Source organism: Pseudomonas parafulva NBRC 16636 = DSM 17004 (assembly GCF_000730645.1).
Classification (GTDB): Bacteria; Pseudomonadota; Gammaproteobacteria; order Pseudomonadales; family Pseudomonadaceae; genus Aquipseudomonas; species Aquipseudomonas parafulva.
On the sequence record NZ_BBIU01000033.1, the window covers coordinates 1 to 57,056 of the forward strand.

Genomic DNA, 57,056 nt, shown 5'->3' on the forward strand with positions numbered 1-57,056 from the left:
GGAAACCGCGCTCAGCGGCGGCTATTTTTAAAGATCAGAAGTCCTTGCACAGGCGCAAGGCGTCGTAGATCGCCGCATGCACGTTGCGCTGGGCCACGCAGTCACCAATGCGGTACAGCAGGTAGCCCTCGCCTGGCTGGCTGAGGATCGGCTGTGGCTTGATGGCGAACAGCGCCTCCACATCGATCTGGCCTTTGTTGCGCGAGCCGTCCTTCAGTGCGTAGTACAGCTGCTCGTCAGGACGCACGCCGTTCTCCACCACCACCTGGTCCACCACGCGCTCTTCCTTGGCACCGGTGTATTCGTTTTCCAGCACCGCCACCAGCTTGTCGCCCTCGCGGTAGACCTTTTCCAGCATCATGTCGCCGGTCATGATCACTTCTTTGGGGTACATGCTGCGGTAGTAGGTGGGGAAAGTGGTACCGCCCATGGCCACACCCGGCTTGATATCGTCGGTGACGATTTCCACCTGGCAGCCCTTGTCGGCGATGAAGTCCGCCACCGACATGCCGGTGAACTCGCAGATGGTGTCGTACACCAGCACGTTCTTGCCCGGTGCAACCTTGCCATCCAGCACGTCCCAGCTGCTGACCACCAGCCCTTCGGCAGCGCCCCAGTGGTCGTTCTGCTCCAGGAACGAGTGCCCGCCCACGGCCAGTACGATGATGTCCGGGCGCAGGTCCTGGATGGTGTCCACGTCGGCGGCGGTACCCAGGCGCAGGTCCACTTTCAGGCGCGCCAGCTCCAGCTGGTACCAGCGGGTGATGCCGGCAATCTGGTCGCGCTGCGGCGCTTTGGCGGCGATGGTGATCTGGCCACCAATCTGGTCTTTCTTCTCGAACAGGGTCACATCGTGGCCACGTTCAGCGGCCACGCGGGCCGCCTCCATGCCGGCAGGGCCAGCACCTACAACCACCACCTTGCGCTTGGCGCCCGTGGTTTTCTCGATGATGTGCGGCACACCCATGTATTCACGGGAGGTGGCGGCGTTCTGGATGCACAGTACGTCCAGGCCCTGGTACTGGCGGTCGATGCAGTAGTTGGCACCCACGCACTGCTTGATCTGGTCGATCTGGCCCATCTTGATCTTGGCGATCAGGTGCGGGTCGGCCATGTGCGCACGGGTCATGCCGACCATGTCCACGTAGCCGCCTTCAAGAATGCGCGTGGCCTGGTTCGGGTCCTTGATGTTCTGTGCGTGCAGCACCGGTACCTTGACCACTTCCTTGATACCTGCGGCCAAGTGCAGGAACGGCTCCGGCGGGTAGCTCATGTTCGGGATGACGTTGGCCAGGGTGTTGTGGGTGTCGCAACCCGAACCTACCACGCCGATGAAGTCGAGCATGCCCGTGGCATCGTAATACGCAGCGATCTGCTTCATGTCCTCGTGGCTGAGGCCATCGGGGTGGAACTCGTCACCGCAGATACGCATGCCTACGCAGAAGTCGTCACCGACCTCGGCACGCACGGCCTTGAGCACTTCCATGCCGAACTTCATGCGGCCTTCGAAGCTGCCGCCCCACTCGTCGGTACGCTTGTTGACACGCGGGCTCCAGAACTGGTCGATCATGTGCTGGTGCACCGCCGACAGCTCCACGCCGTCCAGGCCGCCCTCTTTGGCGCGGCGCGCAGCCTGCGCGTAGTTACCGATCACACGCCAGATCTCTTCCACCTCGATGGTTTTGCAGGTGGCGCGGTGCACGGGCTCACGGATACCCGAGGGCGACATCAGGGTGGGCCAGTTGAAACCGTCCCAGCGCGAGCGACGGCCCATGTGGGTAATCTGGATCATGATCTTGGCGCCATGCTTGTGCATGGCATCGGCCAGGTTCTGGAAGTGCGGGATGATGCGGTCGGTAGACAGGTTGACCGATGCCCACCATTCCTGCGGGCTGTCGATGGCCACCACCGACGAGCCGCCGCAGATGGCCAGGCCGATGCCGCCCTTGGCCTTCTCTTCGTAGTACTTCACATAGCGGTCGGTCGTCATGCCGCCGTCAGTGGCGTAGACCTCGGCGTGCGCGGTGCTGAGCACGCGGTTGCGAATGGTCAGTTTGCCGATCTGAATCGGCTGGAACATTGCTTCGAATGCCATGACGCTATCTCCGGCTTACAACGGCTTCGTTACGAACAGGCCATCTTCGTGGCCTTCTTCCGACCCGCCGTACACCTGTTCGGCAACGGTGCGGATCGAGCTGCCGCGGGCAGCGAGAATCTGGTCCATGGCGCCGGCGAACCAGCCGGTGAACATGTAGTCGACCTTGCGGCCACATTTGCCATAGACGTACACGAATGCAGAGTGCTTGAGCTTGACGCTGCAGGTGCCCTTGTCCAGGTCGATGTCCTGGATCTCGAACAGGCCCCAGCCACGCTGGCTCAGGCGTTTCATGTAGTGCTCGAATACCGCGACGCCTTCCAGGCCGTGGCACTCGGCCTCTTTGTCGCACCAGTGCCAGGCAGATTTGTAGCCGGCCTTGTAGAGGATCTCGGCGTACTTGTCGGCGCCCAGGACTTCCTCGATACCCTTGTGGTTGTTGACGAAGAAATGCCGCGGTACGTACAGCATCGGCAGGGCGTCGCTGGTCCACACACCGGTTTCGCTGTCGACTTCAATTGGCAATTGCGGGGCGATCTTGGCCATGGAAACTCAACTCCAGAAAAATTTTTATTGGGTTGCCCCGGCGTTGCTGGCAGGGGCTTCAGGCTTGGAGAGCGGCTTATTCGCCCCAGACGTCTTTCAATACGTTGACCCAGTTCTCGCCCATGATCTTGCGGACCACGCGCTCGGAATGGCCGCGCTTGAGCAAGGTTTCGGTGAGGTTGGGGAACTCGCCCACGGTACGGATGCCCAGCGGGTTGATGATCTTGCCGAAGTTGGTCAGGCGGCGGGCGTAGCCCTTGTCGTGGGTGAGGTATTCGAAGAATTCCTTGCCATGACCTTGGGTGAAGTCGGTACCGATACCAATGGCATCTTCACCAACGATGTTCATGGTGTACTCGATGGCCTCGGCGTAGTCGTCGATGGTGGAATCGATCCCCTTGGCCAGGAACGGTGCAAACATGGTCACACCCACGAAGCCGCCGTGGTCGGCGATGAACTTCAGCTCTTCATCGGACTTGTTGCGCGGGTGCTCCTTGAGCCCGGACGGCAGGCAGTGGGAGTAGCACACCGGCTTTTTCGATTCGAGGATGACTTCTTCGGAGGTTTTCGAGCCAACGTGGGACAGGTCGCACATGATGCCCACGCGGTTCATTTCGGCAACGATCTCGCGGCCAAAACCAGACAACCCGCCGTCACGCTCGTAGCAGCCGGTGCCTACCAGGTTCTGGGTGTTGTAGCACATCTGCACGATGCCCACGCCCAGCTGCTTGAAGATCTCGACGTAGCCAATCTGGTCTTCGAACGCATGGGCGTTCTGGAAGCCGAAGAGGATGCCGGTCTTGCCCAATTCCTTGGCCTTGCGAATGTCAGCGGTGGTACGCACGGGCATCACCAGGTCGCTGTTCTCGCGGATGAGCTTCTGGCTGGCGGCAATCTGGTCAACGGTCGCCTTGAAGCCTTCCCAGACCGACACGGTGCAGTTGGCGGCGGTCAGGCCACCTTTGCGCATGTCCTCGAACAGCTCGCGGTTCCACTTGGCGATGATCAGGCCATCGATGACGATGCTGTCGGCGTGTAATTCGGCTGGGCTCATCAGGCGTCCCCTTTTATTGAATGGGTGGCGCCAAACCTTGTGCCGGCGCTTTGGGGCCAGCATATGCCTGCGGCCCGAGGCGCCCCGATGCAAAAACGACAGGGGGTTTGCCGAAAGCGTCAATGCGCGACAAGCCGCCCTCTGGCGGGGTTTTCGGCAATGAGAGACAGTCTCGATAACAACCTGGGCAGCCCTGTTGATGAACATTTTGCCGAAGAGCTATCGCCGGGCGAGCGGCTGAGGGAGAATCCGGCCATTCATCAGTTTTGCGAGGAGAATACGGATGAAAGCAATGGCATGGATGGTACTGCTGGCGGTGGTGTCTGGCGCCCACGCAGCGGAAGAAGAAAGCACCCCTTGCGACAACGTCGAAACCGACCAGCAGACCTATGCCTGTGCAGCCTTCAGCAAGCAGGCCGCCGAGCGGGAACTGCAAGCGGCTTACGATGACCTGATCCAACGTGTGCGCGACCAGTACGCCGACCAGGGCAGCCAGGTGAGCGCCCTGGTAGGGCAACTGGACGCGGCGCAGAAGTTGTGGGCCCAATTGCGCGATGCCGACTGCAAGGTGGAAACCTTTGCCGAGAAGAAAGGCAGCAAGGCGTTCCAGGCGGCGTGGGATACCTGTGTGGCACAACGCAGCGATGACCGCTCGGAGTACCTGCAGTCCATTGGTCAGCAGTGAAGCGGGTCTGGCCTCATTGTGGATAAATCCGCGATGCGGCCCTCAGGCGGAAATCACACTGCCCTGCCCGCCCGATCCGTGCGCGGGCAACGCTGGTACCGCGCCCGGTAACAGCGGGTAAAGTACGAAGCCGACTCAAACCCGCAAGCCACCCCCACCTCCAGCACGCTCATGTCGGTCTGGCGCAATAACTGCCGCGCTTTTTCCAAACGCAAACGCAGGTAGAAACCGCTGGGGGTATCGCCCAGATGCAGGCGAAACAGCCGCTCCAGCTGCCGACGCGTCACCTGGACGCTTTCGGCCAGCACCTGTGTGTTGAGCGGCTGTTCGGTGTTGCGCTCCATTTCGCCGATCACCTTCACCAGCTTGCGGTTGCTGATGCCATAGCGGCTGGCAATCTGCATACGCTGGTGGTCCTGTCGCTGACGGATACGCCCGAGCACGAACTGTTCAGAAACCTCCACCGCCAGCTCGGCACCGTGGGCCTGTGCGATCAGGTCGAGCATCATGTCGATCGACGCCGTGCCGCCTGCGCAGGTGATGCGGCGCCGGTCGATCTCGAACAGCTCCTGGGTGGCTTGCAGGTCTGGGTAATTCTCGCGAAAGGCATCCAGCGCCTCCCAGTGCACCGTGGCGCGATGCCCGTCGAGCAAGCCCGCCTGGGCCAGCACCACGGCGCCGGTATCAATGCCGCCCAACACCACCCCGCCGTGGTCCAGGCGGCGTAGCGCCTGCTGCAGCGCCGTGCCATAGCGGGCCAGGGGTTCGAACCCGGCCACGATCAACAGCATGGCGCAGGGCTCACCTGCCCCCAGTGCTGCGTCGGCGTTCACCGACATGCCGTTGCTGGCCTGCACTGGCCCACCATCCAGGCTCAGCACCTGCCACCGGTACAACGGCCCGCGGAAGCGGTTGGCTACCCGCAGCGGCTCCAGCGCACTGATGAACCCCATGGCCGAGAAGCCGGGTAGCAATAGGAAATGAATGATTTGCGGCATTGCATGCTCCACGGCAAAGGTGGTCGCCTCCGTGCAACTGTTGGTCGCCAGGGTGCGATTTTCCACCCTGCCAGCAGCGTAGCGTGTTCACACCGCCCCAAAGAGGCCGGCCCCCATAAAAATATGCACTGCCGATGGAGAGCCACCATGCACAGCTTGATCCGCCGCAGCTTGTTAACACTCGCCCTGAGCAGCATCGCCGTTGCCCCCACTTACGCCGCTGACGCTGCAGCCTGCAAGAACGTGCGCCTGGGCGTGGTCAACTGGACCGACGTCATCGCCACCAGCGCCGTCGCCCAGGTGCTGCTCGACGGCCTTGGCTACCAGACCAAGCAGACCAGCGCGTCACAGCAGATCATCTTCGCCGGTATCCGCGACAAGCGCCTGGACATGTTCCTGGGTTACTGGAACCCGATCATGACCCAGACCATTACGCCTTTCATCGACGCCAACCAGGTGAAGGTACTGGCCAAGCCGAGCCTGGAGGATGCTCGCGCCACGCTGGCGGTGCCCAAGTACCTGTACGACAAGGGCCTGAAAACCTTCGCCGACATCCATAAATACGAGAAGGAACTGGGCGGCAAGCTCTACGGCATCGAGCCCGGCTCCGGCGCCAATACCCAGATCAAGGCGATGATCAGCAACAACCAGTTCGGCCTGGGCAAGTTCCAGCTGGTGGAGTCCAGCGAGGCCGGCATGCTCGCGGCGGTAGACCGCGCTGTGCGCCGCAAGGAAGCGGTGGTGTTCTTTGGCTGGACGCCCCACCCCATGAACGTGAACATCGACATGGCTTACCTGGGGGACAGCCAGGGCGCACTTGGGCCTGATGAAGGCCGCGCGACGGTATGGACCGTAACCGCACCTGACTACGCCGAGCGCTGCCCCAACGCCAACCGCCTGCTGGCCAACCTCACGTTCAGTGCCGAGGACGAGAGCCGCATGATGCAACCGCTGCTCGACCACAAGGACGCGCTCGAATCGGCCCGCCAGTGGCTCAAGGACCACCCCGAAGACAAGGCCCGCTGGCTTGAGGGGGTGACCACCTTCGACGGTAAGCCGGCTGCGGACAACCTCAAGCTTACCGCCAACTGATCCAGTCCCTTCGCGGCTAAACCCGCTCCTACAGGTTACGCATAGTCCAGGAGACCAAACGGCCCCCTGTGGGAGCGGGTTTACCCGCGAAAAGACCAGCACAGACAACACAAGGAACACGCCATGAATCACGACGTCATCATCACCTGCGCCCTCACCGGCGCGGGCGACACCGCCTCAAAAAGCCACCTGGTCCCCGTCACCCCGCAACAAATCGCCGCTGCTGCCGTGGAAGCCGCCAAAGCCGGCGCCACCGTCGTGCACTGCCACGTCCGCGACCCGCAAACGGGCCGCTTCAGCCGTGACGTGGCGCTGTACCGCGAAGTCATGGAGCGCATTCGCGAAGCCGATGTCGACATCATCGTCAACCTCACCGCCGGCATGGGCGGCGACCTGGAAATCGGCCCCGCTGAAAACCCCATGGCCTTCGGCCCGGGCACCGACCTGGTCGGCCCGCTGGAGCGCCTGGCCCACGTGGAAGCCCTGCTGCCGGAAATCTGCACCCTGGACTGCGGCACGCTCAACTTCGGCGACGGCAATTCGATCTACGTGTCCACCCCAGCCCAGTTGCGCGCCGGGGCCAAACGCATCACCGAGCTGGGGGTAAAAGCCGAGCTGGAGATCTTCGACACCGGCCACCTGTGGTTTGCCAAGCAGATGATGAAGGAAGGCCTGCTGCACGACCCGCTGTTCCAGCTGTGCCTGGGTATCCCCTGGGGCGCGCCCGCAGACACCACCACCATGAAGGCGATGGTCGACAACCTGCCGGCCAACGTCACCTGGGCCGGCTTCGGCATCGGCCGCATGCAGATGCCCATGGCGGCGCAGGCAGTGCTGCTGGGTGGCAATGTGCGGGTGGGGCTGGAAGACAACCTGTACCTCGATCGGGGCGTACTGGCCAGCAACGGCCAGTTGGTCGAGCGCGCGGTGGAGATCATCTCCCGCCTTGGCGCCCGCGTGCTGACCCCTGCCGAAGGCCGGGAAAAGATGAACCTCAAGCGCCGCTGATCCTATTGGGAGACAACCATGACCTTCATCACCGAGATCAAGACGTTTGCCGCATTGGGCAGCGGCGTAATAGGCAGTGGCTGGGTGGCCCGCGCCCTCGCCCACGGCCTGGATGTGGTCGCCTGGGACCCGGCGCCGGGGGCCGAGCAGGCGTTGCGCAAACGTGTCGCCAATGCCTGGCCTGCATTACAGCAACAAGGCCTGGGGCCGGGCGCGTCACAGGCCCGCCTGCGATTTGTGAGCACTATCGAAGCGTGCGTGCGGGACGCTGACTTTATCCAGGAAAGCGCCCCCGAGCGCCTGGACCTCAAGCTGGACTTGCACGCCCAAATCAGCGCCGCCGCCAAACCCGATGCCATTATCGGCAGCAGCACATCGGGCCTGCTGCCCAGCGAATTCTATGAATCGGCCAGGCACCCTGAGCGCTGCCTGGTCGGCCACCCCTTCAACCCGGTCTACCTGCTGCCGCTGGTAGAAATCGTCGGCGGCAAGCACACCTCCCCTGCGGCCATCGACGCGGCGAAAACCATCTACACCGCCCTCGGCATGCGCCCACTGCACGTGCGCAAGGAAGTGCCAGGTTTTATCGCCGACCGCTTGCTGGAGGCGCTGTGGCGCGAAGCCCTGCACCTGGTCAATGACGGCGTGGCCACCACCGGGGAGATCGACGATGCCATACGCTTTGGCGCTGGCCTGCGCTGGTCGTTCATGGGTACCTTCCTCACTTACACCTTGGCGGGTGGCGACGCCGGCATGCGCCATTTCATGTCGCAGTTCGGCCCGGCACTCAAGCTGCCCTGGACCTACCTGCCAGCGCCAGAGCTCACCGACAAGCTGATCGACGATGTGGTGGAAGGCACCTCGGAGCAACTGGGCGAGCGCAGCATTGCAGCCCTCGAGCGTTACCGAGATGACACCCTGCTGGCGGTGCTGGGCGCCGTCCAGGCCAGCAAAGCCCGCCATGGCATGGCTTTTGGTGATTGAGGAGAATTCGATGCCGGCACTGATCACCTACCGCACCCAAGTCCGTGAGGAATGGGTCGATTACAACGGGCACCTGCGCGATGCGTTCTACCTGCTGATTTTCAGTTACGGCACCGATGCGTTGATGGAACGCATCGGGCTGGATGCCGACCACCGAGAACAGAGCGGTAATTCGCTGTTCACCCTTGAGGCCCATATCAATTATCTGCATGAGGTGAAGCTGGGCACAGAGGTGTGGGTGCAAACGCAGATCATCGCTTTTGATCGCAAGCGCCTGCACGTGTATCACAGCCTGCACCGATCAGGGTTCGATGAAGTGCTGGCGGCCAGTGAACAGCTACTGCTGCATGTGGACTTGGCAGGCCCACGATCTGCACCTTTCAGTGAGCAGAGTATCGGGCTACTGCAGGGGCTCGCTCAAGGGCAGCAGGATCTGCCAGCCGCAGTTTACGTACAGCGGGTGATTGGCATTACATGACCAAAAAAATAACCCCGGAAAGCCGTGAGCATCCGGGGCCAAGAGCGAGCAACATCCACTGTGCACGTGTGAGGGTGACCAAACCCTCCGCTTCGGTAGATGGCTTGAGTGTGCGCACTTCATGGCGGGGGGATTTAGCCGGAAACGACCTGTTCTTAGCCAAAGCGGCCACCCCTGCATTCCGAGGTTGCGGGCGTGTCGTACCCGTCACAGAATCGGTCGTAAATCACGCAGCACTCTCTTCGCGATAAAAGGGATAACAGCCATGATGCATGCCGATTTGATTGACCAGGACGACCTCGCAGGCCACCTGCGCGCACGCGGGTTCGACATACCAGCCGGGGCTACCGCGGAGCAGGCTTGCGAAGCTGTGGTGCGCGGGCTCACTGAGCCCAATGCACGGGCGTTGAAAGGGATGGTGGAGCAGATGTACACCGGGAGCGCGACCATTCTGCCGGCGGTGCGCCAGGCAATCGACAAGCAGCTGCTGCCGGCCTTGGCACAGTTCAGCAAGCGCGCCTGAGGGACCTTTTCTCCGTACTGGCCCATTCGCGGGTAAACCCGCTCCTACAGGTACTGAAGACCACAGGCACCTGTAGGAGCGGGTTTACCCGCGAACAAGCCAGTGCCGTGTCAAAGCCTTACGCTGGCAAACGTCGACTCGTTGCGCGCCTGGCTCAAGGCAGCCATCGGCCCGCTGTGGGGCGACAGGGTAATCGCCTGCGGGATCGGCATCATCGCCACCTGCTGGGTGGTGTTGGAGCCCACACGCTCGTCACGCGGCGGAATGCCGAAGTACTCGCGGTAGCACTTGGAGAAGTGCGGCGTGGAAACGAAGCCACACACCGACGCCACCTCGATGATCGACATGGGCGTCTGCTTGAGCAGCTGCCGGGCGCGGATCAGGCGCAGCTTCAGGTAGTAGCGTGATGGCGAGCAATGCAGGTACTTCTGGAACAGCCGCTCCAGCTGTCGCCGCGACACCGCCACGTAAACCGCCAGCTCGTCCAGGTCGATCGGCTCTTCGAGGTTGGCCTCCATCAGGGCGACAATTTCCTGCAGCTTCGGCTGGTTGGTACCCAGCATGTGCTTGAGCGGCACGCGTTGGTGGTCCTGCTCGTTACGAATGCGCTCGTACACGAACATCTCGGAAATCGCAGCCGACAGCTCACGGCCATGATCGCGGCTGATCAGGTGCAGCATCATGTCCAGCGGCGCGGTACCGCCAGAGCTGGTGAAGCGGTTACGGTCGAGGGTGAACAGGCGGGTGCTCATGTTCACCCGTGGGTAGGCTTCCTGCATGGCGGCCAGGCATTCCCAGTGCACGCTGCAATCGAAACCATCGAGCAGGCCGGCACAGGCCAGCGCCCAGCTACCGGTGCACACCGCACCCAGGCGGCGCGACTGACGGGCCTGGGCTTGCAGCCAGGTGACATGCTCACGGGTAACGGTGCGCTGGATGCCTACACCGCCGCAGACGATCACGGTGTCGATGGGGGGCGCGCTGTGCATGGCCGCGTCCGGGGTAATCTGCAAGCCATCGCTGGCCCAGACCTGGCCACCGTCCACGGTGAGCGTGTGCCAGCGGTACAGCTCACGGCCAGACAGCTGGTTGGCCATGCGCAGCGGCTCCACGGCCGAGGCCAGTGAAATCAGGGTGAAGTTGTCCAATAGAAGAAACCCGATGGACTGGGGTGCTGTGCGGTTCTGGGTTGGGTTCCCGGAGGTGTACGACGTCATCGCGGTTTCTCCTCACACAAATGCAGGGTGTGCCTCAGGCGGGCACTGATTTCTTGTTATTGCCCCGCTTGATGGTGTGCAGGGCCTGTTGACCAATATCTACGCAAACGCCGTGCCTGAAATTGAACGGCTATTCGAAAAAACCTGAAAACGACCTATTGAGTCGGCAAAATCAGGCGTTTCCTACAAGTTGGCGACTGCGCCAAAAGCGGCGAGCTAGGCGCCATGCGTGTAACCCCTGAGCACTTTGGTGACACGGAATGTGCAGGCTGCCCAGAAACGACACTTTTAAGTGTCACCGACAATGCCAACATCGATTGCGACATCTGACGATCGGTAGGGGTAGCGCCGCGCCGAAATGGGGCAGGAAGGGTGCTTTTGCACCTTGTTAAAACGCTTTGGGGCCATTGCGGACTTGCCCGCAATGGCCCGTAACGCCTGGCTGGATACTCAGCACTCGATTGCGCTGACCGCCAGGCCACCGCGCGAGGTTTCCTTGTACTTGTCGTGCATGTCGGCACCGGTATCGCGCATGGTGCGTATAACCTGGTCCAGCGAAATGAAGTGCTCACCGTCGCCGCGCAGGGCCATTTGCACCGCATTGATGGCCTTGACCGCAGCAATGGCATTGCGCTCGATACATGGCACCTGCACCAGCCCGCCCACCGGGTCACATGTGAGGCCCAGGTTGTGCTCCAGGGCGATTTCTGCAGCGTTCTCCACTTGCGGTGGGGTGGCGCCCAGCACTTCGGCAAGGCCCGCCGCCGCCATGGCGCAGGCCGAGCCCACTTCGCCCTGGCAGCCCACTTCGGCGCCGGAGATGGACGCGTTTTTCTTGCACAGGATGCCCACCGCTGCCGCTGCCAGGAAGAAGTCGACAACGTTGGACTCGTTCACTTCATCGCTGAAGCGCATGTAGTAGTGCAACACCGCCGGGATGATACCGGCGGCACCGTTGGTGGGTGCCGTAACCATTCGCCCGCCAGCGGCGTTCTCTTCGTTGACCGCCAGGGCGAACAGGTTCACCCACTCCATGGCGCTCATGGTGGAGCCAATCACATTGGGCTTGCCGATTTCCTGCAGGCTGCGGTGCAGCTTGGCGGCACGGCGGCGGACGTTCAGGCCACCGGGCAACGTGCCTTCGTACTTCAGGCCATTGTTCACGCATTCCTGCATGGCAGCCCACAGCTTGTGCAGGCCCGCGTGGATCTCTGCCTCGCTGCGCCACACCTTCTCGTTGGCCATCATCAATTGCGACACGCTGAGGTCGTTTTGCTTGCACAGGCTGAGCAGTTCGGCAGCACTGTTGAAATCGTACGGCAGCACCGTCTGGTCGGCGTCCAGCACACCGCTGGCAGCCTGGGCCGCATCCACCACAAAGCCGCCGCCCACCGAGTAGTAGGTGTCGCGGTGCAGCTCGCCCTGCTCACCTTCGGCGACCAGGGTCATGGCGTTGGGATGGTAGGGCAGGTTCTCGTCCAGCAGCAGCATGTCCCGGGCCCAGACGAATTCGATGGGGCGGCCATTGTCAAGCTGCAGGGTATTGGTTTCACGCAGGTCGGCGATGCGCGGGGCAATCTGGGTAGGGTCGATTGCATCGGGCCATTCGCCCATCAGCCCCATGATGGTGGCGCTGTCGGTGCCGTGCCCCACACCGGTGGCCGACAGTGAGCCATACAGGCGCACCTCGATCCGTTTCACGTGGTCCAGCTCGCCACGCTCGCGCAGCCCCTGGACGAACAGGGCGCCGGCACGCATGGGGCCGACGGTGTGCGAGCTGGAAGGCCCGACACCGATCTTGAACAGGTCGAACACGCTGATGGCCATTGTTGAATCACCTCTTGCTGGGCTTGTCTCTGCGCGCCATGCGCAGGGTGGGGCAACTGCTAGGCTCAAACAGCGGCCCACCTTGAATGCACGCATCATCGGGCTTTTACCGCCCCCCTCGCCGTCTGCAACCGACGTAGTTTTGTCCGCCAGCGCCGCGCTGTTCTGGCCTGGTAACAGCGCCCGCTACGCCGTTTTCCAGCGGCCTGGTGACGCAAAAATACGGCTGGAGGGGGAGAAGAACCTATAAGCGACATCGCCAATACTGGATACGACCCGTTGCGTACTGGATACGACCCCACCAGTAGGCGATTGCCCGGCGCTGGAGGATTATCGAAAGCGACTCGTAAAGCACGGCCACGCAACCTGCCCTCTGCAGGCCTGATCGACCGGTCCCTCAGAAGCCCGGCGAAACACGCGAACCCGAAGACAAAATCACAGGAGTCCATCCATGAAAGGTTCACCCTCGCTGTTGCTGGTGGCGTTGCTGTCCGCACCACTGCTGGCCCAGGCTGCAGAGCCCGAACAGTGTCAGACGGTCAGGTTTTCGGATGTCGGCTGGACCGACATCACGGTAACCACGGCTACCACCAGCGCTGTGCTCGAAGCCCTGGGTTACAAGACCCACACCACGATGATTTCGGTGCCGGTGACATACAAGTCGCTGGCAGCCGGCAAAGACCTGGACGTGTTTCTCGGCAACTGGATGCCGACCATGGAAAACGACATCAAGCAGTACCGCGATGCCGGTACCGTCGAGACCGTGCGCGCCAACCTGGAAAACGCCAAATACACCCTGGCCGTGCCGCAAGCCCTGTATGACAAGGGCCTGAAGGACTTCAGCGACATTCCCAAATTCAAGGATGAGCTCAAGGGCAAGATCTACGGCATCGAACCGGGCAACGATGGCAACCGCACCATCCAGAGCATGATCGACAAGAATGCCTTCGGCCTGAAGGACGCCGGCTTCACCGTCGTCCAGTCCAGCGAAGCCGGCATGCTGTCCCAGGTCGACCGTTCGCAGAAGCGCGGCGAGGCCATCGTGTTCCTGGGCTGGGAACCCCACCCCATGAACACCCGCTTCAAGATGCAGTACCTCACCGGTGGGGACGACTTCTTCGGCCCTGAATTCGGCAAGGCAACGGTGTACACCAACACCCGCAAGGGCTACGTGCAGGAATGCAGCAACGTGGGCCAGTTGCTGAAGAACCTGGCTTTCGACCTGAAGGACGAGAGCACCATGATGGGCTACGTGCTGGACGACAAGATGAAGCCCGATGCAGCCGCCAAGAAGTGGATCAAGGACAACCCCGGCAAGCTGGATACCTGGCTGGCGGGCGTGACCACCGTGGATGGCAAGCCTGGCCTGGAGGCGGCCAAGGCAAAACTCACGCAATAGAAGAACTACGCAGTAGCGCTACCTCGGGGCAGGACCGTGCCCGCCCCGGGTTGATTTCAATCTACGCAGGTGGAAGCTCGCTATCATGCTTATCGATCAAAAAATACCGCTGGGCCAGTACATGTCCTCGTTCGTCGAGTGGCTGACCCAGCATGGCGCGAATTATTTCGACGCCATTGCGCAGGGCCTGGAATTCATGATCCATGGCGTCACCAGTGCCCTGACCTGGTTCAACCCGCTCGTTCTCATCGCCCTGTTCGCCGCCCTGGCCCACCTGATCCAGCGCAAGTGGTCGCTGACTGCATTCGTTGCCCTGTCGTTCCTGCTGATCCTCAACCTGGGCTACTGGCAAGAAACCATGGAAACACTGGCCCAGGTGTCGTTCGCCACGGTGGTGTGCGTGGCCATCGGCGTGCCGCTGGGCATCGTCGCGGCGCACAAGCCGATGTTCTACACCGCCATGCGCCCGGTCCTGGACCTGATGCAGACGGTACCCACCTTCGTCTACCTGATCCCTACCCTGACCCTGTTCGGCCTGGGCGTTGTGCCGGGGCTTATCTCCACCGTGGTGTTCGCCATCGCGGCGCCCATCCGCCTTACCTACCTCGGCATCTGCGACGTCCCGCAGGAGCTGATGGATGCCGGCAAGGCATTTGGCTGCTCGCGCCGCCAACTGCTCACCCGTATCGAACTGCCGCACGCGATGCCGAGCATCGCCGCTGGCGTCACCCAGTGCATCATGCTGTCGCTGTCGATGGTGGTGATCGCCGCCCTGGTGGGCGCGGACGGGCTGGGCAAACCTGTGGTCAACGCACTGAACACCGCTGATATCTCCCTGGGCTTCGAAGCGGGCCTGGCGATCGTGCTGCTGGCAATCATGCTCGACCGTATCTGCAAGCAACCGGAACTGCCGGCAAGGGGTGAAGCATGAGTATCATTCGGTTCGAAGACGTCGACGTCATCTTCTCCAACAAGCCGCGCGAAGCGCTGTCGCTGCTGGACCAGGGCAAAACCCGCGAAGAGATCCTCAAGCAGACCGGCCTGGTGGTGGGCGTGGAAAAGGCCAACCTGGATATCCAGAAAGGCGAGATCTGCGTACTGATGGGCTTGTCCGGCTCGGGTAAATCCAGCCTGCTGCGCTGCATCAACGGCCTGAACACGGTAAGCCGCGGCAAGCTGTTCGTGGAGCACGAAGGCAAGCACATCGACATTGCCCACTGCACACCGGCCGAGCTGAAGATGATGCGCACCAAGCGCATTGCCATGGTGTTCCAGAAGTTCGCCCTGATGCCCTGGCTGACGGTGCGCGAAAACATCAGCTTCGGCCTGGAAATGCAGGGCCGCCCGGAGAAAGAACGGCGCAAGCTGGTAGACGAGAAACTGGAGCTGGTGGGCCTGGCTCAGTGGCGCAACAAGAAGCCGGACGAGCTTTCCGGTGGCATGCAGCAGCGCGTGGGCCTGGCCCGGGCGCTGGCGATGGACGCCGACATCCTGCTGATGGACGAACCGTTCTCGGCACTCGACCCGCTGATCCGCCAGGGCCTGCAGGATGAGCTGCTGACCCTGCAGAGCAAACTGAACAAAACCATCGTGTTCGTCAGCCACGACCTGGACGAAGCCCTGAAGCTGGGTAGCCGTATTGCGATCATGAAAGATGGCCGCATCATCCAGTACAGCAAGCCGGAAGAGATCGTGCTGAACCCGGCCGACGAATACGTGCGTACCTTCGTCGCCCACACCAACCCGCTGAACGTACTGTGCGGCCGCAGCCTGATGCGTAGCCTGGACAACTGCAAACGGGTCAACGGCTCGGTTTGCCTGGACCCGAGCGGCGATTCGTGGCTGGACCTGGGCGAAGGCAATTCCATCACCCGTGCACGCCAGGGGCAGAACGGGCTGGAAATGCAGAACTGGGCGCCAGGGCAGGCAGTGGAAGGGCTGGGCCGCAGGCCGACCTTGGTGCATGCGGATATCGGCATGCGTGAAGCGCTGCAGATTCGTTACCACACCGGTAACAAGCTGGTGTTGCAGGAGAACGACAAGGTGGTCGGGATTCTGGGGGATACCGAGTTGTATCACGCTTTGCTCGGCAAGACCCACGGTTGACGTGATTGGGGCCGCCTTGCGGCCCATCGCGAGCTTTGCTCGCTCCTACGGGGAATACGCGTTCCGTGCTCGCGATGGGCTGCAAAGCAGCCCCAATCAATGCCTCAACGAACGACGATCCCGCGCGAAGCCATGTAGGCCTTGGCCTCAGGCACCGTGTACTCGCCAAAGTGGAAGATACTGGCCGCCAGCACCGCACTGGCGTGCCCTTCCAGGATGCCATCGGCCAGGTGTTGCAGGTTACCCACACCGCCCGAGGCAATCACCGGGATGCTCAGCGCATCGCTGATGGCCCGGGTAACGCCCAGGTCGAAACCGTTTTTCATGCCATCCTGGTCCATGCTGGTCAGCAGGATTTCACCGGCCCCCAGCGCCTCCATCTTCATCGCCCACTGCACGGCATCCAGCCCGGTCGGCTTGCGCCCGCCATGGGTGAAGATCTCCCAACGGGGTTGTTCACCAGGGCCAGACACCTGCTTGGCATCGATTGCCACCACGATGCACTGGGAACCAAAACGGTCCGCCGCCTCGCCAACGAACTCCGGGTTGAACACAGCAGCCGTGTTGATCGAAACCTTGTCGGCACCGGCATTGAGCAGGTTGCGGATGTCCTGCACGGTACGCACGCCGCCGCCCACGGTCAGCGGGATGAACACCTGGCTGGCCATGCGCTCCACGGTATGCAAGGTAGTGTCACGCCCATCGACGCTGGCGGTGATGTCGAGGAAGGTGATTTCGTCGGCGCCCTGCTCGTTGTAGCGACGGGCGATTTCCACCGGGTCGCCGGCATCACGGATGTTCTCGAACTTGACGCCCTTGACCACGCGGCCGTTGTCCACGTCCAGGCAAGGGATTATGCGTTTGGCTAAAGCCATGGGTCAGGCTCCTGACGGCAGCTGCAAGCGGCAAGCTTCAAGCTTCAAGTGAAGAGCGGCTGGTATAGCGCTCACTCTCTTGCAGCTTGCCGCTGCCGCTTGCCGCTCTTAGTGGTTGTCGCAGAAGGCCTGGGCCTCGGCGACGTCGAGGGTGCCTTCGTAGATGGCACGGCCGGTGATGGCACCGATGATACCCGGGGCCTTGGCGTCCAGCAGGGCCTTGATGTCGCCCAGGTTGTGGATGCCGCCCGAGGCGATTACCGGGATCGAAGTCGCTTCGGCCAAGGCCTTGGTGAAGGGCACGTTGCAGCCCTGCATCATGCCGTCCTTGGCGATGTCGGTATAGACGATCGCCGAGACGCCGTCGGCCTCGAAGCGCTTGGCCAGGTCGATCACCTGCACCGAGCTGACTTCGGCCCAGCCATCGGTAGCGACGAAGCCGTCCTTGGCATCCAGGCCGACGATGACCTTGCCAGGGAACGCCTTGCACGCCTGGGCAACGAATTCAGGTTCCTTCACCGCCTTGGTGCCGATGATGACGTAGCTGACGCCCGCCCTGACATAGTGCTCGATGGTTTCCAGCGAGCGGATGCCGCCGCCGATCTGGATCGGCAGGGTGGGGTAACGCTTGGCGATGGCAGTGACCACCTCACCGTTGACCGGCTGGCCTTCGAAGGCGCCGTTGAGATCGACCAGGTGCAGGCGGCGGCAGCCACCTTCGACCCACTTGGCGGCCATGCTCACCGGGTCGTCGGAGAATACCGTGGAGTCTTCCATGCGGCCCTGGCGCAGGCGCACGCAGGCGCCGTCCTTCAGATCGATAGCGGGGATAATCAGCATGTGTGTTCCTCAAAATTCACAAGCTGCAAGCCTCAAGCTTGCACGCGGATCTTCGAGCTGCGCGCTCCTGCTTGGCGCTTGCAGCTCGAAGCTTGAAGCTCGGGGCTGGGGGTTTACCAGCGCCCATCCCAGGCAACGAAGTTCTGCAGCAGCTGCAGGCCATGGGTGTGGCTTTTTTCCGGGTGGAACTGCACGGCGAAGCGCGAGCCATCGGCCAGGGCGGCGGCGAAGTCGACGCCATAGTGGCCACGGCCGACTACCTGCCCCGGCTTGCCGGCATTGATGTAGTAGCTGTGCACGAAGTAGAAGCGCGCCCGGTCAGGGATGTCGTGCCACAGCGGGTGGTCGATGCTCTGGCTGACTTCGTTCCAGCCCATGTGCGGCACCTTCAGGTGCTCGCCGTCTTCTTGCAGGCCTTTGCCAAAGAAGCGCACCTGCCCAGGGAACATGCCGATGCAGTCGACACCGTCGTTTTCTTCGCTGTGCTCCAGCAGGGCCTGCATGCCTACGCAGATACCCAGAAACGGGCGGTCCTGGCTGACTTCGCGCACCAGGCTGTCAAAGCCCAGGCGGCGGATTTCGGCCATGCAGTCGCGGATGGCGCCCACACCGGGGAACACCACGCGGTCAGCCTCACGGATGACAGCGGCGTCGCTGGTTACCAATACCTTGCCGGCACCGACGTGCTCCAGCGCCTTGGCCACCGAGTGCAGGTTGCCCATGCCATAGTCGATTACGGCTACCGTCTGCATTTACAGGCACCCTTTGGTGGATGGCATCTGCCCGGCCATGCGCTCGTCGAGGGTGATGGCCATGCGCAGCGCGCGGCCGAAAGCCTTGAACACGGTTTCGATCTGGTGGTGGGTGTTGTGGCCACGCAGGTTGTCGATGTGCAGCGTCACCAGGGCGTGGTTGACGAAGCCCTGGAAGAATTCCTGGAACAGGTCGACATCGAAGCCACCGACGCTGGCACGGGTATACGGCACATGCATCTGCAGGCCCGGGCGCCCGGAGAAGTCGATGACTACCCGCGACAGGGCTTCATCCAGCGGCACGTAAGCGTGGCCATAGCGGAAGATGCCTTTCTTGTCGCCGATGGCCTGGGCGAACGCCATGCCCAGGGTGATACCGACGTCTTCGACGGTATGGTGATCGTCGATATGCAGGTCGCCCTTGCACTCGATATCCAGATCGATCAGCCCGTGGCGGGCGATCTGGTCCAGCATGTGTTCAAGGAAAGGCACACCGATATCGAATCGGGCCTTGCCACTGCCATCGAGGTTGATCGAGCACTTGACCTGGGTTTCCAGGGTGTTGCGCTCGACGGAAGCCTTACGTTCGACCATCACCAGCTCCGCAAAAATCATGGGGCGAAAAGGGCTCCATTATAGGCCCAGATGGCGCCGGCTTGGAACGCGCATGACATATGGCAGGGCCAGTAATTGCGGGGGATGGATGGCGTTACAGGTCTATACAAGCTGGGATGTGAGCATCGCGGGCAAGCTCGCTCCCACCGCAAACTAGCCGGTGGGAACGCAGCCCGCGATCAGGTCAATGGAACAACACAGCAGTCTTCTGCAAGGTGATCCACACGCCCCACGCCAGCGGCACAACCACCACCGCCCACGCCAGCAACACCAACGGCAGGCTGCCCGGTGCTGGCTTCCACTCCAGCGAGCGTGCCTCATCGGCGCCCTTGTCGTGGCTGAGCGCACGCTCGGCGGCGAGCTCGGCATCGGTCATGAAGTGCTTGTCTGCCACCGGGCGTACCAGCATGTTGCAGATGAAGCCCAGCACCAGCAGGCCGGCCAGGATGTACAGCGTCATGTCGTAAGCCGCCGCCCGCGCCACGCCCGCCGCCAGCTGCGACTCGCGCAGGTAGGTGATGAGCACCGGCCCCAGTACACCCGCCGCCGCCCAGGCAGTCAGCAGGCGACCATGGATGGCGCCGACCATCTGCGTACCGAACAGGTCAGCCAGGTAAGCGGGCACGGTGGCAAAGCCACCACCGTACATCGACAGGATGATGCAGAAGGCCGCGACGAACAGTGCCACGTTGCCCAGGTGCCCCATGTTCGGCACCAGGCTGTACAAGCCCACGCCCAGGGCAAAGAAGGCGAAGTAGGTGTTCTTGCGGCCGATGTAGTCCGAGAACGACGCCCAGAAGAACCGCCCACCAATGTTGAACAGGCTCAGCAAACCGGTGAAGCCCGCAGCGATGGCTGCAATCTGCGCCAGTTGCGCGGCGTTCAGTTCGCTGAAGGTCAGCTCGTTGCCCAGCAGCTTGCCCGCGAACACTTCCTGCAGCAGGGGCGAAGCCATGCCGATAATGCCGATACCGGCCGACACGTTCAGGCACAGCACCAGCCAGATCAAGGCGAACTGCGGCGTTTTCCAGGCCACGCTGACGTGCACGTGGCGGTCGGTGACCATGCTGTTGCCTGCTTTCTTCGCAGGGGCAACCCAGCCTTCGGGCTTCCAGCCGGTTGGCGGCACCCGGTACGCCAGGGCGCCGGCGGTCATGAACACAAAGTAGATCGCCGCCATGGCCACGAAGCTCTGCCACACGCCCACTTCATGCGCGTTGCCGAAGTGGCCCATCAGCGCAGTGGCCAAGGGTGCACCCACCATCGCGCCGCCGCCAAAGCCCATGATCGCCATGCCGGTGGCCATGCCGCGTTTGTCCGGGAACCACTTGATCAGCGTCGAAACCGGCGAAATATAGCCCAGGCCCAGGCCGATACCGCCAATAACCCCCGAGCCCAGCCACATCAGCCACAGTTGATGGGTTTTCACGCCAATGGCAGAGATGAGCATGCCGCCGCACCAGCACAGGGCCGATACCAGGCCGGCTTTACGCGGGCCCGCGTGCTCCAGCCAACCACCCAGCACGGCCGCCGAGCAGCCCAGGAAGACGAAGAACAAGGTGTAGATCCAGCTGAGCATCGAAATCGGCCAGTCGCAGTCGGCACTGAACAGCTTGGCGATGAAGCTCATGTCCGGGGCACACGCCACCGGTGCGCTGATCCCCAGGGCCTGGGACAGCGGCAGCCAGAACACCGAAAAGCCATAGGCCATGCCGATGCACAGGTGAATGGCCAGCGCCGCCGGCGGTACCAGCCAGCGGTTGAAGCCCGGCCGGGCGATAATGCGCTCCTTGGACAGGAAGCCTGGCGCGCTGGCCGGTGCCCCCGTCGAGACAGTACTACTCATGGACGTGATCCTTTTTTTATAGGTAAGTGCAGGCAAAGCGGCGCAAGGGTAGCAGCATCAGCGCTGGATGAAAGCAATCTGATATCGCTTATTGTGGCGCAGCTGAACCGGTCCTGCCTGACAAGATCCAAACACTCCTCTGCTTGCCACAGCGGCAGTGCCGATTGAAGCCGTCCTATCCGATGCATGCGTAGGATAGGCGCTGCGGCGCTATACTCTGCCGCTTGAATTCAAAATCGGACTACAAGGACTCGCCCATGAAAGCGTTCGGCAAAATCCTGGGCCTCGGGCTTCTCGGGTTGTTGCTGATCATCGTGGCGCTGGGCTTCGCCCTGACCCACCTCTTCGATCCCAACGACTACAAAGACGAGATTCGCCAGCTGGCACGCGACAAGGCTCATGTGGAGCTGACCCTCAACGGGGACATCGGCTGGAGCCTGTTCCCATGGCTTGGGCTGGAGCTGCATGAAGCCAGCATCGCCACCCTGAACACGCCCAAGGAGCCCTTCGCCGACTTGCAGATGCTTGGCCTGTCTGTGCGCGTGCTGCCTTTGCTGCGCCGCGAAGTGCAGATGAGCGACGTGCGCGTCGAAGGCTTGAACCTGACCCTGGCCCGCGACGAACAGGGCCATGGCAACTGGGAAGATATCGGCAAGCCGCTGCCGGCCCAGGGCGAGCCGGGCAAGGCTGCGCAAGCCGACGCCACGCCTGCGGCCGGCGCCCAGCCTCGGCCTGCCGATGGCAACGAGCGCCCGGTGAAGCTGGATATCGACAGCCTCACCGTGAACAACGCCCGCGTGCAGTACACCGACGCACGCACCGGCAACAGCTACAACGCCGAAAGCATCCAGCTGAGCACCGGCCCCGTGCATGAAGGCGTGAACATCCCGCTCAAGGCCAGCGCCTTCATCAGCGCCAGCCAGCCGAACATCAAGGCCCGCACCGAGCTTGCCGGCGAGCTGCGGTTTGACCGCAAGCTCAAGCGCTACAACCTGGAGGACATGCGCCTGTCGGGCGAAACCTCGGGTGAGCCTACCGGCGGCAAGACCGTGACCTTTGCCGCCCAGGGCCAACTGCTGCTGGACCAGGGCGCCAACGTCGCCTCGTGGAACGGCCTGAAGGTGTCGGCCAACCAGCTGCGCGCCCTTGGCGAGCTGAACCTGCGTGACCTGGACAAGGCGCCGCAAGTGAGCGGGGGCCTGTCCATCGCCCAGTTCGACCTGCGCGCGTTCATGGACAGCATCGGCCACCCGCTGCCAGCCACCAATGACGCCACGGCACTCACCAAGCTGGAACTGGTCACCCGCCTGCAAGGCACGCCAGCCAGCCTGGCCCTTGAAGACCTGGCAGTGAAGCTGGACGCCAGCGCCTTCACCGGCCGCGTAGCCATCGAGGACTTCGCCAAGCAAGCCCTGCGGGTGCAATTGAAGGGCGACACCTTTGACGCCGACCGCTATCTGTCGGCCAAAAGCCAGGAGGCCAAAGGCGCCACCGCCGCGCGCCAGGCCGAAGTGCAGCAGCAGGAGGCCAGTGCCGTGGCCGGTGCCGGCAGTACGCCGCTGCCCAACGCCCCCACCCAAGTTGCCTGGAGCAATGACAAGCTGCTGCCGGTGGACCGCCTGCGGGCCCTGGACCTGCAGGCCGACCTGAGCTTCGGCGCCTTGACCCTGGACAAGCTGCCAATCAGCAATGCCCGCCTCACCGCCAACGGCCAGGGCGGCCTGCTGACCCTGCAAACCCTGCGCGGTGACCTGTACAACGGCAGCTTCGAGGCCAAGGGCACGGTCGACGTGCGCCCTGCTGTGCCGCAACTGGGGGTGAACACCCGTATCCAGCGGGTGCCGGTGGAGCACTTCATCAAGACCGACGGCAAGCAGCAGACCCCGCCGGTGAAAGGCCTGCTGACCCTGTCCAGCGACCTGACGGCCACCGGCAACAGCCAAAAGGCGCTGGTGGACACCCTCAACGGCAACGCCAACTTCACCATCAATGACGGCGTGCTGGTCAATGCCAACCTGGAACAGCAGCTGTGCCAGGCCATCGCCACGCTCAACCGCAAGTCGCTCAGTGGCGAACCACGCGGCAAGGACACCCCGTTCCAGGAGCTGCGCGGCAGCGTGGTGGTGCGCAACGGTGTGGCCAGCAACCCGGACCTGAAAGTGCGTATCCCTGGCCTTACCGTGAACGGCCACGGTGACGTGGACCTGCGCGTGCTGGGCATGGACTACAACGTGGGTGTGATCGTGGAAGGCGACCAGCGCGCCATGCCCGACCCTGCCTGCCAGGTGAACGAACGCTACGTGGGTGTGGAACTGCCGCTGCGCTGCCGTGGCCCGCTGGAGCTGGGCGCCAAGGCCTGCCGCCTGGACCAGGAAGGCATGGGCAAGGTCGCGGCCAAACTGGCCGGCAACCGCCTGAAGGACAAGATTGATGAAAAGCTTGATGAAAAACTCGGAGACAAAGTGAGCCCGGAACTCAAAGACGCGCTCAAGGGGCTGTTCAAGCGATGACCCCCGAGCAGTTCTCCAGCGCTGTGCTGGGCTGGTATGACCAGCACGGCCGCCACGACTTGCCCTGGCAGCAGGGCATCAACCCGTACCGGGTGTGGGTGTCCGAAATCATGCTGCAACAAACCCAGGTGAGCACCGTGCTCAACTACTTCGACCGCTTCATGCAGGCGCTGCCGACCGTGCAGGCGCTGGCCGAAGCCCCGGAAGACGAAGTGCTGCACCTGTGGACGGGCCTGGGCTACTACACCCGCGCCCGCAACCTGCAGAAGGCAGCCAGAATGGTGGTAGAGCAGCACGGCGGCGAGTTCCCGCGCAGCGTCGAACAGCTCACCGAGCTGCCCGGCATCGGCCGCTCCACCGCCGGGGCCATTGCCAGCATCAGCATGGGCATCCGTGCGCCGATCCTGGACGGTAACGTGAAGCGCGTACTGGCGCGCTTCACCGCCCAGGCCGGCTACCCGGGCGAGCCCAAGGTCGCCAACCAGCTGTGGGCAACGGCCGAGCGCTTCACCCCGCAGCAGCGCGCCAACCACTACACCCAAGCGATGATGGACCTGGGCGCCACCCTGTGTACCCGCAGCAAGCCCAGTTGCCTGATCTGCCCGGTGCGCCGTGGCTGCGAGGCGCACCTGCATGGCGAAGAAACCCGCTACCCCGAGCCCAAGCCACGCAAGGCGTTGCCGCAGCGGCGCACGCTGATGCCGCTGCTGGCCAATGCCCAGGGCGCCATCCTGCTGTACCGCCGCCCCTCCAGCGGCCTGTGGGGCGGGTTGTGGAGCCTGCCGGAGCTGGACGACATCGCCCAGCTCGACGACCTGGCCTACCAGCACGGCCTGCGCCTGGCGGGTAGCCGCGCCCTGGGCGGCCTTACCCACACGTTCAGCCACTTCCAGCTGGCCATCGAGCCTTGGCTGGTGCGCGTCGACCCGGTCGGCGAGCACGTGGCCGAGGCCGACTGGCTCTGGTATAACCTCGCCACCCCACCCCGCCTGGGCCTCGCTGCCCCGGTGAAGAAGCTGCTGAAACGCGCAGCCGACGAACTGATTGCAGGAGATGCCTGATGACCCGCACCGTGATGTGCCGCAAGTACAACGAAGAACTGCCCGGCCTGGACCGCCCGCCCTACCCCGGCGCCAAGGGCCAGGACATCTTCGATCACATCTCGCAGAAGGCCTGGGCCGACTGGCAGAAACACCAGACCATGCTGATCAACGAAAAGCGCCTGAACATGATGAACGCCGAGGACCGCAAATTCCTCCAGGCCGAGATGGACAAGTTTTTCGCCGGCGAAGAGTACGCCCAGGCCGAAGGCTACGTGCCACCCTCGGAATGACCCCAAGGAACGTAAGCGACGGAATTGATTTAAAATTTTTTCAAAAAGTCGTTGACGAGCGGTCTGAAAGTCTATTTAATTCACCTCGTCGCCCAGATAGCTCAGTCGGTAGAGCAGAGGATTGAAAATCCTCGTGTCGGCGGTTCGACTCCGTCTCTGGGCACCACCTTCAGCTTCTGGTGGTTGCAAAGTTACCCGAAGCGACAACAAGAAACCCGCCTAGTGCGGGTTTTTTGTTGTCTGGATTATTTTGATCTCGGAACTGCCGTCGCCGCCATATCAGCCGCGACAGGCGGCATCATCCCTAAGTCCGCGGCACCACCTCGGCATGCAGCCTGACCCCCAATGCAGCCATTACTTTCATGATCGTCGCCAGGCTCAGGTTCCCCTCCGCAGACAGCGCCTTGTACAAGCTCTCCCTGGTCAGCCCAGTATCACGTGCGAGCTGGGCCATACCGCGAGCGCGCGCGATATCACCGAGGGCGGCGGCCAGCAGCGTAGGGTCGTTTTCTTCCAGACAGGCCTCAAGATAGAGGGCCATGTCTTCCTCTGTTTTCAAATGGTCGACGGCGTCCCACTTGGTCAATTTTGTATGTGTCATGGCAGGGATGAGTGAAATCCTTCTCTGATAGGCCAGTAGTCGACTCGCTAAGTAATGTAAACCATGGTCAACGCCCTCCCTATTTTTAGCTGTACCAAACTATTTATCGACACCCCGTTGACCAACATCAAAGGGCCAGCACTAGGCGCGCCATAAGGTAGCTAATGGAAATCCGGATCAATAACCAAGGACCTCCATGAGCGAAGACGCCCCCCTGCAACTCCCCGCCCCCGCCCCATCCGCCGCCACCCCCGCACGCACGCGCCGCCCTCGTCAGCGCAAGCCTGAACCTGCCATCACCCAGGTCAGCCAGGCACCCGCCGCGCTTGAAGTGGCCAGTGCGCCCAAGGGCAGCACCGAAGACAGCACCTCGGCCAAGCTTCCGGCGAGCTACCCGTACCGCACGCGGCTGCGACGCCAGGACTACGAAAAGGCCAAGCACGCCCTGCAAATCGAACTGCTGAAGGTGCAAAGCTGGGTGAAGGACACCGGGCAGCGGGTAGTGATTCTGTTCGAAGGGCGCGACGCGGCTGGCAAGGGCGGGACCATCAAGCGCTTCATGGAACACCTGAACCCGCGGGGTGCGCGCATCGTTGCCCTGGAGAAGCCCTCGGAACAGGAAAAGGGCCAGTGGTACTTCCAGCGCTATGTGCAGCATTTGCCCACGGCCGGGGAAATGGTGTTCTTCGATCGCTCCTGGTACAACCGCGCCGGGGTCGAGCGGGTGATGGACTTCTGCACGCCGCTGCAGTACCTGGAATTCATGCGCCAGGCGCCAGACCTGGAGCGCATGCTGTGCAACAGCGGCATTCTGCTGTTCAAGTACTGGTTCTCGGTAAACCGCGAAGAGCAGCTGCGCCGCTTCATCTCGCGCCGCGACGACCCGCTGAAGCACTGGAAGCTGTCGCCCATCGACATCAAGTCGCTGGACAAGTGGGAAGACTACACCGCCGCCAAGGAGGCCATGTTCTTCCACACCGACACCGCAGATGCGCCCTGGACGGTGATCAAGTCCGATGACAAGAAACGCGCGCGCATCAACTGCATCCGCCACTTCCTGCACTCGCTGGACTACCCCGGCAAAGACCACCGCGTGGCCCACGCGCCGGATGCCCTGCTGGTAGGCCGGGCATCACGCGGTTTCGAGGAAGATGAAGCGGTGGCGTAACCCGCCTGGCCTTAGAAGTTGGCGATGGCGCTGCAGTATTCGGCTTTGTGCCTGGGCACCTGATCGGTGCTGCCCAGGCGCTTGAGCGTGCCGCCACAGGCGCTGTAACCACGCAGTACCAGCTCGTAGTCGGCGCCTTTTTCCGGCACGAACCAGAACATGCCCAGGCAGTTTTCCACGGTGCCGTATGCCGGGGAACTGCCGCCGTCCAGAAAGTGCAAGGTGAAGGGCTTGCCGGCCGGCACCAGCACTTCGCTAACAGCATCCCCCCTGCCCACAGCCGCGCCGGCAGGCATGCCCAGGGTTTCGCCGTTACGGTCGGCGAAGCCCTTTTTCGGTACAGCGATCACGCCTGCACCGGGGCTGTACCAGTCCACGCAATCCTTCTCGGGCACCGCCCGCACCATGCCATTGGCGATGACGCGCAGGCGTGCGGTGTCCCCGGCAGTGGGTGAGCCATAGGGCGTGTTGAACGATTTGACGGCAGCAATGTTGCCACAGCCGGCCAGGGCGACGGCCAGCAGGCCGGCTAATACGGGTACTTTCATCCGTGAAGGTCCAGGGAGGTGATGAAGTGTGGGTAGTGTGTCTGAGACCTGCCGAAGCTGCTTGGGTTTCGCAGGCATCTGCGCTTCAATACGCACTTTTCACGGCACCCCCAAAGGACTCCACTCATGGCCACCTCCACCAAGCAACAGAAACGCGCCAAGCGCGCCGCCACCAAGGCCAAGCAGAACCGCATGGTCCGCAGCGGCCAGGCGGTCAAGGCCAGTGCCGGCGACAGCGCCAGTGTTCAGCAGGTGTACGACAAGGCCATGGAATCGGGCAGTTACGAGCCGCTGTTCAAGAAGATGAAGGAAGCCCAGGAGGACGGCCTGGTCCCGATGATTTCGGTGTTCCTGGTAGACCCGTTGCTGGCCCTGGTGCTCAAGGGGCACAAGGAAGAACACGCCACCGACTACATCGTGCTGGTGTTCAGCGCCTACCGTAAGTGGCTCGACGGTGCTGATGAAGACACCACCATGGCATGGCTGGAGAGTGATGAGTTCCAGAATGCCTATATCACCGCTTCCGAGCTTGTGGCCAAACAGCAGCAACAGCAGAAGCAGTTCGGCTGACAGCGCCCCAACAGCCCCGCCCACCCTGTGGGAGCGGGTTCACCCGCGAAGAAGCCAGCACAGGCAAAAAAAGGCCGCACCCTCAACAGGGCGCGGCCTTTTCGTTGCAGCCAGCGCGGGTCAGTTATCCAGCGCCACCCGCCCTGCAGCTTCACGCTTGCGATGCACCAGCAGCCCCGCCGCCACTACCGCAATGCTCAGCAATGCGGTGGCGATGATTTCGATACGGTGGTCTTCACGCAGCGCCATCACGCCCAGTACCGCAACGATGAAGGCAATGGTGGCCCAGGTCAGCCCCGGGAACAGCCACATCTTGAAGGCGATCTTCTCGCCACGGGCTTCACGCTGGGCCCGCATGCGCAGTTGCGACACGGCAATCACCAGGTACACCAGCAGCGCGATGGCGCCAGAACTGGCCAGCAGGAACTCGAACACCTGCGCCGGGGCCAGGAAGTTGGCGAACACACACAGGAAAGCCGCAGCCGTGGACAGCAATACCGCCACATGCGGGGTCGCTGCCTTGGTGGTGCGCTGAGCCATGGCCGGTGCGTCGCCGCGCTTGCTCAGGGAGAACAGCATGCGCGAAGAGGTGTACAGCGCCGAGTTGAGGCAGCTGGTCACCGCGATCAGTACCACGATATCGACGATCAGCTTGGCATTCGGCACACCGATACGGCTGAGCACGGTCTGGTACGAACCGGTTTCTGCCAGGGCCGGGTCGTTCCATGGCACCAGGGCAACGACCAGGAAGATGGACACCAGGTAGAACAGGCAGATACGCCAGATCACCGAGTTGGTGGCACGGCTGATTTGCTTGCCCGGGTCCTTGGACTCGGCCGCCGCGATGGTGACGATTTCAGTACCCATGAACGAGAACATGGTGGTCAGCATGGCTGCCAGCACCGCGCCCAGGCCGTTGGGCATGAAGCCCTGGGTGTCGAACAGGTGGCTGATACCGCTGACCTGGCTGCTGGGCACCAGGCCGAACATGGCCACGCAGCCCACCACGATGAAGCCGATGATGGCCAGCACCTTCAGCAGCGCGAACCAGAACTCGAACTCGCCGTAGTTCTTCACGCTGAACAGGTTGGTGACGGTGAGTGCCAGGGTAATGATCAGCGAGAACGCCCACAGGTCTACCGCAGGGAACCAGGCATGCAGAATGGCCGCCGCCGCGTTGGCTTCCAGCGGAATCACCAGCACCCAGAACCACCAGTACAGCCAGCCGATGGTGAAGCCCGCCCAGCGCCCGATGGCGCGGTCGGCATAGGTGGAAAACGAACCCGTGTCGGGTGAGGCGACCGCCATTTCACCCAGCATGCGCATCACCAGCACCACCAGCGTACCGGCAGCCGCATAGGCCAGCAGTACGGCGGGGCCGGCAGCGGCAATGGCATGGCCGGAGCCGACGAACAGGCCGGCACCGATGACGCCAGCGATAGACAGCATGGTCACATGCCGTTGTTTGAGCCCCTGAGCGAGGTCGTTGGAATTGTTACCGCTCATAAAACTACCTTTGTAAGGAGTGGACCACATCGATTGCGAGTCAGGCGTGCCCTGGGTTGAGGTGGGCAACGCTGCAATCTGCGGTTTCGTACTGGCAATAAGCGCGCCATGTGCCAACCCACCGCACCAAGATTGTGCGTAAGCCTTGATTGACGCGGGATGGAGCGCATTCGGCCAGCCCGTGACCGAATCATCGCCGAATCATCGGATTACGGAAATACCCACTTACAAATGCACCACGGGTGCCCCTCGGTAACACCCACGCACCATGGCGAGGCAAAAAAGTGCAACCGGGAGGTACAACCACGACGCCGTTTTACACGCTTGCCAGGTGCAGCCCTGCATCAGTGGAGCGCTGCCCGCGTGGTCAGGTTTACTCAGCAAACGGTCCGAAAGCGCTTCCCTGAGCCGGCCAAAACTGGCACCATCGCGCCTTTTTTCATCAAGGCTCAGGTGCCGGGCGACAACGCGGGTGGACATCCGCGCGACGTTGCGCTGCAACGATGCGACAAACTGCCCCACCAAGGCCCAGACTGCCCGGCAACCCTGTTGGCCGTCATAATGCCGCTATGCTAGCTTGGCGCACGCCAGGAAGGCCGCCAACAGCTGGGAACGCACCCGAACACATGAGGACCGCACATGGCTCAGGCCACGCCCGCGCTGGAAATCCGCAACCTGCACAAACGCTACGGCGAGCAGGAAATTCTCAAGGGCATTTCGCTGACCGCACGCGACGGTGACGTGATCTCCATCCTGGGGTCGTCCGGCTCCGGCAAGTCCACCCTGCTGCGCTGCATCAACCTGCTGGAAAACCCGCACCAGGGCGAAATCCTGGTTGCCGGTGAAGCCCTCAAGCTCAAGGCCGCGAAGAACGGCGACCTGATCGCTGCCGACAACCGCCAGATCAACCGCCTGCGCAGCGAAATCGGCTTCGTCTTCCAGAACTTCAACCTGTGGCCGCACATGTCCATCCTCGACAACATCATCGAGGCCCCACGCCGCGTCCTCGGCCAGAGCAAGGCCGAAGCCGTGGAGGCAGCCGAAGCGCTGCTGAACAAGGTGGGTATCTACGACAAGCGCCACAGCTACCCCGCCCAGCTTTCCGGTGGCCAGCAACAGCGCGCCGCCATTGCCCGTACCCTGGCCATGAAACCCAAGGTGATCCTGTTCGACGAGCCCACATCGGCCCTCGATCCGGAAATGGTCCAGGAAGTGCTAAACGTTATCCGCGCATTGGCCGAAGAAGGCCGTACCATGCTGCTGGTGACGCACGAGATGAACTTTGCCCGCCAGGTGTCCAGTGAAGTGGTCTTCCTGCACCAGGGCCTGGTCGAAGAGCAGGGATCGCCGCAGCAGGTCTTCGAAAACCCGACCTCGGCGCGTTGCAAGCAATTCATGTCCAGCCACCGCTAACGGAGCAATACATGCAAACCTACAAGAAGTTTCTCCTGGCCGCTGCAGCCACCCTGGTGATGTCGGCCAACGCCCTGGCCGCAGAAAAACTGCGCATGGGTATCGAAGCGGCCTACCCGCCGTTCAACAACAAGGACGCCAGCGGCAACGTCGTGGGCTTCGACAAGGACATCGGCGACGCCCTGTGCGCCAAGATGAAGGTCGAGTGCTCGGTGGTCACCTCTGACTGGGACGGCATCATCCCGGCCCTGAACGCCAAGAAGTTCGACTTCCTGGTGTCGTCGCTGTCGATCACCGACGAGCGCAAGCAGGCCGTGGACTTCACCGACCCCTACTACTCCAACAAGCTGCAGTTCATCGCGCCGAAAAACGTCGACTTCAAAACCGACAAGGCCTACCTCAAGGGCAAGACCATCGGTACCCAGCGCGCCACCCTGGCGGGCACCTGGCTTGAAGACAACTACGGCAGCGACCTGGACATCAAGCTGTACGACACCCAGGAAAACGCCTACCTCGACCTGGTCGCCGGCCGCATCGACGGCATCCTGGCCGACAAGTACGTGCAGTACGAGTGGCTGAAAAGCAAGGACGGCTCCAACTTCGAGTTCAAGGGCGAGCCGGTGGTGGACAGCGACAAGATCGGCATCGCCGTGCGCAAGGGTGACACCAAGCTGCGCGACGACCTGAACAAGGCCCTGGCCGAAATCAAGGCCGACGGCACGTACAAGAAGATCAACGACAAGTACTTCCCGTTCAGCATCGAATGACCCGCCCCGACCGGCGCGCCCTTGCGGCGTGCCAGTCCCTAAAATGACCTGCCCATGAATATCGACCTGCACGGATTCGGCCCGGCCATGATGGCCGGCACCCTGATGACCGTAAAACTGGCGCTTTGCGCCTTGCTGCTGGGGCTGGTGCTGGGCCTGCTCGGCGCCCTGGCCAAGACTTCCTCGATCAAGCCGCTGCAGTGGCTTGGCGGCTTCTACTCCACCCTGGTACGCGGCATACCCGAACTGCTGTGGGTGCTGCTGATCTATTTCGGCACCGTCGGCCTGATGAGCAGCCTGGGCGATGCCCTGAACATGCCGGGCCTGGAGCTGAGTGCATTTGCCGCCGGCGTCATCGCCCTGGGCCTGTGCTTTGGCGCCTATGCTACCGAGGTGTTCCGCGGCGCCATCCTGGCCATCCCCAAAGGGCACCGCGAGGCCGGGCTGGCCTTGGGCATGACCAAGGGGCGTATCCTGTCGCGCATCATCCTGCCGCAGATGTGGCGCATCGCCCTGCCCGGCCTGGGCAACCTGTTCATGATCCTGATGAAGGACACCGCCCTGGTGTCGGTGATCGGCCTTGAAGAAATCATGCGCCACGCGCAAATCGGCGTGACCGTGACCAAGGAGCCCTTCACCTTCTACATGGTCGCCGCCTGCATCTACCTGGGCCTCACCATCATTGCCATGACCGGTATGCACTTCATGGAAAAACGCGCCGCTCGCGGCTTCGCGAGGGCCGAACAATGAATTGGGAAGTGATCATCAAGTGGCTGCCCCGCCTGGCACAGGGCGCCACGCTCACGCTGGAGCTGGTGGCCATTGCCGTGGTGGCCGGGCTGATTCTGGCCATCCCGCTGGGCATCGCCCGTTCTTCGCGCCACTGGTACGTGCGCGCGGTGCCGTTCAGCTACATCTTCTTCTTCCGCGGCACACCGCTGCTGGTGCAGCTGTTTCTGGTGTACTACGGCCTGGCCCAGTTCGACGCCGTGCGCAGCAGTTCGCTGTGGCCGTACCTGCGCGACCCGTTCTGGTGCACGGTGCTGACCATGACCCTGCACACTGCTGCCTACATCGCCGAGATCCTGCGCGGCGCGCTGCAGTCCATCCCCAAGGGTGAGATCGAGGCGGCGCGGGCGCTGGGCATGTCGCGGGGCAAGACCCTGTTCTACATCATGCTGCCCCGGGCCGCGCGCATCGGCCTGCCGGCGTACAGCAACGAAGTGATCCTGATGCTCAAGGCCAGCGCCCTGGCCAGTACGGTGACCCTGCTGGAACTGACCGGCATGGCCCGTACCATCATTGCCCGCACCTACCTGCCGGTGGAAATCTTCTTCGCTGCCGGCCTGTTCTACCTGCTGATCTCGTTCCTGCTGGTGCAGGGCTTCAAGTTGCTGGAGCGCTGGTTGCGGGTAGACGCCTGCCAAGGTCGCTGACCCCGTACCGCCCCTTTCGCGGCTAAACCCGCCCCACAGGCCCCTCACAGGCTTCCAACCTGTGCCAACCCTGTGGGAGCGGGTTCACCCGCGAAGAGGCCCTCAAACCCGACAACCTTCTCCCCATGCCCAACCACCTCCACAGCCACCACCTAAGCACCCGCTTCCTGGCCCTCGACCAGTTCCTGGTGGAGCACCAACAGCTGTGGAAACCGCGCCCCTTCACTACCCTGCAACTAGGCTGGGAGGCCGCCCACCCCGAACTGGCTGCCCACCTGCGCCAATGTTCCCTGGCAGACGCCGAAGCCGACAGCACTACTGACCGCCTCCCAGCCCCCTTCCCGCAACTGGCCGAGCAAGCCCAACAGCTCGCCACGCTCGGCAGCCTGCCCCAGGTCGAACTGCCGCCAGCCGCCCACCGCCTGGACGTGGCAGTCCCCGGCCGCAAATGGCAGCAGATCGAAGCCTTCGCCAGCCACCTGGCCTTCGGCGCCCAGCCCCACCGGTGGCTGGACTGGTGCGCAGGCAAAGGCCACCTCGGCCGCCGCCTGCTGCAACCCGGCCAACAGCTGACATGCCTGGAATACGACGCCGAACTGGTCGCAGCCGGCCAGGCACTGAGCACCCATCACCACTTGCCCGCGCAACACCTGCATCAGGATGTGATGGCACCCGAAAGCGCCAGGCATCTGCATTCGGACACTAGCGTGGTTGCCTTGCACGCGTGCGGCGACCTGCACGTGCGCCTGCTGCGGCTGGCCGGCGAGCAAGGCTGCCGGCAGCTGGCGGTGGCCCCATGCTGCTACAACCGTATCGCCACTCCGAGCTACCAGGCGTTATCCACAGCGGCACGCGCTTCCAGCCTGCACCTGTCGCTGGACGACCTGGGTTTACCCCTGAGTGAAACCGTCACCGCCGGTGCCCGCGTGCGCCGCCAGCGTGATACGTCCATGGCGCGGCGGCTGGGTTTCGACCTGCTTCAACGCCAGCAACGCGAGGCCGATGAGTACCTGCCCACGCCATCGCTGCCTGTGGCCTGGCTGAGCAAACCGTTCGAGCAGTATTGCCGTGATCTGGCGGCACTCAAGCACGTACCCATTCACGGTGAACCGGACTGGCTCGCGCTGGAAGCGGCGGGCTGGCAGCGCCTGGCCGAGGTGCGCAACCTGGAGCGCGTACGCAACCTGTTCCGCCGCCCGCTGGAGCTGTGGCTGGTACTGGACCGCGCCCTGTACCTGGCCGAACAGGGTTATGACGTACGCGTGGGGTTGTTTTGCGACTATCCGTTGACCCCGCGCAACCTTCTGATCCTGGCCGAGCGCGGCAGATAGCCGCAGAAAAACCTGTGGATAACTCTGTGAACAAGCTTGTGATTACCTGTTGGAGCCAAGCGCTATTTCCAGCGCCTGGCTTATTCCTTCAGGTACCGCAAGGCCAGCAAAAACAGGCATTTGCGCAAAGACAAGTGGCACAGCAAGGCGGCATGCATTTCGCGCAGGTAGTTGATGCCGCTTGTGCATAAGCGATTTTGGCGGTAGCCCAATTGGGTAACGGCTGCAAGGTGTTCGACGCGGGGAATGCAGCGCTCGATCTCACGGCAAACATCGGCGGCCCCCCGTCTCAATGCACCCGCCCCTTGGCAATCTCGATATCGTTCATCAACGCCTTCGCCATATCACATAGATAATCAGCCGCCCCCAAAAACTTGTGGTCATCCTCCATATCCCCCTCGCGCACCAAGTGCTTGATGTACCCCATCAAAATCGACACATGCTCGTAGGCAGCATCCACAGGTATGCCGGGCTGTACACGCAAGAGGTTGAGAGACGGGCTACCCGCCGGGAGGAAGGTTTCGATGCCTGCGGTGGTGATCTCGTCCGGATTGGTTTTTTTCATGGCATGGGTCCTTATTCGAAAACAGGAACTGCCTCAAACCCTTCTCACCAGATTTGGGTGGCAGCCGTACGCAGGGTGAGAAACCGAGTGAATAAGGAACCCCGGCCAGACCAAGTCTGCCCGCGCACGGCCACCATATGCAGGTAGCGCTTATTCGAAATCGGGTTCTCACACCCGGTCGCCTGAGCGACCCGGAAAAGGTATCCGTGAGCCATTTCCCCGACAACAGCGATACTTCGGCGGCACGCGTAGGATAGGTCCGAAGCAACCATCCTGAAACACTTTCCCAGCCTTTCCAGAATTCCCTTACACCCCCGCCGCCACCGGCTTCAGCCGCGATCACCCCCAACATAACCGCAAAAACCGTGTATCATCCGCCGCCCAAATCATTAAAAAGTGACGTCGCGCGCTGCCTGCCAGCCCTGCGGCCATCTGGCGTTGCGCCAGATTCGACAATGGACCAGACCCCGTGACCCTATCCAAACCCCTCGCCCTGCTTGCCTTCGCCCTGGCCCTGACCGCCTGCAGCAGCGGCCCGTCGCATCACAAATCCAGCAACCTCGGCTGGAACCACCCTGGCATGCAGCTGGGCGGCGACAAAGGCCTGCCCCTGCGCGCCGAAACCCCGTGCCGCAAGCGCGGCTGCGACAACGACAAGCTGGTCTTCAACCCTGCCAAGACCGAGCCAAACATCAACACCATCCACCGCGGCTGGTAAGAAATTTCTCCTTTTGGGCCGGTGACTTAGGTTATTTGCGAACAATCGCAACTAAGTGGTTTACAGGCCCAAAACGATCGTTATAATGACGCCCCATTGCCGGTATAGCTCAGATGGTAGAGCAACTGACTTGTAATCAGTAGGTCCCGGGTTCGATTCCTGGTGCCGGCACCATACAAGGTTCCAGAGAAGGCTTTCAAAATCTCTGGAACCCCCGAAAAACCCGCCTTCTGGCGGGTTTTTTCGTTTTGGCGTTCCGTCGGATTCCGAGGGCAGCCAGCGCTAATAAGGGTAGTTTTAAGGATAGAGGTCCGTTTCGATATCGGAGACTACCCTTATGGCCCGCACCACTGCCCCGCTTACAGACACCGCCTGTCGCACGGCAAAGCCCAAAGAGCGCGAGTACAAGCTCTTCGACGGCGACGGTCTTTACCTGCTTGTGCAACCCAACGGCCGCAAAGGCTGGCGGCTCAGGTACGTGAAACCGGATGGCCGCGAAGGCCTGACCGCTCTCGGCAGTTATCCGGTGGTCGGGCTAGGCGACGCACGCCGCAAGCGCTTTGAGATCAAGCAGCAGCTCGCCAACGGCATAGACCCCATTCAGTACAAGCAACAAAACAAGACCCAGGCCGTGATCAACGGCCGCACCTTTGAAAGCGTTGCGCTCGACTGGCACGCGAGCATGGTGCCCAAGTGAGCGCCCGGCCACGCCAAGACAGTGCTCAGCCGTTTGAAGACTCACGTATTCCCTTTGATCGGTGCCAGAGCAATCGTTGAGTTGGACACCCACGACCTCATGCAGCCACTGGAAGCCGTGACGAAGCGCGGCACCATCGACGTGGCGCTCAGGATCAAGAACTACCTGCAAAGCATCATGCGTGAAGCCAAACGGCTGCGACTGATTACCGCGAACCCAGCTCACGACCTCGATGGCTCGATCAAGACACCACGGGTAACTCACAGACCCGCACTACCCTTATCGCGGCTGCCGGAGCTACTGGCATGCATTGAGGACTACTGAGGTCGTCCGCTCACGCGCCTCACGGTGATGCTGTCGCTGCATGTATTCGTACGCTCCAGTGAACTGCGCTTCGCCCGTTGGAACGAGTTCGACCTCAAGCACGGCATCTGGGAGATCCCCGACACCCGCCCTGCGCTGGACGGAGTGCCCTTTTCCACAAGGGGTACGAAGATGGCCGGGGACATCCACGTTGTACCCTTATCGCCGCAGGCAGTGGCCTTGCTTGAGCAGATCCACGCGATCACCGGCAAGTTCGAGCTGGTGTTCGCGGGGGATGCCAAACCGTGGAAGCCGATGTCCGAGAACACGGTGAACGCCGCGCTCAGGACGATGGGCTACGACACCAAGGTGGATATCTGCGGCCACGGGTTCCGCACCATGGCGTGCAGTGCGCTGGTCGAGTCTGGCCTATGGTCGGAGACGGCTATCGAACGGCAGATGAGCCACAAGGAACGCAACACGTGCGCGCCGCTTATACCCACAAGGCCGAGTTCCTCGAAGAGCGGCGGATGATCATGACCTGATGGAGCCGGTTTCTGGAGGCGAACCGCGAGGACCATGTGACGCCGCATGAGTTTGCCAAGCAGACGGGCGAGAACGTCACGCGCCTTCGCAGTGCCAAGAGGACCGAGTAACCCGCCGCACCACCACCTCAAACTCGCTGTGAAGTTACCCACAGCACCGCATGAAGCTCCTCCACGCGGGTCCTTTCAAACGGGGCTGCAAAGCCGCCCCGTTTGAAAGGACCATATCCAAGAAGAAAACTGCTGGCACAGTTTACGTCTGTGGAAAACCACTAATGTCCACTGGGGGATAGTTTTATCCACAGGCGCTAAATCCCTGAAATCTCTTTGCTTGACGAATATTGTCCACAGGCGTAGACCGGGAGTTGCAAGCGCTGTCGATGACAGCACCCCAGGTGACCCGAACCTTAAAGGTCACGCCGCCCCCGCGGTGGTTCTCCCCAAGGGCGATTCGCATCCGGCAGCTCGCCCGGTCACTACCCATGTGATGGATGCTCTTACACTTATTGCGCTCGTGCGCCAGATACACCTTACCTCGCTGCCCTGCAGCAACCTATCCGCTTGGCCGAATATTGCGCCAGCCTGTGCCCGTCTCTTTCTCTGGAAAGAGACGGGCACTTCTACCACTGCTGCAGCACTGATAGCACATGGCTTTGCGGCATTCCTCCTCGTGACAAACGCCGATGCCACCAGCAACAGCCATGTAAATTATGATGCTGCAGACCAAGGAATGGACTGCACCTGACTGAAAGTCAGAAATGCCCGGTCATCGCATTGCTGCGTTGACCCGGCTCAGGATCTTCAGGCGCTGGTTTCGTCAGCCAGCACTGCCTCCACCCGCCCACCGGTAACGGTGTTAAGGAGGCCAGATCATGAGATGCCCTTGCTCCCGGTTGTAAGGAGCCGCTGGTCCCGCGTAGAGGACATTCCCCATAGGTCGCAGGGGCCTTGATCCCTGATAACATTAAGCATTCTTGGCGGGATGACGTGGGGGAAGACTACGGATATCAAGGTGCGGACTTATAACTATGGCACTGGTAGGAAAAAGGAATGGGCGATGACGGTCAGTAGCTTGGCTATGCCGTCGAAAGCTGTTCGGTAGAAGTAATCAAGGCATTGTCATGACGGCCAGTGATAGATGACAGGTATCCTCACACACCCTTCACAACCACTGCCGTTCATCTGGTCTAAACCATGCGGAACGACAGTTTTAGTTTACCTACCGGCCACCTAGGGTTCCGGCTGTTTCCAGCCACGTCTGACTAAGGGCAGATGCATTTAGGTGCAGCCATGTGCCACCATGCAGGCAGCGTACAAGCATAGTAGGAGCTTAGGCATGGAGAGGTATGGGAATAAAGGCGGGGACTCAGGTGTTGTCGGTTACGAGATTGGGCCAGGCTCAATCGTCGTAGCATTCAAAGACGGCTGGAAATATCTCTATGACGGGACGCGGCCTGGCGCTTCCATCGTTTCTCAGCTACAGCAGCTCGCTCGATCTGGCCATGGTTTAAATAGCTATTTAACCAAGGTGGTAAAAGGTAGATTTGCCCGTAAGTTCAGATAGTTGGATACGCCTCCGTCCCTCACTCAATACAGTTTTGGAGGTAGGGAGGAATATTCTACGCTCGCCCGTTCGCACAAAGTTTAAGTGCCGCCATTGAATAGGCGTCAGACCGTCAAAGACGACTGATTAAGCGAAGCCAAGCTTCAAAAAATAAAATATAACAATGCAGGTGGAGAAAGCATGGTAAATCACAACAGGGAAGTAGTAAGCTCCCTCTTCAGAGAACGTAGCAAATTTGTTGTAATAGGATTAACAGGCCGAACTGGCTCAGGCTGCACTACCGCGGCAAATATCCTTGAGAGTCCCAATCCGAATTTCCCAGATCTAAAAGCCGTCCAGTACAAAGGAAAAGCTTTTTTTGAACGTTTAAATGGTAGGCGATACGAAATACTTAAGAGCTATGCCGAACGAAACATCGTACAGTTCTATTCAATAAAGGTAAGCGATTTAATATCCGCTTATTTGTTGTCAATAGGCACCAATGAGCTCCTTTCATTTATCATCGGAGTATTGGAAACCCCTATTGACAATGCCAAGTTAGTCGAGATTTTAGAAAACGGATCCTACGGCAAGAACAAAATAAGAACCAAATTCGCACCTATAATGAGTAAATTATTGGATCATGAAGAGAAATTCGTGCTTCAAGATAAAGAAAAGGAAAAATTTATTTCTTTTTTGCGGCTCATGAGAAAATTTACAAACGACTTCAAAAGCGAGCTGAGGCAAATTGATAACGCACTATATGTGTCGATTTATCAATCAGCAGGGAACTCAATCAGAAAAATCGGATGCATCGACAAAGATTACAAGTCCGTCGACTTTATGCCCGCCAGCATTTTCCATCTTCCCGAAACTATAAACAGGGTGATCAAAGGGATTAGGAGCATAAAAGAAAAGGCCTTGGTAGTAGTAGATGCAATACGAAACCCCTATGAAGCCAGATTCTTCAAAGACCGCTATTCGGCATTCTATCTCGTATCGATAAATGCTCCTGACGATGATCGTGCAGCTTATTTACACAGCGTTCATAAGTTCACCTCTGATAAGCTTCGTGAAATTGACGACCATGAGTCAGGCAAAACCAAGATCACTCACGCTGACTTCATCAGCCAGAACGTTAAGCAATGCATTGAAATATCGGACATACATCTATTCAACCCAAGAGGCGAGCTTGACAATAACAATGTACTAAAGGCCCAGCTGGCATGGTACGTAGCTTTAATGCTCCACCCTGGCCTTGTCTCACCTACATCAATGGAGAGGGTTATGCAAATTGCGTACTCTGCCAAGAGTAACTCGGGGTGCGTTTCTCGGCAGGTGGGAGCCGTGGTAACTGACGCAGATTACTCTGTCAAAGCTGTTGGGTGGAATGATGTAGCAAAAGGTCAAATTCCGTGCTCGCTAAGGTCACTTAAGGGCTTGATGAACGATTTCGACGCGGTCGCATACAGCAAATACGAGCGAACGAATTCTGAATTTAGACTAAGCGCAGGCAAAAAGCTTATCAAGCTAGCCGATGCATTAGAATCAAGCGGTCAGAACCTATCTTACTGTTTCAAAGATATCCGGAACGGCCTGGAGAGCAGTGAGCGAACACGTGGCAATCAAGTACACACTAGATCACTTCATGCCGAAGAGAATGCATTTTTGCAAATCGTGAAATATGGTGGCGCAGCGATTGAGGGCGGAAAGTTATTTACCACTGCCAGCCCTTGTGAACTATGTGCAAAAAAAGCCTACCAATTGGGGTTGAGAGAAATTATTTTTATCGATCCATACCCTGGCATCGCGAATGACCACATATTAGAGGCCGGTGAAAATCCGCCTGAACTTTTACAATTCTACGGAGCCGTAGGCAAGGGCTACCATCAACTATACGACTCAGTTCTACCTTACAAAGACGAATTGGCATATATGGAATAACATGTCCATACACCGAACCATTTAATTCCAGACATACGCATCACATAACTAAATGCGGGGCGCCAATTAATTAATAGTGCGCCCCTTTTTACGGGCAATCGGTTTAGACTCCTATACTGATAAAGACTCACCACCCCTTGTAAAGTCCGAAGGCCGCAAAAGCTTGACAGTCCTCGGAAGCTATCCGATGGTCGGACTGGCCGATGCATGCCGCAAGCGATTCGAACTCAGACAGCAACTCGCCAGCGACGCAGCCCCCATCTAGTCCAAGCAGCAAGCCAAAGCCGGGGCACCATCGAAATTTGACGCCCATTCTCACCTGCCCTCTAAATAATCCAGAACTTGCAAATCTTGTCAAAATCACTCTTTTTAACTTTCATAGATGTGAAATCGCTGAATTAATTTTAGCCAAAAGATCAGCAGAAAATCCTCTTATTATTTTTATGTCCTCCTCAAGCATTTCCAACTCAAGCGTAAGTCGTTCGCCAGATGAAGACACCTCATTACGGTGGATAATGTCGTGCCGCCTAGCAATAATTGGTCTTATCTGGGATGTATCTATTCCCTTACCATATTCGCCGAAAGCCTTATGAAAAATCTCTACAATGGTATCCGGATTATGAAATGTGTCATTTTGCAACAGACTTATAACCTTACCCTTTATCCCATTAGGCAGGGCCATCACCTCAGACATAGTCATTTTTCCGCTCTTATTAATCTCATCACAATATTGAGCCACGCCTAAAAGCACTGTCGAATGAAAACCAGCAAGTGCAATCAATGAGTCACCGATAAATGTCTCAAGGAGCGTCACGGCATGCGAATAAACCATTCCATACACGGTCCCCTTAAGCCTTGTATATTTATTGTACCGTGCAACCATCACGGCTTGGTCCAACTGGATATTTAAAAGACTATACAGCTTACACTGAGGAAAATGATCTTCAAACTCAGCAGATGGCTCACAGACTACACCATAGTCAGCAAACAGAAACATCCATCGCTGTTTCTGAGTAACAGACATACTGCCCCACACTTCATCTCGCCCATTGGCGAGCGAAATCATATAATCAGCCATTCTAGACACAATCACACCCTTTAGTACAAATATATGGATTTACTATTTTTAATCTCGAAAATCAGCACAGTGTCAAAAAACCAAATCACTACCAGAAAACACCGACATCAGCTTTCTGCATTTGAGTCTGCAAACAAAAAAATCAGCGCCTACAACATTTCTAGCCTGGAGCTGATATGCCTGGCGCCAACGACTTGGTCAGCCGATAAAAAAGACTTAGCAATGATACGACGTAGGTACCAGAGGCCTTCACCAGTGGGTAAATTTAGCCGCAGGTCGGGGCTAGCTAGCTCATTCCGCCTCTAATAAAATGTGAAGCCCGTTACCAGCATCGAGAGCACTGGTGATTGAAAATAACCACTTCCGAGCCAATTACCAACCAGCGCAGCTAGGCAGTCGACTCGGACCGAATGAAACGGCTTGGTCTATCTCACGGTCTTTCCCCGGCCCCACTCTAATGTGACAGCCGGTGCGAGCTTACAGATATGGACATTGCTTGCATAAAGGATAGAATACTGCACGTCAAGCCCCTAAACTCAAGGCTCATACGGAATTCATATCTACGGGACTCATAATTATATGGAAAGTATATTTGGCTTCTTTGAAAACCTCTTCAAAGACTTCACATGGGGACGACTAACCTTTCTTGCCTTTACAATTATCCTGATGTGCAGCGGTCTATTCATCTACGAATCTTACACTGGAAGGTTTAAGCTAAATAGAATCAGCACAGAATTAAAAATAATAGAATCAATTGTAGAACTCGAAAAGAAAGTTGAGACGCTACCAGACAATTCACCAAGCAAGCGTTATTTCAACAAACTAATGTCAGAAGCAGGTAAGAGCCAAATTGAATTCAGTTTTCAACCAGGATTTCCAACGCAAAAATTGGAGCGAATATTTTTTCAATGCTTGCCTTGGGCACTACTGCTAATTCTAATTTTCTTCACCACATCAAGTGGCCGTAGTTCCGCCATTGCAGGAGTTATTGCGATGGGCAGTCCATTTATTGTACTAGGATACAACCTTCCAACCTTTGAAAAGCCCTGGGCAATTAACTACTTATACCCATGGGGAATGTTGACAGCAACATTAATCACCATTCTCATGGTGCAGAACCGCAAGAAAAAAAGAACCAATTAACATGAATCGACCCATAAAGGGATTTCGCTAATCAATTGATTGATTTTTATGATTACAGCTTCAAACTCCAAGTCAATTTGGATTGTGCTCCTTGCATGCGTGAAAGTCCCTAAAACCCACCAATCGGCGGTTTTATAAGCCTTAGGATCCTCCGCCGGGGTCCCTATTCACACTAAACACAACGGCGTGAAACCATGGCAGTGGTAATTAAATCACAGTCAAAACGCATGCAGATCGGTGGTAACCGTTCGTGGAGTGGTAGCGTTCTGAGGACGGCCCTAAATTCAATGATGCGCGGCAGATTGATCGGCAGGTGTTGGCTGTTCACGCGGTGTTCGTTCGTGGTTAGGTATATCGCGCCGAATTTGGCGACCAGCTACTCCCCGATTCGATTCCACCAAACTCCATAACTAGCTGATTCACCTATAGCTACACTTTGGGGTACAGCCAAAATTCCACTAAATTCCAGCCCCTCGAATTCCCTGCCCTCACAGCAAGAAACCGTTCGTCTGGTGCCGGCACCATACGCAGGATCAAAAAAGGCTCACCGAAAGGTAGGCCTTTTTTGTTCGTGTCCCAGACGCCTTGAACCCAAAGCGATCTGCGTCCGGTTTTATTGTAAATCTCAGACAGTCCTTCCGAGGTGAAGCAATGGCCCTTCAATTCTACGAGAGCCCCTCCACACCACCTACGATGAGGACACAGCCAGCAAGATGGCTTTGAAGATGGACCTGTCCATTTTCATCACTGGCTGCATAAAGCAGATGGGCCTCAAGCAGCACGAGGCTGCTGCCAGGCTCAACGTTACCCAGTCCCGGGTATCCGAGCTGGCAAATGGCAGGATCGAGAAATTCACGCTGGACGCCATGATGGATATGCTCGACAAGCTCGGCTTCCGCACCAGCCTTGTCTTGCCCTCGAACGATGCTGGCGCCCTACCGCAGATTGTTATCTCGCAAGTACGCGGTAGCTAGACCCTGTAACCCATGTTTCTATTGCCACCAGATCCAGTATCCGCTCCCATGCCAACGCGGACACCAAGCCCCCTTGAGCAACACTGCCATAAAGGCCGCTCACCAAATCACCGGCTGACACCCATGAACCTCAACCTGAGACACGCATCTGTCACCGACCTGCCAGCAATCTACCTGGGCGAACAAGACTATATCCGCACCTGGGAGCCGTCCCACGAAGCGGCCTGGCGAGCAGATCTCAGCCGTCATCTAACCCGCTGGGTAACTCATTTCGACAAGTTCACTGTCGTAACCATAAGCACAGATTTCGCGGGGTATTCGCTGTGGATGCCGGACGGTGACTGTGCAGAGTTGTGCACCATTAACGTATTGGAAACCCATAGGCGCAACGGTGTGGGCTCTGCGCTGTTAGATGCCTACATCTCGACCGCAAGATCACTGCGCTTTGCGAGACTGCGATTGAGCGTAAGGCCCGATAATCCCGCACGATTCATGTATTCGAGAGCTGGGTTCGTGGTTACTGGAATCGGGCCGCAGGGTTATGAGGTGTTTGAGCGAGCAATCGACTGACCCACACAGGTTGTATGTTCACCGAAGTGATCTAGCGTTGCAGGGGTGTGGGGTTATTGGGGCTGCGGGGCAGCCCATCGCGACCTGCGGTCGCTCCTACGGGTGTTGGATCTAGGGGGGAAATATGGCCATCGATTTTCATTCTGAAGATAACCGCAAAACCTACGCCAGCCGTGAAGCCGACAGTGGCTGGGCTGCGGCCATCAAGGCCATCGTCGACCCGTTAAACAGGCGGGTAGCCGACATCGGCTGCGGGGGCGGGATCTATTCAGTTGCCTGGCACCGCCTGGGCGCCGAGCACGTCACCGGTGTGGATTTCTCGGCGCAGATGCTGGAGGCAGCACGCAATAATGCGGTGGGCCTGGAGGGGCTCGCGTTCCAGTCCGGCGAAGCGACGGCAACCGGCCTGCCAGACGCCTGCGTAGATATCGTTTTCGAACGGGCACTCATTCACCACCTGCCCACCTATGACGCCTGCTTCGCCGAGGCCTTCAGGGTTCTGCGAGACAACGGCCACGTACTGATTCAAGACCGCACCCCTGAAGATGTAACGCTCGCCGGCTCACCTGAGCATATTCGCGGCTACTTCTTCGAACGCTTCCCTCGTTTACTGGAAGTCGAACTGGCTCGCCGGCCGAGGCACGACGAGGTCGTGCGGGCGCTGACCGGAGCGGGCTTTACCCATATCCGCTCGATGCAACTCTGGGAAACACGCAAAACATACACCCACCTTGAGGCCCTGCAACAAGACCTGGCGCAGCGCACCGGGCGCTCCATTCTGCATGAGTTGAACGACGCGGAGCTGGCAGACCTGATCGGGTTTATCAGCACGCAAGTGGGTGATGCTTTGCCGATGGAAGAGCAAGACAGGTGGACGCTCTGGTACGCCACCAAAGCCTGAGTTTGACCCCGGTCAACGCGTCGGCCACGGGCAGGCATAGGCTGAGGTCTGGCAACCGGACCCAGGACCCTCACCATGGCCAAGAAATTTCCCAAGAACCCAAGCCACCCCGAGCGTATCTGCTGGGGGTGTGATGTGTACTGCCCGGCCAAGGCGCTCGCCTGCGGCAATGGCGCAGACAGGACCATGCACCCGGTGGAGCTGTTCGGGGAGGACTGGGACAGTTGGGACGCGGGGGAGGGAGAAAAAAATGAGGCTGCCGGGCAGCCCATTCGCGGGTGAACCCGCTCCCACAGGGGCTATGGGAGCGGGTAGCCGGGGTTAGAAGTTGGTGCTTACGGTCAGTGACAGGCTGCGTGGGTCGCCATAAATGGCACCGGCGTAGAACCCGTACCGGGTGTAGTAATGCTTGTCGAACAGGTTGTTCGCGTTCAGCGTGACGCTGGTGTCATCGGTAACCTGGTACTTGGCCATGGCATTCCAGATGGCGTAACCCGACCAGTTCACGTCGGTGGCGCCGGTGCTTACGCCGTTGGCGGGCTGGCCTGCCGGGGTGGAGATGGCGCGGATGTTGGTTTGCGCGGTTACGCCGGCACCTACGGTCAGGCGGTCGAGCGGGCCGCTGAGGTGGTAGGTGGTGGAGGCCTTGAACAGGTGCGACGGGTCGCTGCGGCCGTCGCTGTCCACGCGGCGGAAGTGCAGGTAGGTGTAGCCGGCATACACGTTCCAGGCCGGGGTGAGCGCGCCGGCGATTTCAAGGTCGATGCCGTCGGTTTCCTGGCCAGAGCCGGCCTTGTAGGCGTCGTTGCCGGTTGGCGTGGACACGCCGCCATCGAGCACGGCCTTGTTTTCCTGCTTGTTGCGGAAGTACGCCGCCGAGGCGTTCAGGCGGCCGTCGAACCACTCACCCTTGATACCCGTCTCGTAGCTTTGCCCACGGATCGGCTCCACCTTGGCGCCGCTGCTGGTTTCCTGGGTTTGCGGGGTGAAGACGTCGGTGTAGCTGGCGTACAGCGAGTAGTTTTCGTTCAGGTCGTACACCGCGCCCAGGTAGGGGGTGACGATGCCGCTTTCTTCCTGGCTGGTGCGGGCGCCGTTGACGCTGCGGGTAATGGCCGAATAGTCGGTGGTGCGCACCCCGGCGATGACCGACAGCGGGTCGGTGATGCTCAGGCGGGTGGCGGCGTACAGCCCCTGCAGGCGGGTGGTGGTTTTGGTGTGGCGGCCGGTTTGCGAGGCGAGCATGTCGTAGTCGGCGTTCACGCCGTTACGCCAGTCGCTGATCGGCAGGCCGTTGTTGGCGCGGAACAGGCAGCCGACCACCGGGGCGCCGATTCGGCCGTTGCCGACCATGTTGCAGCTGTACTCGGGCGACCAGGCCACGGTGCGGCTGTCGTTGTAGCCCACCATGGCCTGGTGGGTGCGGCCAAACAGCTGGAACGGGCCAGAGAGGTCGATCTGCGCAGACTGCTGGGTGGTATCACTGGAGCTGTGCAGGCCGTTCAGCACTGCGCCGCTGCCGTCCTGGTCCCAGTAACCGCCAAAGCGGCCGCGCCCCGCAGAGTTCACCTTGCCCAGGCCACGATGGTTAAGGGCGTCGGTGGTGCTCTGGGCAACTTTCAGGTCCAGCGCCCAGTCGTTGTCGAAGCGGTGTGCCAGCGAGCCGAACGCGGTGCGGGTGGTGTATTCGCCAAAGCTCCAGCTGGGTACCAGGTTGTTGCTGCGCGGCAGGTCGGTTTTGCTGCCGTCGCGGTACCAGATAGGGATGTTCGCGCCCCAGCCGCCACCCACCACCTTGTTGTACTCGTACTGGTAGCCGGCACCCAGTGTGGTGGCGTCGTCCAGGTCGAACTCGAAATTGGCCAGGGCGGCGCGGGAGCGCTCGGACTGGTTGTCGCGGAACGAGTTGGCGTCCTGCTGAGTCATCACAAAGCGTGAACGCAAGCGGCCGTCTTCCGACAGCGGCAGGTTCAGGTCGGCGCCCAGGCGGCGTTTGTCCCAGCTGCCGTAGGTGGCGTAGGCGCTGCCGCCAAAGGTTTTGGTGGGCGCCTTGCGGATCAGGTTGACCGTGGCCGAGGGGTCGCCGGTGCCGCCCAGCAGGCCGTTGGCGCCGCGCACGATGTCGATGCGCTCGTACAGGTCCATGTTCAGGGCGTTGCCGCTGCCGTTGAAGTCGGAAGCGCCGGGCGTTTGCAGGCCATCGATTTTCCAGTTGGTGATGGCGTAGCCACGGGCGCGGTATTCGGTGCGGCCACCCACTTCAAGCTTGCTGGCGGTAACGCCGGGCGTGGTTTCCAGCGCCTGCTCGATGCTGTGGATGGCGCGGTCATCCATTTGCTGGCGGGTGATGGTGGTGACCGATTGCGGGGTCTGCCGCGGGGTCAAGTCCAGGCCGGTGGAGCTGCGGGTGCTCTCGACGGTGTAACCCAACTGGCCCGCTTCATCGCCGGGCAGCATGGCGCTGTCTTCGATGTTGGTGGCGTCCAGCACCAGTGGGGCACTGTCGGCGGCCATGGCGCTGCCACTGATGGCCAGGGCGACCAGCAATGCGACAGGGGTAATGCGGGTGCCGGCGCAGGTGAATGAGGTAAAGGTTTTCGGTGTGCTCAAGGGATTCATTTGGGAAGGCTTCGTATTTGCAGATGATTTTTTGTTAGGATTCTAGGGATCGGCCCTCCGGGCTCTACACCCGACATGTATGGGGTTGTAATTGAACGTAATGAGCGCCGCTGGCCCTCACCTGAAAGGTGTCCTGCACATGAGCACAACCCTGCTGGTTGTCGACGATGACGACGAGATTCGCGAACTTCTCTGCGACTACCTCAAGGACGCTGGCTACACCGTACTGGCCGCCGCCGATGGCAAGCAGATGCGCGAGCAGCTGGCCCGCCAGCCGGTGGCACTGGTGGTGCTGGATCTGATGCTGCCCGGCGAAGACGGTTTGAGCCTGTGCCGCCAGTTGCAAGCCACCCCGGGGCTGGCAGTGATCATGCTGTCGGCCAAGGGCAGCGCGCTGGACCGCATCATCGGCCTGGAGGTGGGCGCCGACGATTACCTGGCCAAACCCTTCGAACCCCGTGAACTGATCGCCCGCATCAAGGCCGTGCTGCGCAGGCCGCACCGGCTGCACACGGCCGTGCAGGAACCTGCCCAGGTGGAGGCCCATGCCTTTGCGGGCTTCCGCCTGGAGCACGTGAAACGCCTGCTCACCCGCCCCGATGGCGAAACCCTCACCCTGCCCCGCTCCGATTACCGCGTGCTGCGTGAGTTGCTGGAAGCCAACAACCGTGTGGTGTCGCGCGACCAGCTCACCCGCAGTGCCTTCAGCCGCGACCACCTGCCCGACGACCGCTCGGTGGACATGTGCGTCAGCCGCCTGCGCCAGCACCTGCGCCACGCACCGGGCGGCGTTGCGCAGATACTCACCATCCGCAACGAGGGCTACCTGCTGAGCATTGCCAGCCCCCAGGCCGACGCCTGAGATGCGCTGGGCCCGTCGGCTGTGGCCGCGTACGCTGTTCGGCCAGCTGCTGCTGATCATGGTGGGCGGCACGCTGGCCATTCAGTTGATGTCCAGCAGCATCTGGTTCGACGTGCGCTTCGCCCAGGTGCTAGAAGCCCCGGTGCGCCTGATTGCCGCCCGCAGCGCCCCCTTGATCGCCCAGGCGCAGTGCCATGCCGGTGCCGTGAAGGTACCCGCCCACTATCAACTGCGCTGCGCAGAACAGCTGCCGCCGCTGGAAGCGGACGAACGACGCGGGCGCAAGCGCGTGGAACTGCTGCTGCACCAGGCCCTGAAGTACGAGCTGGGGCGCGAGCCGAACGTGCGCCTGATGAAGGTGCAACTGACCGACGAACTCGGGCGGCCCATCGTCTGGCGCAGCCTGTTCGGGCTGCGTACCGCCCAGGCGCATATCCAGTTTGCAGTGCCGCTGGCCGATGGGCACTGGCTGACCATCGACGGCCAGGAACTGCAGGGCTGGAGCGGCGAGTCGGCCTGGTTGCTGATCAGCGACTATTTGCTACGGGTGTATGCGCTGCGCATCGTCGCCGTGCTGCTGGTGTGCCTGATTGCCGTACGCCTGTGCCTGCGCCCGCTGCGCCGCCTGGCCGATGCGGCGCGGGGGCTGGGTGGCAACCTGGAGCAACCACCGCTGGCACTGGACGGGCCCGAAGAAGTGCGCCAGGCGGCCCAGGCCTTCAACGCCATGCAGCAGCGCCTGATCGCCATGGTCAACGACAAGGCGTACTTTCTGGCCGCCGTGTCCCACGACCTGCGCACCCCGCTGACGCGCATGCGCCTGCGCCTGGAGCGCATGCCCGACGACGAACACCGCCAGCGTCTGCGGCAGAACATCGCCCAGATGGACGACATGATCGGCCAGGTACTGGACTACCTGCGGGCGGGTGAACAGTTGAACCTGCAACACGTGGACATCGACCGGCTGGTTGCACGCCAGTGTGCAGAGCTGGCCACCGTTGAGGAGCCACTCCCGGTGCACGGCCAGGTAGGCAGTGTGAAAGTGGATGCCTTGCTGCTGCAGCGTTGCCTGCAGAACCTGCTGGTGAATGCACTGCGTTACGCCAATGGGGTAAGCGTCACACTGGAGCGTGTGGGATCACGGGTGGTGATTCAGGTGGATGACCGGGGGCCTGGCATTGCGCCTGAACTGCTGGCGACCATCACCGAGCCGTTCGTGCGGGGTGAAGGCTCGCGCAACCAAGGGTCTGGCGGGTACGGGTTGGGGATGAGCATTGCCCAGCGCATTGCGAACAGCCATGGGGGCGAGCTGACGGTGGTAAATCGCGAGGGGGGCGGGCTGCGGGTGAGTATCGGGTTGCCGGCCTGACGGCGGGCAACCCTGGCTGCGCAAGGCGCCCCCCAATGGCATGGGGGGTAGCCTTTGGCTCAGCAGCGGATCAGAAGATGCTGATCGGGTACTCGACGAACACGCGCACTTCGTTGCCGTCGTCGTTGTAACCGTTCTGGCGCACGGCGTCGTTGGTACGCACGAACGAGCTGCGCAGCTTGATCGACAGGTCCTTGGCCGGGCCTTCCTGCACCACGTAACGGACCTGGTTGAAGATCTCGCGCTCCTTGCCTTCGCCGTAGCCTTGCGGGTTGGCGACGGTGCGGGTGTTGATGTTGTCACCCACCACGTAGGCCAGCTTGTAGGTCAGGCCCGGGATGCCGTAGGCGCTGAAGTCCAGGCCGTAGCCCAGCTGCCACGAACGCTCGTCTTCGGCGTTGAAGTCCGACCAGTAGGAGTTGGCCAGGAAGATGGTGGAACCACCGTCACCCACGCCGCCCTTGTTCTGGTACCAGCCGTAGTTGTAGCCGGTGCTGCCGGTGCTGCGCTGGTGGGCGATGGTGAACGAGTGGGCGCCATAGGCGTAGGTGGCGGCCAGGCTCCAGATGGTGTTGGAGTCGCCGTTAAGGCCGGCTGCCTGCACGTACTTGTTGTCGATGTTCGACTTGTAGCCGTTGAAATCCAGGGTCAGGGACTGGTCATTGGCGATGGCGTGAACGTAGTTCAAGCCCAGGTAGTGCTTCTTCATCACGTCTTCGTTGTCGGCGGTGTACAGCGACGCGGTGAAGTTGTCGGTGAACTTGTAGCTGCCGCCGAACACGTTGATCGACTTCAGGCCGCCGCCGTCACGGCGCTCGGCGCTCTTGCGGGCTTCCTGGGTGAAGCGACCGGCGTTCAGCTCCAGGCCTTCGATTTCCTTGGAAGTGATCAAGGTGCCGGTGAAGCTTTCTGGCAGCAGGCGCGCGTCGTCGTACTGCAGCACGGGCAGGGCTGGCATCTGGTCACCGTACTTGAGCACGGTGTTGGAGATGCGGAACTTAACGGCGGCACCGGCGCGGGTCAGGTTGTGCGGCGAGCTGGCATTGCCATCGGCGTTGGTGGTGTCGTGCGGCTTGAAGAAGTCCACGCCACCGCCACCGTTGTGGCCTTTGCCGCCATCCAGGCGCAAGGCGTACAGGCCAAATGCGTCGACGCCGACACCCACGGTGCCCTGGGTGAAGCCGGAGGAGAAGTTACCGATGAAAGCCTGGCCCCATTCGATCTGGTCGTCGGTGCCGTGCTTCTTGTCGCGGTTGATGTAGGCGTTGCGCAGAAGGACGTTGGCGTGGCTGTCCTCGATGAAGCCCTTGCTGGCGGCCTGGTCATTGGCCTGTGCCTGAGTCGCGGCGATCATCGCCAGGGCGACCAGGCTGATCCTGGTATTCAACATGTTGTTTTCCTTATTTCTAGATCAAGAACGCTCTGCAATATGGCGCCAGGAACCAACGCCCCTTCGTAGGTTCGACGCTATGCGGGTCCAGCCTGGGAGCCATGCCGGTAAGTACACGGCGGCTTGAGGCAACAGCACGGCCAATGGGATTGGCCAGCAGGCGTTGGCCGAATCCTAGCGGTGGGTGAGCGCGAATGTCAAAAAAACGTGAAATGCAGGTCGATATAACCAAAAAGCAGGTGTGGAACGAGGCATTTTTCTACGTGTTTGGGCTATAGGCAGTGATTCCATCTCAAGCGGGATTATCCAACCTGACCATTAGGACAATTCTCCGTGAGCTCGTGAGACGGATGGATTGGTTACAAAGCGATACATATGTAATGGGAACTCTTTACAAATAGACAGGCAATAGTAAATGGTAGGCATTACCATTCGCAACTCCATTAATGCCTGGTCTGGATACGCTCCATGCTTGCCCCCAAACGCCTATCTCCCCTCTCGCTTTCCCTTTCGTTGCTGTTCACTGCAGGCTTTGCCAGCGCTGCGACCACCACCCTGCCTGAGCTGTCGGTGACCGCCGACAGCGAGCGCGAAAAAGACAACCCCCGCGTGAAGGAAGTGAGCACGGCCACCCGTACCGCTACGCCTGTGCGCTATGTGCCCCAGGCGATCGATACGGTGAAGGCTGCGCAGGTGCTGGATTACGGCAGCAATACCTTGGGCAAGGCACTGGAAGGCATCCCCAACGTGAGCAGCGGCGCCGATACGCGCTTCGACAGCGTGCGCATTCGCGGTTTCGAGGCCAGCAACGACTTCTACCTCGATGGCATTCGCGATGACAGCCAGTACATCCGCGACCTGCACAATATCGAACGGGTCGAGGTGCTGAAGGGGCCGGCGGCGGTGCTGTACGGGCGCGGCAGCCAGGGCGGCATCGTCAACCGGGTGAGCAAGGCACCGGAGGCTGGCCGGCGCTCCACCGTCGAGGCGCAGGCCGGCAGCGAAGACCTGCGCAGCCTCTATGCCGACTTGAGCGCCGACCCCAGCGACACCGTGAGCTTGCGGTTGAACATGGGTAACCAGGACAACAACAGCTTCCGGGACGGCATCGATGGCAGCCGCCAGCTGTTCGCGCCCTCGGTAAGCTGGCAGGTCACCCCCGACCTGAACTGGCTGGTGCAGTACGAATACAGCCGCTTCAACCGCACCCCCGACCGCGGCATCCCGGGTGTCAACGGCCGCCCGGCCGACGTGAACCGCAGCACCACCTATGGCGATACCCACCGTGACTACATTGACGACCGCGCCCAGTCGCTGCGCTCGCGCCTCAACTACCAGCTGAACGAAACCTGGCAGCTGCGCCACACCCTGGGCCTGTTCGAGCTGGACAGCGAGTTCGACAACACCTACCCCACCGCCTACAACGCCACCACGGCAACGGTGACCCGCCAGCGCTGGCAGCAGGACCTGAACACCCGCAACCTGTTCAACAACCTGGAAGCCGAGGGTGACTTCGACACCCTGGGCCTGGAGCATAAATTGCTGCTGGGCCTGGAGTTCGGCAACCAGCGCCGCGACCCCACCCTGTACACCGCCGCAGCGGTGTCTGCCGGCGGCAGGCCGGTGCCGGCGCTGTCCCTGAACAACCCGGATCGCAGCCGGCAGCACAACGGCCGCATGGTGGTGTCCAGCAACAACCACACCGTGGTCGATAGCCGGGGGGTGTACCTGCAGGACCAGGTTCGCCTCAATGACCAATGGCAGGTGTTGGCCGGCGTGCGCTTCGACCAGTTCGAAGTCGAGACCACCAACAAGGTGCGCAACCTGGCTGAGAAGCAGGACAGCCGCACCACCAGCCCGCGCCTGGGCGTGGTGTACACGCCGTGGCGTGATCACTCGTTCTATGCCTCATGGAGCAAGACGTTTGCACCTGTGGGTGGCGGGCTGATCGGCATTACCCCAGGCGCGGCGGGCAACACCAACGATACCGGCCCGGAGCTGACCCGGCAGAAAGAGATCGGTGTAAAAAGCGACTGGTTTGATCAGCGCCTGACCACCACCCTGGCGGTGTATGAGCTGGAGCTGTACAACCGCCGCACCCGCGACCCGATCAACCCGGAAATCACCCTGCTCAGCGGCCTGCAGCGCTCACGGGGCATTGAGCTGACTGCCACGGGGAATGTGATCGGCAACTGGTACGTGCGCGGGGGTGTCGGCCTGCAGGACGCCACCGTGGTCAAGGACAACAACGGCTTGGAAGGCAACCGCATCAATGATGTGGCCAAGCGCAACGCCAGCCTGTTCGTCACCTGGAAGCCGGAACTGGGCTGGTACGCCGAAACCGGCCTAACGCTGGTGGGCGAGCGTTATGCAGACAACCAGAACACCACGGTATTGCCGGGGTATGGCCGCTGGGATGCATTGGCGGGGTATCGCACCCATGACTGGGACGTGCGCGCTGCGTTGAGCAACATTGCCGACAAGACCTACTACAGTTCGGCGACCAGTGCTGCGCAGATTCAGGTGGGTGACCCGCGTAGTCTGGTGGTGACAGGGAGTTACAGTTTCTGAAGGGCCCGCTGTAATTGCCAGTTTGACCCGCGAAAAACCCACCCCATAGCCCTGCATTCAGAGCATTTGGGGTGGAGTGGCGCATGCCCTTAAAGGCTGACGATCAGTGCCACACCGCCATCAACGCCTGCATCTCTGCATCGCTGATCAGCCCCTGGGGGTAGCGCCCGGCAAGTAGACGTCGTGGGTCGGTCGTCCTGACCCTGATGCTTCCATGGTGTTTCAACCACCTCGCCAACACCTTCAGCACTGAGTGATCCACTGCCATTGGGCGCAAAGCCGACTCACTTGCTGCATTCATGTCTACACGTACTCCTGGCCCGTGAGCAGCTAACTTACGTAGGTATTGTTACAAACGGATAACCCAACCCAGCCGGGCTATCTGCTTGATAAACAATACAAAACGTATGCCAGCCACCGCGCCGGGCGTCGGGCGGTGCAGAACCCTAGCGGTGCAGCGGGGCAGGCTGCTGCTGCGTCAGGCAATGAATGTTGCCTCCGCCCAGCAGCAATTCACGGCCCGGGATCATCACCACTTCGTGGTCCGGGAAGATCTTCGCCAGAATGGCCTTGGCCTCGGCATCTGCAGGGTCATCGAAACTCGGTGCAATAATGCCGCCGTTGACGATCAGGAAGTTCACGTACGAGCCCGCCAGGCGCACTGAAGGGTCGCGCTCCTGGCTGCCAGCCACCTGGTCGACGCCTGCGCATTCTTCAGCGGTGGCATACAGCGGACCCGGGATCGGCATCTTGTGCACGATGAATTCACGGCCCTTGGCATCGCGGGTGTTTCGCAGCACCTGCAGCGCGGCATGGCAACGTGCATAGTTGGGGTCGTTGGAATCATCGGTCCAGGCCAGTAACACTTCGCCCGGCCGCACGTAACAGCAGAAATTGTCGACGTGGCCATCCGTTTCATCGTTGTACAGGCCATCCGGCAGCCACACCACGGTGTCGACAGCCAGGTTGTCGCGCAGCACCGCTTCGATCTGCTCGCGGTTCAGGTGCGGGTTGCGGTTACGGTTGAGCAGGCACTCTTCGGTGGTAATCACGGTGCCTTCACCGTCCACGTGAATAGACCCACCCTCCAGCACGAACCCTTCGGTGCGGTAGCGCTGGCAGCGCTCCATTTCAAGCACCTTGGTGGCCAGCTCTTCGTCACGGTTCCACGGCGCATACAGGCCGCCGTCGAAGCCGCCCCAGGCATTGAAGCCCCAGTCCACCCCCCGCACTTCGCCCTGGTCGTTGATAACGAAGGTTGGGCCGGTATCGCGCACCCAGGCGTCATCGCTGCTCATTTCCACGACGCGGATGTTCGGCTGGTCCAGCTGGCGACGGGCGTTTTCGTACTGGCCGGCAGACACGGCAACGGTGACGGGCTCGAAGCGGGCGATGGCCTTGGCCAAGGTCACATGGGCGGCCTGGACAGGCTTGCCACCCAAACGCCAGTTGTCGGGGCGCTCTGGCCAAATCATCCATACCTGGGTTTGCGGGGCCCATTCGGCGGGCATGTGGAAACCATCGGCACGGGGCGTGGAATTGAGGGTTTTCATCGTTGACCTCTGTCAATGGCCCTGACCGAACGAGGCGGGCGTCGGGGAATTTATAACCGATATATATCTATAATTAAACCGGTAAAAAGATTATTACATTGCCTTAACAACCACTATAACCGATAAGAATCGGTAAACGCTGTCCTGTCCAAGCCATCACATCTAGCACAAGGCTACCCCTGGCATCCAGCCAAGATTGTTTCATGAGAAAAAAGCACGCACGCCAGCTAGGGTCATTACTGAACAGCAGCCAGGGGGCCCCCGATGAACATCATTCCCACTGCAATCCCCGAGGTACTGATCATCGAGCCCAAGGTATTCGGTGACAGCCGCGGCTTTTTTTTCGAATCGTTCAACGCGCGCGAGTTTGCCCGCCACACTGGCACGAGCGTCGAGTTCGTTCAGGACAACCATTCCCGCTCGGTGGCCGGCGTGCTGCGCGGCCTGCATTACCAGGTGCAGAACACCCAGGGTAAGCTGGTGCGCGTGGTGCAGGGGGAGATCCGTGACGTAGCCGTTGATGTGCGCAAGCACTCCCCTACCTTCGGCCGCTGGGTGGCCGTGCACCTTTCTGCCGAAAACCATCGCCAGCTCTGGATACCTGCAGGGTTCGCCCATGGGTTTGCGGTCATGAGCGAGTCGGTGGAGTTCCTTTACAAGACCACCGACTACTACAACCCCGGCGCCGACCGCTGCATCCGCTGGGACGACCCCACCCTGGCCATCGACTGGGGCTTGAGGCAGCCACCGGTGCTTTCCGAAAAGGACAAGCTGGGGGTGTCGCTGACCGAGGCGGAACTACTGCCTTAAGTAGCGCATAATTGCGTCAGACTTATCTGGCGCACTTACCCGATGATTGCAAAGCCCACGCCCCCTCGTCGTCCCCGCTGGCGCAGCCTGGCCCTGCTGGCCCTGTGCCTGGTGCCACTGCTGTGGCCCCTGCATCACCTGGCCGAGCGGTATTACCAGCAGGAGCTGGCATCGCAAAACCGCCAGACCCTGGACCTGTACGTGGCCAACTTGCTGGGCACCCTGCACCGCTACGAAACCCTGCCGCAGATACTCGGCGACCTGCCCGCACTGCGCGGCGTGCTGGCCGACCCGTTCCGCCTGGAGGCCGTCACCAATGCCAACCGGCTGCTGAAGAACATCGTGCAGCAGACCGGCGCCGAAGTGATGTACCTGATGGACGTGAGCGGCAACACCCTGGCAGCGTCGAACTGGGACAAGCAAGACAGCTTCGTGGGCCGCAACTTCGCCTTCCGCCCGTACTTCAACGAAGCCATGGCCGGGCACCTGGGGCGCTTCTTCGGCCAGGGCACCACCTCGGCCAAACGCGGCTACTTCTTTGCCGCCGCCGTGCGCGATGGCGAGCGCATCGTTGGGGTGCTGGTGGTGAAAGTGGACCTGGACCACACCGAAACCCTGTGGGGCCGTACCCCCGAGCAGCTGCTGCTGACCGACCACAACGGCGTGGTCATTCTCACCTCGCGCCCCGACTGGCGGTTCCGTGCCACCCGGCCGCTGACCGAAGCAGAACGCCAGGCCATTATCGCCATCCAGCCCTACCCCACCCAGGCGCCACAGC

Annotated in this window: 49 protein-coding genes, 2 tRNA genes and 3 pseudogenes (1 of these 54 running past the window's edge); 35 read left to right on the top strand and 19 right to left on the bottom strand. The window is 60.7% G+C overall.

The genetic code is table 11. The features are described from left to right. Positions 1-34 precede the first annotated feature (34 nt). From dgcA to PPA02S_RS18620, 3 genes are all read right to left on the bottom strand, one after another. On the bottom strand, positions 35-2,095 hold the full coding sequence (dgcA, locus tag PPA02S_RS18610; protein WP_028635287.1) for a dimethylglycine demethylation protein DgcA: 2,061 nt from the start codon (positions 2,093-2,095) through the stop codon (positions 35-37). A gap of 15 nt (positions 2,096-2,110) precedes the next feature. Beyond that, positions 2,111-2,641 carry a DUF5943 domain-containing protein gene (locus tag PPA02S_RS18615; protein WP_028635288.1) on the bottom strand — a complete coding sequence of 177 codons (531 nt, stop codon included), beginning with the start codon at positions 2,639-2,641 and terminating at the stop codon, positions 2,111-2,113. A 76-nt stretch (positions 2,642-2,717) separates the two neighbouring features. Further along, a complete protein-coding gene (locus PPA02S_RS18620; protein WP_028635289.1) occupies positions 2,718-3,695 on the bottom strand; it encodes a dipeptidase in 978 nt (325 codons plus the stop codon). A gap of 283 nt (positions 3,696-3,978) precedes the next feature. Between PPA02S_RS18620 and PPA02S_RS18625 the strand changes: the two genes are divergently transcribed. After that, entirely contained in the window at positions 3,979-4,380 is a 402-nt protein-coding gene (locus PPA02S_RS18625) for a lysozyme inhibitor LprI family protein (RefSeq protein ID WP_028635290.1), read from the top strand. A 53-nt stretch (positions 4,381-4,433) separates the two neighbouring features. On the opposite strand, the gene PPA02S_RS18630 is transcribed toward PPA02S_RS18625, so the two are convergent. Further along, the gene (locus tag PPA02S_RS18630) at positions 4,434-5,378 is read right to left on the bottom strand and encodes a GlxA family transcriptional regulator (RefSeq protein ID WP_028635291.1); all 945 of its coding nucleotides are present in this window, start codon (positions 5,376-5,378) and stop codon (positions 4,434-4,436) included. Positions 5,379-5,525: 147 nt separating this feature from the next. On the opposite strand from PPA02S_RS18630, the gene choX reads away from it, so the two are divergent. The 5 genes from choX (at position 5,526) to PPA02S_RS18655 (ending at position 9,463) form a co-directional block, all read left to right on the top strand. After that, positions 5,526-6,470: a choline ABC transporter substrate-binding protein gene (gene choX / locus PPA02S_RS18635; protein WP_028635292.1), complete on the top strand. Its 945-nt coding sequence runs from the start codon at positions 5,526-5,528 to the stop codon at positions 6,468-6,470. Positions 6,471-6,593: 123 nt separating this feature from the next. Beyond that, positions 6,594-7,478 (top strand): 3-dehydrocarnitine:acetyl-CoA trimethylamine transferase CdhC, encoded by an 885-nt coding sequence (cdhC, locus tag PPA02S_RS18640; RefSeq protein ID WP_028635293.1) that lies wholly within the window; start codon positions 6,594-6,596, stop codon positions 7,476-7,478. An 18-nt stretch (positions 7,479-7,496) separates the two neighbouring features. Then, on the top strand, positions 7,497-8,462 hold the full coding sequence (locus PPA02S_RS18645; RefSeq protein WP_028635294.1) for an L-carnitine dehydrogenase: 966 nt from the start codon (positions 7,497-7,499) through the stop codon (positions 8,460-8,462). A 10-nt stretch (positions 8,463-8,472) separates the two neighbouring features. After that, positions 8,473-8,940, top strand: coding sequence for a thioesterase family protein (locus PPA02S_RS18650; protein WP_028635295.1), 468 nt, complete (start codon positions 8,473-8,475; stop codon positions 8,938-8,940). 265 nt (positions 8,941-9,205) lie between these two features. Continuing rightward, positions 9,206-9,463, top strand: coding sequence for a hypothetical protein (locus tag PPA02S_RS18655; RefSeq protein WP_028635296.1), 258 nt, complete (start codon positions 9,206-9,208; stop codon positions 9,461-9,463). Positions 9,464-9,573: 110 nt separating this feature from the next. On the opposite strand, the gene gbdR is transcribed toward PPA02S_RS18655, so the two are convergent. Further along, entirely contained in the window at positions 9,574-10,680 is a 1,107-nt protein-coding gene (gbdR, locus tag PPA02S_RS18660) for a choline metabolism transcriptional regulator GbdR (RefSeq protein ID WP_028635297.1), read from the bottom strand. A gap of 450 nt (positions 10,681-11,130) precedes the next feature. Continuing rightward, the gene (locus PPA02S_RS18665; protein WP_028635298.1) at positions 11,131-12,507 is read right to left on the bottom strand and encodes an L-serine ammonia-lyase; all 1,377 of its coding nucleotides are present in this window, start codon (positions 12,505-12,507) and stop codon (positions 11,131-11,133) included. 451 nt (positions 12,508-12,958) lie between these two features. Between PPA02S_RS18665 and PPA02S_RS18670 the strand changes: the two genes are divergently transcribed. From PPA02S_RS18670 to choV, 3 genes are all read left to right on the top strand, one after another. Beyond that, positions 12,959-13,906: a choline ABC transporter substrate-binding protein gene (locus tag PPA02S_RS18670; protein ID WP_028635299.1), complete on the top strand. Its 948-nt coding sequence runs from the start codon at positions 12,959-12,961 to the stop codon at positions 13,904-13,906. 82 nt (positions 13,907-13,988) lie between these two features. Then, entirely contained in the window at positions 13,989-14,837 is an 849-nt protein-coding gene (gene choW / locus PPA02S_RS18675) for a choline ABC transporter permease subunit (protein WP_174435893.1), read from the top strand. Continuing rightward, entirely contained in the window at positions 14,834-16,012 is a 1,179-nt protein-coding gene (gene choV / locus PPA02S_RS18680) for a choline ABC transporter ATP-binding protein (protein WP_028635301.1), read from the top strand. Before choW ends, choV begins: the two co-directional genes overlap by 4 nt. Positions 16,013-16,116: 104 nt before the next feature. On the opposite strand, the gene hisF is transcribed toward choV, so the two are convergent. From hisF to PPA02S_RS18705, 5 genes are all read right to left on the bottom strand, one after another. Next, positions 16,117-16,887 carry an imidazole glycerol phosphate synthase subunit HisF gene (gene hisF, locus PPA02S_RS18685; RefSeq protein ID WP_028635302.1) on the bottom strand — a complete coding sequence of 257 codons (771 nt, stop codon included), beginning with the start codon at positions 16,885-16,887 and terminating at the stop codon, positions 16,117-16,119. A 108-nt stretch (positions 16,888-16,995) separates the two neighbouring features. Next, positions 16,996-17,727 (bottom strand): 1-(5-phosphoribosyl)-5-[(5-phosphoribosylamino)methylideneamino]imidazole-4-carboxamide isomerase, encoded by a 732-nt coding sequence (gene hisA / locus PPA02S_RS18690; RefSeq protein WP_028635303.1) that lies wholly within the window; start codon positions 17,725-17,727, stop codon positions 16,996-16,998. A 113-nt stretch (positions 17,728-17,840) separates the two neighbouring features. Continuing rightward, positions 17,841-18,479 carry an imidazole glycerol phosphate synthase subunit HisH gene (hisH, locus tag PPA02S_RS18695; RefSeq protein WP_028635304.1) on the bottom strand — a complete coding sequence of 213 codons (639 nt, stop codon included), beginning with the start codon at positions 18,477-18,479 and terminating at the stop codon, positions 17,841-17,843. After that, positions 18,480-19,073 (bottom strand): imidazoleglycerol-phosphate dehydratase HisB, encoded by a 594-nt coding sequence (gene hisB, locus PPA02S_RS18700; RefSeq protein ID WP_028635305.1) that lies wholly within the window; start codon positions 19,071-19,073, stop codon positions 18,480-18,482. Between the two features lie 205 nt (positions 19,074-19,278). Beyond that, positions 19,279-20,940, bottom strand: a complete 1,662-nt coding sequence (locus PPA02S_RS18705; RefSeq protein ID WP_028635306.1) for an OFA family MFS transporter — start codon at positions 20,938-20,940, stop codon at positions 19,279-19,281. A 257-nt stretch (positions 20,941-21,197) separates the two neighbouring features. Between PPA02S_RS18705 and PPA02S_RS18710 the strand changes: the two genes are divergently transcribed. The 4 genes from PPA02S_RS18710 to PPA02S_RS18725 all read left to right on the top strand — a co-directional run bounded on the left by PPA02S_RS18710 (position 21,198) and on the right by PPA02S_RS18725 (position 24,949). Next, positions 21,198-23,450 (top strand): AsmA family protein, encoded by a 2,253-nt coding sequence (locus PPA02S_RS18710; RefSeq protein WP_028635307.1) that lies wholly within the window; start codon positions 21,198-21,200, stop codon positions 23,448-23,450. Beyond that, positions 23,447-24,511, top strand: a complete 1,065-nt coding sequence (gene mutY / locus PPA02S_RS18715; protein WP_028635308.1) for an A/G-specific adenine glycosylase — start codon at positions 23,447-23,449, stop codon at positions 24,509-24,511. Before PPA02S_RS18710 ends, mutY begins: the two co-directional genes overlap by 4 nt. Beyond that, a complete protein-coding gene (locus PPA02S_RS18720; RefSeq protein ID WP_028635309.1) occupies positions 24,511-24,783 on the top strand; it encodes an oxidative damage protection protein in 273 nt (90 codons plus the stop codon). The genes mutY and PPA02S_RS18720 overlap by 1 nt, the downstream gene beginning before the upstream one ends. A 90-nt stretch (positions 24,784-24,873) precedes the next feature. After that, positions 24,874-24,949, top strand: a tRNA-Phe gene (locus PPA02S_RS18725). A gap of 138 nt (positions 24,950-25,087) precedes the next feature. On the opposite strand, the gene PPA02S_RS18730 is transcribed toward PPA02S_RS18725, so the two are convergent. Beyond that, on the bottom strand, positions 25,088-25,384 hold the full coding sequence (locus PPA02S_RS18730; protein WP_028635310.1) for an addiction module antidote protein: 297 nt from the start codon (positions 25,382-25,384) through the stop codon (positions 25,088-25,090). 196 nt (positions 25,385-25,580) lie between these two features. Here PPA02S_RS18730 and ppk2 point away from each other — a divergent pair, with 196 nt between their 5' ends. Then, positions 25,581-26,552, top strand: coding sequence for a polyphosphate kinase 2 (ppk2, locus tag PPA02S_RS18735; protein ID WP_028635311.1), 972 nt, complete (start codon positions 25,581-25,583; stop codon positions 26,550-26,552). Positions 26,553-26,563: 11 nt separating this feature from the next. Here the strand turns inward: ppk2 and PPA02S_RS18740 are convergent, their stop codons facing one another. Next, on the bottom strand, positions 26,564-27,100 hold the full coding sequence (locus PPA02S_RS18740) for a hypothetical protein (RefSeq protein ID WP_028635312.1): 537 nt from the start codon (positions 27,098-27,100) through the stop codon (positions 26,564-26,566). A 126-nt stretch (positions 27,101-27,226) separates the two neighbouring features. Here PPA02S_RS18740 and PPA02S_RS18745 point away from each other — a divergent pair, with 126 nt between their 5' ends. Further along, positions 27,227-27,670, top strand: coding sequence for a hypothetical protein (locus tag PPA02S_RS18745; RefSeq protein WP_028635313.1), 444 nt, complete (start codon positions 27,227-27,229; stop codon positions 27,668-27,670). Between the two features lie 120 nt (positions 27,671-27,790). Here the strand turns inward: PPA02S_RS18745 and gabP are convergent, their stop codons facing one another. Then, complete coding sequence (gene gabP, locus PPA02S_RS18750) at positions 27,791-29,176, bottom strand: GABA permease (RefSeq protein ID WP_028635314.1); 1,386 nt, start codon at positions 29,174-29,176, stop codon at positions 27,791-27,793. Positions 29,177-29,815: 639 nt separating this feature from the next. Between gabP and PPA02S_RS18755 the strand changes: the two genes are divergently transcribed. The 5 genes from PPA02S_RS18755 to PPA02S_RS18775 all read left to right on the top strand — a co-directional run bounded on the left by PPA02S_RS18755 (position 29,816) and on the right by PPA02S_RS18775 (position 34,123). After that, positions 29,816-30,589: an ABC transporter ATP-binding protein gene (locus PPA02S_RS18755; RefSeq protein WP_028635315.1), complete on the top strand. Its 774-nt coding sequence runs from the start codon at positions 29,816-29,818 to the stop codon at positions 30,587-30,589. An 11-nt stretch (positions 30,590-30,600) separates the two neighbouring features. Beyond that, positions 30,601-31,356, top strand: a complete 756-nt coding sequence (locus PPA02S_RS18760) for an ABC transporter substrate-binding protein (RefSeq protein WP_028635316.1) — start codon at positions 30,601-30,603, stop codon at positions 31,354-31,356. Positions 31,357-31,410: 54 nt separating this feature from the next. Further along, complete coding sequence (locus PPA02S_RS18765; protein ID WP_028635317.1) at positions 31,411-32,106, top strand: ABC transporter permease; 696 nt, start codon at positions 31,411-31,413, stop codon at positions 32,104-32,106. Next, entirely contained in the window at positions 32,103-32,792 is a 690-nt protein-coding gene (locus PPA02S_RS18770) for an ABC transporter permease (protein WP_028635318.1), read from the top strand. Before PPA02S_RS18765 ends, PPA02S_RS18770 begins: the two co-directional genes overlap by 4 nt. A 125-nt stretch (positions 32,793-32,917) precedes the next feature. After that, positions 32,918-34,123 carry a methyltransferase gene (locus PPA02S_RS18775; protein ID WP_028635319.1) on the top strand — a complete coding sequence of 402 codons (1,206 nt, stop codon included), beginning with the start codon at positions 32,918-32,920 and terminating at the stop codon, positions 34,121-34,123. 289 nt (positions 34,124-34,412) lie between these two features. Here PPA02S_RS18775 and PPA02S_RS18785 read toward each other — a convergent pair whose 3' ends face one another. Further along, positions 34,413-34,688, bottom strand: coding sequence for a DUF3077 domain-containing protein (locus PPA02S_RS18785; protein ID WP_028635321.1), 276 nt, complete (start codon positions 34,686-34,688; stop codon positions 34,413-34,415). A 469-nt stretch (positions 34,689-35,157) separates the two neighbouring features. Here PPA02S_RS18785 and PPA02S_RS18790 point away from each other — a divergent pair, with 469 nt between their 5' ends. The 4 genes and pseudogenes from PPA02S_RS18790 to PPA02S_RS18805 all read left to right on the top strand — a co-directional run bounded on the left by PPA02S_RS18790 (position 35,158) and on the right by PPA02S_RS18805 (position 40,438). Next, positions 35,158-35,406 carry a hypothetical protein gene (locus tag PPA02S_RS18790; RefSeq protein ID WP_028635322.1) on the top strand — a complete coding sequence of 83 codons (249 nt, stop codon included), beginning with the start codon at positions 35,158-35,160 and terminating at the stop codon, positions 35,404-35,406. Positions 35,407-35,504: 98 nt separating this feature from the next. Further along, positions 35,505-35,580: transfer RNA gene (locus PPA02S_RS18795), tRNA-Thr, on the top strand. 163 nt (positions 35,581-35,743) lie between these two features. Then, a pseudogene (locus PPA02S_RS18800) lies at positions 35,744-37,062 on the top strand (tyrosine-type recombinase/integrase). 1,633 nt (positions 37,063-38,695) lie between these two features. Next, the gene (locus PPA02S_RS18805) at positions 38,696-40,438 is read left to right on the top strand and encodes an anti-phage dCTP deaminase (protein ID WP_028635323.1); all 1,743 of its coding nucleotides are present in this window, start codon (positions 38,696-38,698) and stop codon (positions 40,436-40,438) included. 376 nt (positions 40,439-40,814) lie between these two features. Here PPA02S_RS18805 and PPA02S_RS18815 read toward each other — a convergent pair whose 3' ends face one another. Then, complete coding sequence (locus tag PPA02S_RS18815; protein WP_028635325.1) at positions 40,815-41,516, bottom strand: hypothetical protein; 702 nt, start codon at positions 41,514-41,516, stop codon at positions 40,815-40,817. Positions 41,517-42,095: 579 nt separating this feature from the next. On the opposite strand from PPA02S_RS18815, the gene PPA02S_RS23070 reads away from it, so the two are divergent. From PPA02S_RS23070 to PPA02S_RS18835, 6 genes and pseudogenes are all read left to right on the top strand, one after another. After that, complete coding sequence (locus PPA02S_RS23070; protein ID WP_154660103.1) at positions 42,096-42,659, top strand: hypothetical protein; 564 nt, start codon at positions 42,096-42,098, stop codon at positions 42,657-42,659. Between the two features lie 214 nt (positions 42,660-42,873). Next, positions 42,874-43,002 (top strand): annotated as a pseudogene (locus PPA02S_RS23385) (integrase domain-containing protein); the annotation flags it as partial. A 308-nt stretch (positions 43,003-43,310) separates the two neighbouring features. Then, positions 43,311-43,633, top strand: a pseudogene (locus PPA02S_RS18820) (helix-turn-helix domain-containing protein). 123 nt (positions 43,634-43,756) lie between these two features. Then, complete coding sequence (locus PPA02S_RS18825; RefSeq protein WP_028635326.1) at positions 43,757-44,203, top strand: GNAT family N-acetyltransferase; 447 nt, start codon at positions 43,757-43,759, stop codon at positions 44,201-44,203. Positions 44,204-44,327: 124 nt separating this feature from the next. Further along, positions 44,328-45,104, top strand: a complete 777-nt coding sequence (locus tag PPA02S_RS18830; protein WP_028635327.1) for a class I SAM-dependent methyltransferase — start codon at positions 44,328-44,330, stop codon at positions 45,102-45,104. A gap of 75 nt (positions 45,105-45,179) precedes the next feature. After that, entirely contained in the window at positions 45,180-45,386 is a 207-nt protein-coding gene (locus PPA02S_RS18835; RefSeq protein WP_028635328.1) for a DUF3079 domain-containing protein, read from the top strand. A gap of 39 nt (positions 45,387-45,425) precedes the next feature. Here PPA02S_RS18835 and PPA02S_RS18840 read toward each other — a convergent pair whose 3' ends face one another. Beyond that, positions 45,426-47,723, bottom strand: a complete 2,298-nt coding sequence (locus PPA02S_RS18840) for a TonB-dependent siderophore receptor (protein ID WP_028635329.1) — start codon at positions 47,721-47,723, stop codon at positions 45,426-45,428. 139 nt (positions 47,724-47,862) lie between these two features. Here PPA02S_RS18840 and PPA02S_RS18845 point away from each other — a divergent pair, with 139 nt between their 5' ends. Together PPA02S_RS18845 and PPA02S_RS18850 are read left to right on the top strand one after the other, a co-directional pair. Next, a complete protein-coding gene (locus tag PPA02S_RS18845) occupies positions 47,863-48,585 on the top strand; it encodes a response regulator (protein WP_028635330.1) in 723 nt (240 codons plus the stop codon). A gap of 1 nt (position 48,586) precedes the next feature. Next, on the top strand, positions 48,587-49,954 hold the full coding sequence (locus PPA02S_RS18850; protein ID WP_028635331.1) for an ATP-binding protein: 1,368 nt from the start codon (positions 48,587-48,589) through the stop codon (positions 49,952-49,954). Between the two features lie 70 nt (positions 49,955-50,024). Here the strand turns inward: PPA02S_RS18850 and PPA02S_RS18855 are convergent, their stop codons facing one another. Beyond that, on the bottom strand, positions 50,025-51,344 hold the full coding sequence (locus PPA02S_RS18855) for an OprD family porin (protein WP_028635332.1): 1,320 nt from the start codon (positions 51,342-51,344) through the stop codon (positions 50,025-50,027). A 468-nt stretch (positions 51,345-51,812) separates the two neighbouring features. Here PPA02S_RS18855 and PPA02S_RS18860 point away from each other — a divergent pair, with 468 nt between their 5' ends. Further along, positions 51,813-53,915, top strand: a complete 2,103-nt coding sequence (locus PPA02S_RS18860; protein ID WP_028635333.1) for a TonB-dependent receptor — start codon at positions 51,813-51,815, stop codon at positions 53,913-53,915. A 446-nt stretch (positions 53,916-54,361) separates the two neighbouring features. On the opposite strand, the gene aguA is transcribed toward PPA02S_RS18860, so the two are convergent. Beyond that, positions 54,362-55,468, bottom strand: coding sequence for an agmatine deiminase (gene aguA / locus PPA02S_RS18870; RefSeq protein ID WP_028635335.1), 1,107 nt, complete (start codon positions 55,466-55,468; stop codon positions 54,362-54,364). A 264-nt stretch (positions 55,469-55,732) separates the two neighbouring features. On the opposite strand from aguA, the gene rfbC reads away from it, so the two are divergent. Then, entirely contained in the window at positions 55,733-56,278 is a 546-nt protein-coding gene (gene rfbC / locus PPA02S_RS18875; RefSeq protein WP_028635336.1) for a dTDP-4-dehydrorhamnose 3,5-epimerase, read from the top strand. A 42-nt stretch (positions 56,279-56,320) separates the two neighbouring features. Further along, positions 56,321-57,056 carry the beginning of a sensor histidine kinase gene (locus PPA02S_RS18880; protein ID WP_028635337.1) on the top strand. 1,079 nt of this gene lie beyond the right edge of the window, so the window shows 736 of its 1,815 coding nt (coding positions 1-736); its start codon is at positions 56,321-56,323; its stop codon lies beyond the right edge, outside the window.

What these genes read in the sequence shown, in the direction of transcription:
- PPA02S_RS18720 (WP_028635309.1), top strand. Translation starts at nt 24,511, where the DNA reads ATGACCCGCACCGTGATGTGCCGCAAGTACAACGAAGAACTGCCCGGC.
- PPA02S_RS18730 (WP_028635310.1), bottom strand. Translation starts at nt 25,384, where the DNA reads ATGACACATACAAAATTGACCAAGTGGGACGCCGTCGACCATTTGAAA.
- PPA02S_RS18815 (WP_028635325.1), bottom strand. Translation starts at nt 41,516, where the DNA reads ATGGCTGATTATATGATTTCGCTCGCCAATGGGCGAGATGAAGTGTGG.
- hisF (WP_028635302.1), bottom strand. Translation starts at nt 16,887, where the DNA reads ATGGCTTTAGCCAAACGCATAATCCCTTGCCTGGACGTGGACAACGGC.
- mutY (WP_028635308.1), top strand. Translation starts at nt 23,447, where the DNA reads ATGACCCCCGAGCAGTTCTCCAGCGCTGTGCTGGGCTGGTATGACCAG.
- PPA02S_RS18740 (WP_028635312.1), bottom strand. Translation starts at nt 27,100, where the DNA reads ATGAAAGTACCCGTATTAGCCGGCCTGCTGGCCGTCGCCCTGGCCGGC.
- PPA02S_RS18665 (WP_028635298.1), bottom strand. Translation starts at nt 12,507, where the DNA reads ATGGCCATCAGCGTGTTCGACCTGTTCAAGATCGGTGTCGGGCCTTCC.
- PPA02S_RS18670 (WP_028635299.1), top strand. Translation starts at nt 12,959, where the DNA reads ATGAAAGGTTCACCCTCGCTGTTGCTGGTGGCGTTGCTGTCCGCACCA.
- hisA (WP_028635303.1), bottom strand. Translation starts at nt 17,727, where the DNA reads ATGCTGATTATCCCCGCTATCGATCTGAAGGACGGCGCCTGCGTGCGC.
- PPA02S_RS18650 (WP_028635295.1), top strand. Translation starts at nt 8,473, where the DNA reads ATGCCGGCACTGATCACCTACCGCACCCAAGTCCGTGAGGAATGGGTC.
- ppk2 (WP_028635311.1), top strand. Translation starts at nt 25,581, where the DNA reads ATGAGCGAAGACGCCCCCCTGCAACTCCCCGCCCCCGCCCCATCCGCC.
- PPA02S_RS18770 (WP_028635318.1), top strand. Translation starts at nt 32,103, where the DNA reads ATGAATTGGGAAGTGATCATCAAGTGGCTGCCCCGCCTGGCACAGGGC.
- dgcA (WP_028635287.1), bottom strand. Translation starts at nt 2,095, where the DNA reads ATGGCATTCGAAGCAATGTTCCAGCCGATTCAGATCGGCAAACTGACC.
- PPA02S_RS18830 (WP_028635327.1), top strand. Translation starts at nt 44,328, where the DNA reads ATGGCCATCGATTTTCATTCTGAAGATAACCGCAAAACCTACGCCAGC.
- hisB (WP_028635305.1), bottom strand. Translation starts at nt 19,073, where the DNA reads ATGGTCGAACGTAAGGCTTCCGTCGAGCGCAACACCCTGGAAACCCAG.
- PPA02S_RS23070 (WP_154660103.1), top strand. Translation starts at nt 42,096, where the DNA reads ATGGAAAGTATATTTGGCTTCTTTGAAAACCTCTTCAAAGACTTCACA.
- PPA02S_RS18775 (WP_028635319.1), top strand. Translation starts at nt 32,918, where the DNA reads ATGCCCAACCACCTCCACAGCCACCACCTAAGCACCCGCTTCCTGGCC.
- PPA02S_RS18805 (WP_028635323.1), top strand. Translation starts at nt 38,696, where the DNA reads ATGGTAAATCACAACAGGGAAGTAGTAAGCTCCCTCTTCAGAGAACGT.
- PPA02S_RS18745 (WP_028635313.1), top strand. Translation starts at nt 27,227, where the DNA reads ATGGCCACCTCCACCAAGCAACAGAAACGCGCCAAGCGCGCCGCCACC.
- PPA02S_RS18855 (WP_028635332.1), bottom strand. Translation starts at nt 51,344, where the DNA reads ATGTTGAATACCAGGATCAGCCTGGTCGCCCTGGCGATGATCGCCGCG.
- PPA02S_RS18710 (WP_028635307.1), top strand. Translation starts at nt 21,198, where the DNA reads ATGAAAGCGTTCGGCAAAATCCTGGGCCTCGGGCTTCTCGGGTTGTTG.
- PPA02S_RS18845 (WP_028635330.1), top strand. Translation starts at nt 47,863, where the DNA reads ATGAGCACAACCCTGCTGGTTGTCGACGATGACGACGAGATTCGCGAA.
- choX (WP_028635292.1), top strand. Translation starts at nt 5,526, where the DNA reads ATGCACAGCTTGATCCGCCGCAGCTTGTTAACACTCGCCCTGAGCAGC.
- hisH (WP_028635304.1), bottom strand. Translation starts at nt 18,479, where the DNA reads ATGCAGACGGTAGCCGTAATCGACTATGGCATGGGCAACCTGCACTCG.
- PPA02S_RS18615 (WP_028635288.1), bottom strand. Translation starts at nt 2,641, where the DNA reads ATGGCCAAGATCGCCCCGCAATTGCCAATTGAAGTCGACAGCGAAACC.
- rfbC (WP_028635336.1), top strand. Translation starts at nt 55,733, where the DNA reads ATGAACATCATTCCCACTGCAATCCCCGAGGTACTGATCATCGAGCCC.
- PPA02S_RS18765 (WP_028635317.1), top strand. Translation starts at nt 31,411, where the DNA reads ATGAATATCGACCTGCACGGATTCGGCCCGGCCATGATGGCCGGCACC.
- PPA02S_RS18655 (WP_028635296.1), top strand. Translation starts at nt 9,206, where the DNA reads ATGATGCATGCCGATTTGATTGACCAGGACGACCTCGCAGGCCACCTG.
- PPA02S_RS18785 (WP_028635321.1), bottom strand. Translation starts at nt 34,688, where the DNA reads ATGAAAAAAACCAATCCGGACGAGATCACCACCGCAGGCATCGAAACC.
- PPA02S_RS18760 (WP_028635316.1), top strand. Translation starts at nt 30,601, where the DNA reads ATGCAAACCTACAAGAAGTTTCTCCTGGCCGCTGCAGCCACCCTGGTG.
- gbdR (WP_028635297.1), bottom strand. Translation starts at nt 10,680, where the DNA reads ATGACGTCGTACACCTCCGGGAACCCAACCCAGAACCGCACAGCACCC.
- gabP (WP_028635314.1), bottom strand. Translation starts at nt 29,176, where the DNA reads ATGAGCGGTAACAATTCCAACGACCTCGCTCAGGGGCTCAAACAACGG.
- PPA02S_RS18645 (WP_028635294.1), top strand. Translation starts at nt 7,497, where the DNA reads ATGACCTTCATCACCGAGATCAAGACGTTTGCCGCATTGGGCAGCGGC.
- PPA02S_RS18625 (WP_028635290.1), top strand. Translation starts at nt 3,979, where the DNA reads ATGAAAGCAATGGCATGGATGGTACTGCTGGCGGTGGTGTCTGGCGCC.
- PPA02S_RS18620 (WP_028635289.1), bottom strand. Translation starts at nt 3,695, where the DNA reads ATGAGCCCAGCCGAATTACACGCCGACAGCATCGTCATCGATGGCCTG.
- choV (WP_028635301.1), top strand. Translation starts at nt 14,834, where the DNA reads ATGAGTATCATTCGGTTCGAAGACGTCGACGTCATCTTCTCCAACAAG.
- PPA02S_RS18835 (WP_028635328.1), top strand. Translation starts at nt 45,180, where the DNA reads ATGGCCAAGAAATTTCCCAAGAACCCAAGCCACCCCGAGCGTATCTGC.
- PPA02S_RS18705 (WP_028635306.1), bottom strand. Translation starts at nt 20,940, where the DNA reads ATGAGTAGTACTGTCTCGACGGGGGCACCGGCCAGCGCGCCAGGCTTC.
- aguA (WP_028635335.1), bottom strand. Translation starts at nt 55,468, where the DNA reads ATGAAAACCCTCAATTCCACGCCCCGTGCCGATGGTTTCCACATGCCC.
- PPA02S_RS18840 (WP_028635329.1), bottom strand. Translation starts at nt 47,723, where the DNA reads ATGAATCCCTTGAGCACACCGAAAACCTTTACCTCATTCACCTGCGCC.
- PPA02S_RS18850 (WP_028635331.1), top strand. Translation starts at nt 48,587, where the DNA reads ATGCGCTGGGCCCGTCGGCTGTGGCCGCGTACGCTGTTCGGCCAGCTG.
- PPA02S_RS18630 (WP_028635291.1), bottom strand. Translation starts at nt 5,378, where the DNA reads ATGCCGCAAATCATTCATTTCCTATTGCTACCCGGCTTCTCGGCCATG.
- PPA02S_RS18825 (WP_028635326.1), top strand. Translation starts at nt 43,757, where the DNA reads ATGAACCTCAACCTGAGACACGCATCTGTCACCGACCTGCCAGCAATC.
- cdhC (WP_028635293.1), top strand. Translation starts at nt 6,594, where the DNA reads ATGAATCACGACGTCATCATCACCTGCGCCCTCACCGGCGCGGGCGAC.
- PPA02S_RS18860 (WP_028635333.1), top strand. Translation starts at nt 51,813, where the DNA reads ATGCTTGCCCCCAAACGCCTATCTCCCCTCTCGCTTTCCCTTTCGTTG.
- PPA02S_RS18755 (WP_028635315.1), top strand. Translation starts at nt 29,816, where the DNA reads ATGGCTCAGGCCACGCCCGCGCTGGAAATCCGCAACCTGCACAAACGC.